Origin of the sequence: Sneathiella sp., from assembly GCF_036960985.1 — a bacterium.
In the GTDB taxonomy this organism is placed as follows: Bacteria; Pseudomonadota; Alphaproteobacteria; order Sneathiellales; family Sneathiellaceae; genus Sneathiella.
The window spans coordinates 1-57671 of record NZ_JBALWD010000026.1 but is presented as its reverse complement, the minus strand read 5'-3'; the positions used below and the strand labels follow the sequence as shown (position 1 = coordinate 57671).

General features: G+C 46.3%; 51 protein-coding genes (1 of these 51 running past the window's edge). 20 read left to right on the top strand and 31 right to left on the bottom strand.

The features are described 5' to 3' along the window. Both V7723_RS14340 and V7723_RS14335 read left to right on the top strand, forming a co-directional pair. Positions 1-642 carry the 3' portion of a DUF1853 family protein gene (locus tag V7723_RS14340; RefSeq protein ID WP_335685173.1) on the top strand. 288 nt of this gene lie to the left of the window's left edge, so only the last 642 of its 930 coding nucleotides appear in the window; its start codon lies off the left edge, out of view; its stop codon occupies positions 640-642. Positions 643-969: 327 nt separating this feature from the next. Beyond that, positions 970-2205: a glycosyltransferase family protein gene (locus V7723_RS14335; protein ID WP_335685172.1), complete on the top strand. Its 1236-nt coding sequence runs from the start codon at positions 970-972 to the stop codon at positions 2203-2205. Here V7723_RS14335 and V7723_RS14330 read toward each other — a convergent pair. Next, on the bottom strand, positions 2202-3137 hold the full coding sequence (locus tag V7723_RS14330) for a glucosaminidase domain-containing protein (RefSeq protein WP_335685171.1): 936 nt from the start codon (positions 3135-3137) through the stop codon (positions 2202-2204). The genes V7723_RS14335 and V7723_RS14330 overlap by 4 nt on opposite strands. A gap of 325 nt (positions 3138-3462) precedes the next feature. On the opposite strand from V7723_RS14330, the gene V7723_RS14325 reads away from it, so the two are divergent. The 4 genes from V7723_RS14325 to V7723_RS14310 all read left to right on the top strand — a co-directional run bounded on the left by V7723_RS14325 (position 3463) and on the right by V7723_RS14310 (position 9238). After that, positions 3463-4767, top strand: a complete 1305-nt coding sequence (locus tag V7723_RS14325) for an NAD(P)/FAD-dependent oxidoreductase (protein ID WP_335685170.1) — start codon at positions 3463-3465, stop codon at positions 4765-4767. Between the two features lie 20 nt (positions 4768-4787). Then, positions 4788-7205, top strand: coding sequence for a GcvT family protein (locus V7723_RS14320; protein WP_335685169.1), 2418 nt, complete (start codon positions 4788-4790; stop codon positions 7203-7205). Between the two features lie 23 nt (positions 7206-7228). Continuing rightward, positions 7229-8776: a trimethylamine methyltransferase family protein gene (locus V7723_RS14315; RefSeq protein WP_335685168.1), complete on the top strand. Its 1548-nt coding sequence runs from the start codon at positions 7229-7231 to the stop codon at positions 8774-8776. Positions 8777-8905: 129 nt separating this feature from the next. Next, positions 8906-9238, top strand: coding sequence for a hypothetical protein (locus V7723_RS14310; RefSeq protein ID WP_335685167.1), 333 nt, complete (start codon positions 8906-8908; stop codon positions 9236-9238). Positions 9239-9717: 479 nt separating this feature from the next. Here the strand turns inward: V7723_RS14310 and paaE are convergent, their stop codons facing one another. From paaE to paaA, 5 genes are read right to left on the bottom strand one after another with little or no spacing between them, the layout of a single operon-like run. Next, positions 9718-10791: a 1,2-phenylacetyl-CoA epoxidase subunit PaaE gene (gene paaE / locus V7723_RS14305; RefSeq protein WP_335685166.1), complete on the bottom strand. Its 1074-nt coding sequence runs from the start codon at positions 10789-10791 to the stop codon at positions 9718-9720. A gap of 9 nt (positions 10792-10800) precedes the next feature. Beyond that, positions 10801-11286, bottom strand: coding sequence for a 1,2-phenylacetyl-CoA epoxidase subunit PaaD (paaD, locus tag V7723_RS14300; protein WP_335685165.1), 486 nt, complete (start codon positions 11284-11286; stop codon positions 10801-10803). Next, positions 11280-12038, bottom strand: coding sequence for a 1,2-phenylacetyl-CoA epoxidase subunit PaaC (gene paaC / locus V7723_RS14295; protein WP_335685164.1), 759 nt, complete (start codon positions 12036-12038; stop codon positions 11280-11282). Before paaC ends, paaD begins: the two co-directional genes overlap by 7 nt. Next, positions 12039-12323 (bottom strand): 1,2-phenylacetyl-CoA epoxidase subunit PaaB, encoded by a 285-nt coding sequence (gene paaB, locus V7723_RS14290; protein ID WP_335685176.1) that lies wholly within the window; start codon positions 12321-12323, stop codon positions 12039-12041. It lies immediately after the preceding gene. A 28-nt stretch (positions 12324-12351) separates the two neighbouring features. Continuing rightward, complete coding sequence (gene paaA / locus V7723_RS14285; RefSeq protein ID WP_335685163.1) at positions 12352-13323, bottom strand: 1,2-phenylacetyl-CoA epoxidase subunit PaaA; 972 nt, start codon at positions 13321-13323, stop codon at positions 12352-12354. 177 nt (positions 13324-13500) lie between these two features. On the opposite strand from paaA, the gene V7723_RS14280 reads away from it, so the two are divergent. Further along, a complete protein-coding gene (locus tag V7723_RS14280; RefSeq protein WP_335685162.1) occupies positions 13501-14550 on the top strand; it encodes a hypothetical protein in 1050 nt (349 codons plus the stop codon). A 7-nt stretch (positions 14551-14557) separates the two neighbouring features. Here V7723_RS14280 and V7723_RS14275 read toward each other — a convergent pair whose 3' ends face one another. Continuing rightward, on the bottom strand, positions 14558-15328 hold the full coding sequence (locus V7723_RS14275) for a FadR/GntR family transcriptional regulator (protein WP_335685161.1): 771 nt from the start codon (positions 15326-15328) through the stop codon (positions 14558-14560). Positions 15329-15840: 512 nt separating this feature from the next. Here V7723_RS14275 and denD point away from each other — a divergent pair. Next, a complete protein-coding gene (denD, locus tag V7723_RS14270; protein ID WP_335685160.1) occupies positions 15841-16839 on the top strand; it encodes a D-erythronate dehydrogenase in 999 nt (332 codons plus the stop codon). On the opposite strand, the gene mtnA is transcribed toward denD, so the two are convergent. Next, positions 16836-17924: an S-methyl-5-thioribose-1-phosphate isomerase gene (mtnA, locus tag V7723_RS14265; RefSeq protein WP_335685159.1), complete on the bottom strand. Its 1089-nt coding sequence runs from the start codon at positions 17922-17924 to the stop codon at positions 16836-16838. The genes denD and mtnA overlap by 4 nt on opposite strands. Positions 17925-18035: 111 nt before the next feature. Here mtnA and V7723_RS14260 point away from each other — a divergent pair, with 111 nt between their 5' ends. Both V7723_RS14260 and fghA read left to right on the top strand, forming a co-directional pair. Continuing rightward, on the top strand, positions 18036-19145 hold the full coding sequence (locus V7723_RS14260; RefSeq protein WP_335685158.1) for an S-(hydroxymethyl)glutathione dehydrogenase/class III alcohol dehydrogenase: 1110 nt from the start codon (positions 18036-18038) through the stop codon (positions 19143-19145). A 6-nt stretch (positions 19146-19151) separates the two neighbouring features. Further along, entirely contained in the window at positions 19152-19991 is an 840-nt protein-coding gene (fghA, locus tag V7723_RS14255) for an S-formylglutathione hydrolase (protein WP_335685157.1), read from the top strand. Here the strand turns inward: fghA and V7723_RS14250 are convergent. Continuing rightward, positions 19988-20779, bottom strand: coding sequence for an alpha/beta fold hydrolase (locus V7723_RS14250; RefSeq protein ID WP_335685156.1), 792 nt, complete (start codon positions 20777-20779; stop codon positions 19988-19990). The two genes, fghA and V7723_RS14250, sit on opposite strands and share 4 nt — an antisense overlap. Before the next feature lie 55 nt (positions 20780-20834). Then, complete coding sequence (locus V7723_RS14245) at positions 20835-21572, bottom strand: isochorismatase family protein (RefSeq protein ID WP_335685155.1); 738 nt, start codon at positions 21570-21572, stop codon at positions 20835-20837. Positions 21573-22018: 446 nt separating this feature from the next. Here V7723_RS14245 and ung point away from each other — a divergent pair, with 446 nt between their 5' ends. Together ung and V7723_RS14235 are read left to right on the top strand one after the other, a co-directional pair. Beyond that, a complete protein-coding gene (ung, locus tag V7723_RS14240; protein ID WP_335685154.1) occupies positions 22019-22735 on the top strand; it encodes a uracil-DNA glycosylase in 717 nt (238 codons plus the stop codon). After that, complete coding sequence (locus tag V7723_RS14235) at positions 22732-23493, top strand: glycerophosphoryl diester phosphodiesterase (RefSeq protein WP_335685153.1); 762 nt, start codon at positions 22732-22734, stop codon at positions 23491-23493. The genes ung and V7723_RS14235 overlap by 4 nt, the downstream gene beginning before the upstream one ends. Positions 23494-23501: 8 nt before the next feature. Here V7723_RS14235 and V7723_RS14230 read toward each other — a convergent pair whose 3' ends face one another. The 3 genes from V7723_RS14230 to V7723_RS14220 all read right to left on the bottom strand — a co-directional run bounded on the left by V7723_RS14230 (position 23502) and on the right by V7723_RS14220 (position 27855). Continuing rightward, on the bottom strand, positions 23502-25127 hold the full coding sequence (locus tag V7723_RS14230) for a Na/Pi cotransporter family protein (RefSeq protein ID WP_335685152.1): 1626 nt from the start codon (positions 25125-25127) through the stop codon (positions 23502-23504). 145 nt (positions 25128-25272) lie between these two features. After that, entirely contained in the window at positions 25273-26454 is a 1182-nt protein-coding gene (locus tag V7723_RS14225) for an iron-containing alcohol dehydrogenase (RefSeq protein ID WP_335685151.1), read from the bottom strand. A 9-nt stretch (positions 26455-26463) separates the two neighbouring features. Next, positions 26464-27855, bottom strand: a complete 1392-nt coding sequence (locus tag V7723_RS14220) for an aldehyde dehydrogenase family protein (RefSeq protein ID WP_335685150.1) — start codon at positions 27853-27855, stop codon at positions 26464-26466. A 200-nt stretch (positions 27856-28055) separates the two neighbouring features. Between V7723_RS14220 and V7723_RS14215 the strand changes: the two genes are divergently transcribed. Continuing rightward, complete coding sequence (locus V7723_RS14215; protein ID WP_335685149.1) at positions 28056-28808, top strand: DeoR/GlpR family DNA-binding transcription regulator; 753 nt, start codon at positions 28056-28058, stop codon at positions 28806-28808. A gap of 6 nt (positions 28809-28814) precedes the next feature. Here V7723_RS14215 and pdxR read toward each other — a convergent pair whose 3' ends face one another. Further along, positions 28815-30296 (bottom strand): MocR-like pyridoxine biosynthesis transcription factor PdxR, encoded by a 1482-nt coding sequence (gene pdxR, locus V7723_RS14210; protein ID WP_335685148.1) that lies wholly within the window; start codon positions 30294-30296, stop codon positions 28815-28817. Positions 30297-30591: 295 nt separating this feature from the next. On the opposite strand from pdxR, the gene V7723_RS14205 reads away from it, so the two are divergent. Beyond that, the gene (locus V7723_RS14205; protein ID WP_335685147.1) at positions 30592-31977 is read left to right on the top strand and encodes an aminotransferase family protein; all 1386 of its coding nucleotides are present in this window, start codon (positions 30592-30594) and stop codon (positions 31975-31977) included. 127 nt (positions 31978-32104) lie between these two features. Continuing rightward, a complete protein-coding gene (locus tag V7723_RS14200) occupies positions 32105-32572 on the top strand; it encodes a GNAT family N-acetyltransferase (RefSeq protein ID WP_335685146.1) in 468 nt (155 codons plus the stop codon). 22 nt (positions 32573-32594) lie between these two features. On the opposite strand, the gene V7723_RS14195 is transcribed toward V7723_RS14200, so the two are convergent. The 6 genes from V7723_RS14195 to V7723_RS14170 all read right to left on the bottom strand — a co-directional run bounded on the left by V7723_RS14195 (position 32595) and on the right by V7723_RS14170 (position 40071). After that, the gene (locus tag V7723_RS14195) at positions 32595-33962 is read right to left on the bottom strand and encodes a glutamine synthetase family protein (RefSeq protein ID WP_335685145.1); all 1368 of its coding nucleotides are present in this window, start codon (positions 33960-33962) and stop codon (positions 32595-32597) included. Positions 33963-34002: 40 nt separating this feature from the next. Further along, positions 34003-34785 (bottom strand): histidinol-phosphatase, encoded by a 783-nt coding sequence (gene hisN, locus V7723_RS14190; protein ID WP_443024231.1) that lies wholly within the window; start codon positions 34783-34785, stop codon positions 34003-34005. Positions 34786-34941: 156 nt separating this feature from the next. Continuing rightward, positions 34942-35505 carry a sarcosine oxidase subunit gamma gene (locus V7723_RS14185; RefSeq protein WP_335685143.1) on the bottom strand — a complete coding sequence of 188 codons (564 nt, stop codon included), beginning with the start codon at positions 35503-35505 and terminating at the stop codon, positions 34942-34944. Then, positions 35498-38515: a sarcosine oxidase subunit alpha gene (locus V7723_RS14180; RefSeq protein ID WP_335685142.1), complete on the bottom strand. Its 3018-nt coding sequence runs from the start codon at positions 38513-38515 to the stop codon at positions 35498-35500. The genes V7723_RS14185 and V7723_RS14180 overlap by 8 nt, the downstream gene beginning before the upstream one ends. Next, on the bottom strand, positions 38512-38811 hold the full coding sequence (locus tag V7723_RS14175; RefSeq protein ID WP_335685141.1) for a sarcosine oxidase subunit delta: 300 nt from the start codon (positions 38809-38811) through the stop codon (positions 38512-38514). The genes V7723_RS14180 and V7723_RS14175 overlap by 4 nt, the downstream gene beginning before the upstream one ends. Positions 38812-38823: 12 nt before the next feature. After that, positions 38824-40071: a sarcosine oxidase subunit beta family protein gene (locus V7723_RS14170; protein ID WP_335685140.1), complete on the bottom strand. Its 1248-nt coding sequence runs from the start codon at positions 40069-40071 to the stop codon at positions 38824-38826. A gap of 352 nt (positions 40072-40423) precedes the next feature. Here V7723_RS14170 and V7723_RS14165 point away from each other — a divergent pair, with 352 nt between their 5' ends. Together V7723_RS14165 and V7723_RS14160 are read left to right on the top strand one after the other, a co-directional pair. Beyond that, a complete protein-coding gene (locus V7723_RS14165; RefSeq protein ID WP_335685139.1) occupies positions 40424-42118 on the top strand; it encodes a formate--tetrahydrofolate ligase in 1695 nt (564 codons plus the stop codon). A gap of 148 nt (positions 42119-42266) precedes the next feature. Further along, complete coding sequence (locus V7723_RS14160; protein ID WP_335685138.1) at positions 42267-43238, top strand: GlxA family transcriptional regulator; 972 nt, start codon at positions 42267-42269, stop codon at positions 43236-43238. Between the two features lie 2 nt (positions 43239-43240). Here V7723_RS14160 and V7723_RS14155 read toward each other — a convergent pair whose 3' ends face one another. The 9 genes from V7723_RS14155 to V7723_RS14115 form a co-directional block, all read right to left on the bottom strand. Further along, positions 43241-45277, bottom strand: a complete 2037-nt coding sequence (locus V7723_RS14155) for an ASKHA domain-containing protein (RefSeq protein WP_335685137.1) — start codon at positions 45275-45277, stop codon at positions 43241-43243. Beyond that, positions 45270-46175 carry a methyltetrahydrofolate cobalamin methyltransferase gene (locus V7723_RS14150; protein WP_335685136.1) on the bottom strand — a complete coding sequence of 302 codons (906 nt, stop codon included), beginning with the start codon at positions 46173-46175 and terminating at the stop codon, positions 45270-45272. The genes V7723_RS14155 and V7723_RS14150 overlap by 8 nt, the downstream gene beginning before the upstream one ends. Positions 46176-46266: 91 nt before the next feature. Further along, on the bottom strand, positions 46267-47358 hold the full coding sequence (locus tag V7723_RS14145) for a methylenetetrahydrofolate reductase (RefSeq protein WP_335685135.1): 1092 nt from the start codon (positions 47356-47358) through the stop codon (positions 46267-46269). Next, positions 47355-47906, bottom strand: a complete 552-nt coding sequence (locus V7723_RS14140; protein ID WP_335685134.1) for a methylenetetrahydrofolate reductase C-terminal domain-containing protein — start codon at positions 47904-47906, stop codon at positions 47355-47357. Before V7723_RS14140 ends, V7723_RS14145 begins: the two co-directional genes overlap by 4 nt. Continuing rightward, positions 47899-48204: a virulence factor gene (locus V7723_RS14135; protein WP_335685133.1), complete on the bottom strand. Its 306-nt coding sequence runs from the start codon at positions 48202-48204 to the stop codon at positions 47899-47901. Before V7723_RS14135 ends, V7723_RS14140 begins: the two co-directional genes overlap by 8 nt. Before the next feature lie 6 nt (positions 48205-48210). Next, positions 48211-48810, bottom strand: a complete 600-nt coding sequence (locus tag V7723_RS14130; RefSeq protein ID WP_335685132.1) for a DUF1638 domain-containing protein — start codon at positions 48808-48810, stop codon at positions 48211-48213. A 26-nt stretch (positions 48811-48836) separates the two neighbouring features. After that, positions 48837-49523 carry a corrinoid protein gene (locus V7723_RS14125; protein WP_335685131.1) on the bottom strand — a complete coding sequence of 229 codons (687 nt, stop codon included), beginning with the start codon at positions 49521-49523 and terminating at the stop codon, positions 48837-48839. A 142-nt stretch (positions 49524-49665) separates the two neighbouring features. Next, complete coding sequence (locus V7723_RS14120) at positions 49666-52104, bottom strand: GcvT family protein (protein WP_335685130.1); 2439 nt, start codon at positions 52102-52104, stop codon at positions 49666-49668. Further along, positions 52101-52301 (bottom strand): hypothetical protein, encoded by a 201-nt coding sequence (locus tag V7723_RS14115; protein ID WP_335685129.1) that lies wholly within the window; start codon positions 52299-52301, stop codon positions 52101-52103. The genes V7723_RS14120 and V7723_RS14115 overlap by 4 nt, the downstream gene beginning before the upstream one ends. A gap of 85 nt (positions 52302-52386) precedes the next feature. Between V7723_RS14115 and V7723_RS14110 the strand changes: the two genes are divergently transcribed. Beyond that, positions 52387-53925 (top strand): trimethylamine methyltransferase family protein, encoded by a 1539-nt coding sequence (locus V7723_RS14110; protein ID WP_335685128.1) that lies wholly within the window; start codon positions 52387-52389, stop codon positions 53923-53925. Here V7723_RS14110 and hutC read toward each other — a convergent pair. Continuing rightward, a complete protein-coding gene (hutC, locus tag V7723_RS14105; RefSeq protein ID WP_335685127.1) occupies positions 53922-54662 on the bottom strand; it encodes a histidine utilization repressor in 741 nt (246 codons plus the stop codon). The two genes, V7723_RS14110 and hutC, sit on opposite strands and share 4 nt — an antisense overlap. Before the next feature lie 32 nt (positions 54663-54694). Beyond that, positions 54695-56065 carry a formimidoylglutamate deiminase gene (locus V7723_RS14100; protein ID WP_335685126.1) on the bottom strand — a complete coding sequence of 457 codons (1371 nt, stop codon included), beginning with the start codon at positions 56063-56065 and terminating at the stop codon, positions 54695-54697. A gap of 60 nt (positions 56066-56125) precedes the next feature. Here V7723_RS14100 and hutI point away from each other — a divergent pair, with 60 nt between their 5' ends. Both hutI and V7723_RS14090 read left to right on the top strand, forming a co-directional pair. Then, positions 56126-57361 carry an imidazolonepropionase gene (gene hutI, locus V7723_RS14095; protein WP_335685125.1) on the top strand — a complete coding sequence of 412 codons (1236 nt, stop codon included), beginning with the start codon at positions 56126-56128 and terminating at the stop codon, positions 57359-57361. Continuing rightward, a partial coding sequence (locus V7723_RS14090; protein WP_335685124.1) for an aromatic amino acid lyase occupies positions 57348-57671 on the top strand: 324 nt, incomplete at its 3' end. The genes hutI and V7723_RS14090, both read left to right, overlap by 14 nt.

The window sequence follows — 57671 nt, the reverse complement described above, 5'->3', positions numbered from 1 at the left end:
CAAGGCACCCGAACAATTGGTGAAATTGATGTTATATTCGAACATGAAAAGAGAGTATTTCACTGGGAAATAGCGGTAAAATTCTATCTGAATATTGGAAACGGTCGACAGGCATCTCATTTCGTCGGTCCAAGATTGAAAGACGCCCTCAATGTAAAACTAAAGCGCATATTTGATCATCAGATCCCGCTTATTGAGGTACCGGAAGCACGTGAGCTGCTGGCGGCGTTAAATGTAAAAGAGGTTGTTTCCTCTGCCATGATGAAAGGTGTTCTGTTCCAGCCACTACCGGGCCCACCAACGCAGATAACGTCTCTTCCGTCGGAAATTTCCAATACCTGTCAATCTGGATCCTGGGTTACTTTGAAAAACATCAACAGGCTAGCCAGTCAAGGTTTCACTCACTTTCTGATTTTGAGTAAAGCCCAATGGTTCACAAGTTTCTATTATTCCGACGAAGTTGTTTCAGGCGACGTGGCGGCTTTGGAAAAGCAGGCAGCTGAATTGCTGAAAAGCGGGAATACCCCCATTATGGTTTGCCTATTTCGCTCATCGGACTCGGGTATTTTCAAATCTAATACTAGATTATTCATAACGCCAGATGATTGGCCAGCCTTAGCTGGAAAATCGTATAATTGTTAAGAATTTGGCGATGGCATAAAGTGCTTCTAAAACATCTACATTATTTTCTACATGAAAATAATGACATTTAGTTGTCGCACAAGCCGCACGCTAGTTTGTAAAAGATCGGCGAGAGAAAAATATCTCCAGCCGACGCGGGCTTCTCGTTTTACTTGAATAGCGGTTTTAACCCTACCCCGCAGATCATCTGGCGGGATTCTGGTTGAACAATTTGAATACTACCGATCGGTTGATTTCTTCGTGCAATCCCTATTCAGGGAATGTATATACCTATATACGAAGCATTTAGAGTATCCAGGCATGTGCATTTGGACAGGAGATGAATAGATGGCGGTAAAAAAGGGCGGCCGTCGCATTTTGATCTATAGCCATGACTCCTTTGGCCTTGGTCATCTTAGACGCTGCCGAACAATGGCTAACTCACTTGTCGAAAAAAATCCAAACTTGTCAGTTTTGATCCTTTCCGGATCTCCAATTATTGGAAGCTTTGATTTCAAGTCCAGAGTTGATTTCGTGCGGATACCGGGAATTATTAAGCTGCGGAATGGTGAATATACATCGTTGAGTCTGCATATCGATACGGAACAAACGCTGGCCATGCGCGCGTCCATCATTCGCCATACGGCGGAGACGTTTGATCCCGATATATTCATTGTCGACAAAGAGCCATATGGATTACGTGGTGAAGTCGCGGAAACATTGGAGATACTTAAAAAGCGCGGAACTCATCTCGTCCTGGGTTTGCGAGATGTTCTCGACGATCCAGCCCTCCTTGTTCCGGAATGGAAACGAAAGAATGTTCTTCCCGCGCTGGAAAATTTATATGATGACATTTGGATCTTTGGCGTAAAGCAAATTTATAACCCACTGGCGGAAATTGAGATTTCGGCCCGGGTAAAGCGCAAAATTTCCTACACTGGATATTTACCGCGCGCGGTGCAATCTGGAACAGATCCGGCCATCCTTAGTGAGATGAATGAGCCATATGCGTTAATCACTGTAGGCGGTGGCGGCGATGGGGAAGTTTTAATCGACTGGGTGCTGCGGGCCTATGAAGAAGAGAAAGAACCGCCCCTATCTGCTCTTTTCGTTCTGGGGCCATTTATGCCTCCGGAAATTCGCGCAAGTTTCCGTGATAGAATTGCGAAACTCGATCGGGTTCGTGCGGTAACATTTGATAGTCACCTTGAAAGCCTGATGGAAGAAGCGTCTGCAGTCGTTGCTATGGGTGGATACAACACCTTTTGCGAAATTCTCTCTATGGACAAAAGAGCTTTGATTATCCCCCGAACCGTTCCCAGGCTCGAACAGTATATTCGGTCCACGCGGGCGGCAGAGACTGGATTAATTGGGGTCCTGATAGATGATGGTGTCCGGGATCCGGATACAATGCTGACCGCGTTGAGACAACTCGCTCAGCAAAAGAAACCTTCGGAAGTTATTATACCAGGGCTTCTGGATGGCCTGACCAACTTAAACAGGCTCGTTCGTCTTCGATTCAAATCTGTCGACAAGCGTAAGTCAGAAACCGTATCAAACATTCTTTCTAAGGCAGTAGATTAACTACTGTCTTCGGCAAGCCGAATATAAACTGTTTCACCGCCATGGAGTTCAGCCGTATCCAGCAAAGGCAATTTATTACGTCGCATCATATTTTGCAGATCTTTGACATAGGCTTCTCTCCGTTCGGAATAATTGATCAACGTTCCGACCAATCCCGGACCGGTAGGTGTCTGACCTTTCAATCGGATAGAGGCGCGCTGTTTACGAAATCCATCATAGGCCGTATTAGAATTTAAATTCAGCATATAGGCCTGGATGGACGCGAGCGGTGTTTTAAAGGCCTTAATACTATAGGTGCCTTTACTTTTCCGTTGTTCCTTTGGTTTAATGCCGCCTGTATAGCTCCATTGACCGAATAATGCGTTCCCTTCGGCCGCAAATCGGGATGTCCCCCAACCACTTTCATCAGCCATTTGCGCTATCATCAGGCTCGCAGGGACAATATCCATACGGTTTTGCAGCCCGGAAAACAGAGTATCATCAATTTCAACATGTGGTAGTTGGTAGTCTCCGGCTTTTTTTCGAAGCCACTTCTGATCATGTGTGTCAAGAGAGCCAGCTTTGTGCGCAGTTTTCAGTCGAGAAAGTTTTTCACGGTCCCGCAATACAAGGCTGTTTCCCACTAAGGCCAAGGGGATTGCAAATCTAAAGAATGTCTTCTTTTTGTTTGCTACTGTTAAAGAGGGCGCAACTTTTTTACGCCAACTATTGGGAATATCCAAAATAACGATTGGCGGAATCTTCTGGCTACCATTAATCCATTTTTCGACAACGTAGTTCCGATCAATAAAATACTTATCCAATTCTTCAAAATTACCAATATTGATTGTCTCCGAATGGGCAATAGAGAATGTCATTGCCACAGCTGAAACGACCATGCTCAGCCCCACGATCCAACCACTAAGCATCTGTTTTATTGATATTCTATTCATCACAATAGCCCGCTAAATACTATTTATTTAAGTTAAATCGACGATACGTCAATTGCTGATAGATGGGTACGGAGACTTTTTACAAGTTTTCCTTATCTCAAAAACGACTCACACCCAAATATGCTAAATAGTCAGCCAAGCTTCTTTTCGCTCTGTTTTTCTCATGAGAAATTTACTCCTTTCCGACCCGCTTTTGTACAGTAACGACACAAAATTAATTATTCGCAAACAATAGATCATTTGCACATTTTTAAACTTGCAACAGCGGCAGAAGAGGTGAAATGTTTTGATTTATTAAGCCCGACTAAAGAGGGAGAAAAGGGTGATGAGCGAAAAATTTGACGCGATTATTATTGGTGCGGGCGTAATTGGAGCCTGCATTGCATTTGAGCTGGCAAAATCAGGACGGAAGGTTCTGTCTCTTGATCGGTTGCCAACATCTGGCTATGGATCGACTGCCGCCTCCTGCGCTATCATCCGGACATATTATTCATCCATTGATACCTGCGCCCTCGCCTACGAAGGCTGGTTCTATTGGACAGATTGGGCGAGCTATATTGGTGTTGAAGATGAAAAAGGATTGATCAAATATAACAATACAGGCGCTTTGATCGTTAAAACACCCCACAATAATCATATGTCGAAAATATGCGATCTTATGGACCGCATTAACTGCCCCTATGAAGATCTCACCGTAGAGCAAATGCGCGACAAGCTCCCCATCATGGATACCCATCAGTTCGAACCGGTAAAAAGACCGAATGATCCTGACTTCGGGGAACCCACAGGTGATGCAGTCAGCGGTGGCGTGTTTTTCCCGCGCGGCGGCTATGTTAGTGATCCACAATTAGCGGCCCATAATGCACAGCGTGCAGCTGAAGCTCACGGTGCGCTTTTTAGGTTCAATAAAGAAGTGACAACAATCCGTCAGAAAAGCGGAAATGTCACAGGTGTTACATTAAAGGACGGTAGCGAAATTGACGCGCCGATCGTTGTCAATGTAGCAGGACCACATTCTTCCAAGATTAATGAAATGGCAAATGTTCTCGACGATATGAAAATGACGACCCGAGCGTTGCGCCATGAAGTGGCTCATGTCCCTTCCCCCGCTAATTTTGACTTTGAAAAGGATGGCGTTGTCCTGTCGGACAGTGATGCGGGTATCTATTGCCGACCAGAACTTGGAAATCATATTCTTATTGGATCCGAAGATCCTGAATGTGATGTTCAGGAGTGGGTCGATCCAGATAACTTCGATGAGAATTTTACGGAACAGTGGAATGCACAAGTCTTGCGTCTTGCGCAACGTTTCCCGGAAATGGGTATACCGCAACAGGCTAAAGGCGTTGTGTCCCTTTATGACGTGACAAAGGATTGGGTCCCAATATATGACAAAACCAGCCTTGACGGTTTTTATCTGGCCATCGGAACAAGTGGTAATCAGTTTAAAAATGCACCGGTGGCAGGACGTATGATGGAGAAACTCATCCGTGAATGTGAAAATGGCCGGGACCATGACTCCGACCCCGTTAGTTTTTATCTTGAAAATGTTGGATATGAATTATCCATGGCAACCTTCTCTCGTAATCGAGAGGTTAGTCAGGACAGTAGCTTCACAGTCCTTGGCTAAATAATCTGAAAGGGAAAAATATGAAGTCCCATGTCAAAGTAGCCGTGATCGGTGGTGGTGTCGTTGGGTGCTCGGTTTTGTACCATTTGGCAAAGCTTGGATGGACGGATATTGCGCTTATCGAACGATCGGAATTAACCTCCGGTTCTACATGGCACGCCGCTGGTGGGTTTCATACGCTCAATTCAGATACCAATATCGCGGCTCTTCAGGGATATACAATTCGTCTTTACAAAGAACTGGAAGAGCTTTCCGGCCAATCTTGTGGATTACATCATGTGGGCGGCGTGACGCTCGCTGGCACAGAAGACCGAATGGATTATCTTAAAGCTGAACGGGCAAAACACCGGTATATGGGACTGGATACTCATCTTGTGACGCCGGAGGAAATCAAAAAGCTTTCGCCGATCACGAATGTAGATGGCGTCATCGGCGGCCTCTACGATCCACTGGACGGTCACCTTGATCCATCGGGAACAACGCAGGCTTATGCCCAATGCGCCCGCAAACTGGGCGCAGAAATTTATCTTCGCAACCCCGTTCGCGAGCTCAATCATCGACCGGACGGCAGTTGGGATGTTGTTACTAAGGATGGAACCATACATGCAGAGCATGTGGTCAACGCCGGCGGGTTATGGGCTCGTGAACTTGGAGAAATGGTCGGAATTTTTCTCCCCCTCCACCCAATGGAGCATCAGTATCTTATTACAGAAGATATTCCGGAGATTTATGAACTCGGAAAAGAACATCCTCATGTGATGGATCCGGAAGGTGAAAGCTATTTGCGTCAGGAAGGTCGCGGGATTTGCATTGGTTTCTATGAGCAGGCCTGTGATCCCTGGGCCGTCAATGGCACACCCCTGGATTTCGGCCATGAGCTCTTGCCCAACAAACTGGATCGTATCGGCGACAGCATGGAATTTGCCTTTAATCGCTTTCCGGTTCTGGAGCGAGCGGGCATCAAGAATGTCATCAACGGCCCCTTTACCTTTGCTCCGGACGGAAACCCTCTTGTCGGCCCCGTCCCCGGTGTAAAAAACTACTGGTCCGCATGCGCCGTCATGGCGGGTTTTAGTCAAGGTGGTGGCGTCGGTTTGACAATCGCAGAATGGATGATCGAAGGCGAACCAACACAAGATGTCTTTGCCATGGATGTAGCGAGATACGGGGATTACTCTTCACGGGCCTATGCTCGAAAAAAAGTGACGGAAAACTATCAACGCAGATTTACCATTAGCTATCCGAATGAAGAATTGCCAGCAGCACGCCCCTATCAAACGACCCCCGCTTATTCTGTCTGGAAAGAAAGAAATGCCGTATTCGGTCAAGGATATGGCATGGAAGTTGTCAATTACTTCGCATTGGACGGGGAACCGCTACACGAGACCCCCAGCTTTAGACGGTCCAATGCGTTTGAAGCCATCGCTCAGGAATGCAACGCTGTTAGAACAGCTGTTGGTATCACGGAGGTGCATAATTTCGGAAAGTATAAAATTTCCGGCCCTGGCGCAGCTGATTGGTTGGATACAATCATGGCTGGTCGTATTCCCAAAGTCGGCCGCCTGTCCTTAAGCCCGATGCTCAGTCCAAAAGGTCGTCTCATTGGTGATTTCACCATTGCCCGACTGGCCGATCAAGAATTTCAGCTGACAGCTTCATTTGGCGCGCAGGCTTATCATCTTCGCTGGTTCTGGGACCATCAACCAACGGAAGGTGTCCATATCGAAAACGTCAGTCTGGATCGGATCGGATTTCAAATCGCTGGACCCAACGCGCGTGATTTACTGGCAAAAATCACTACGGAAGATGTCTCAAAAGAAGCCTTTAGCTTCATGTCCGTCAAGCAAATGGAGGTTGGGCTATCAGATGCCATCGTACAGCGCGTGACATATACCGGTGATCTTGGCTACGAGATTTATGTACCTGCAACAGATCAAATCGCACTTTACGAGGCGATAACGAATGCCGGTGTTGAATTTGGCCTTCGTCCTTTCGGTATGCGGGCCATGATGAGTTTGAGACTCGAAAAATCCTTTGGTTCCTGGCTTCGGGAATACAAACCCGATTATACCGCCGAAGAGACTGGACTTGATCGATTTGTATCTTACAACAAACCAGTTGATTTTATCGGAAAAGCAGCCGTTATGAAGGAAAAGGCAGAAGGTCCTAAGCGCCGCCTTTGCACTTTTGTCGTCGATGCGCTGGACGCGGATGTTTGGGCAGATGAACCTATCTGGAAAGACCAAAAAGTCGTTGGATTTGTCACCTCTGGCGGTTACGCCCACTATGTACAGAAATCGGTTGCCTTAGGATTTGTCCCGACAGAAATGATCGAGGATGGCGCGAAATTTGAAATCGAAATCTTGGGGGAAATGCGGCCGGCGATATTGATTACGGAGCCACTTTTAGATCCGACGGCCATGCGCATGCGAGGCTAGAAAATACTTTTTGGGAGAAAACTATGTCAGAGGATACAAAACGGACAACAGGTCGTCGCTCCAGACGTGGCGCGCGCGTCAAAGCCTCTTTCACCCAATTACCAAAACGTAAATTCATAAATACTTTCAAACCTGTAGAGATCATTTCTGAAGATCAAGTAGAGGCTATACATAATGCTTCTCTGGACATTCTTGAGAATATCGGAATTGTGGTGCGTCTCGACGAAGCACGAGATATTCTTCGCAAAGCCGGGCAAAAAGTCGATGAAGATACTCATATTGTGTATTTCGATCGAGAGTTCGTGTTAGATGCCATGTCCCACGCACCCGCAGAATTCACTATTCATGCGCCAAACCCAGAATGGAATATGGAGATTGGCGGCGATAATGTGGCCTTTGCCATGGGCGCCAGCATGCCTAATTGCTCTGACCTCGATGGTGGACGACGAACCGGCAATCAGGAGGATTATCGAAAATTCCTAAAACTCGCGCAAAGCTTTAACGTCATTGCGACAGCGGGTGGTTATCCTGTTGAACCCGTAGATATTCATGCCTCTATCCGACATTTGGAATGCGGGCGGGATTTTGCGACTTATACAGATAAACCACCTTATGTTTATTCCTTGGGCCGTGATCGAAATATGGACGGCATTGAAATGGCTCGGATTGCCCGCGGTATTAGTCACGAACAGATGTTGCAGGAACCAAGTCTGTTTACGGTTATTAATTCCAACTCACCCTTGATGCTCGACCAACCAATGCTGCTTGGAATTATTGAAATGGCACGGCACGGGCAAGTTATTATGCTAACACCCTTTACGTTAGCTGGCGCGATGGCTCCAGTAACCATAGGCGGCGCCCTCACCCAGCAAAATGCGGAAGCTCTTGCCGGCATGAGCATTGCGCAAACTGTGCGGCCCGGGGCCCCGGTAGTATATGGTGGCTTCACGTCAAATGTTGATATGAAATCTGGCGCCCCGGCATTTGGAACGCCTGAATATACTAAGGCCGCCATCGCTACAGGCCAACTCGTACGACGATATAATGTCCCGTATCGCACCTCCAATGTAAACGCATCAAACGTACCGGATGCGCAAGCTGCATATGAATCTCAAATGGCGCTCTGGGGTGTCGTGCTAGGCCATGGAAATTTTGTAAAACATGCAACGGGTTGGCTAGAAGGCGGCCTCACAAACTCGTTCGAAAAAGTCGTCATGGACGTGGAAATGATCCAGATGATGTCGGAATTAATGACCCCAATCGATACGTCGCCAGAAGCTTTAGGTCTCGATGCGATGCGTGAGGCGGGTCATGGCGGGCATTTCTTTGGCACGAAACATACTCAGGAACGATATGAAGCTGCGTTCTATTCACCTATTTTGTCAGACTGGAGGAACTTCGAAAGTTGGGCAGAAGCTGGTTCTCCTGACGCATTAACACGGGCAAACCGAATATATAAAGATGTTTTAGCGGAGTACGAGGCTCCAAAATTGGACCCAGCCATACGAGACGAATTAAACGAATTTGTCGATAAACGTATTGCCGAAGGCGGTGTTAAAACGGACTTTTAAATCGACGAGATCCTTTTCATTCAAAACAAGCGCGGATCAAAACCGTTTTATTAATAAGTAGCGTATTTTTCTTGCTCTTAAATGTATGCGCCCTAGATTAGCATTACAGTTTTACCAACAGGAGTAATAATGCGCCAATTACATAGATTACCTTTTCGAAAATCAGTTTTTTGTGTGTCGCTGCTTGTCGCCATGGGCAGCGCTTCTTTGGTTGTTGCAGAAAGTTGCGAGGCAGAATTTAAGACGCAGTTAGAGAAATTGGACCTTCCTAAAGAACGCATTAAGGATAGCTATACAATAGACATTTATGAAACAAGTGGAAGCCGAATTTCACGAGTTGAAGGCTGGGTCAGTTTCAACGATTGTAAAGGTAATTTGGTCGTGAAATTTGAAAGAAGCTGCCTCTTTTCAAGTACCTACACGACAACAGAATGCACCGTACCCGGTGTAAAGAAATTTTAGAAATTTGGTAGTTGTCCAAAATTCTAATATCACGACAACGTCAAGAATTATGAATAGATTCATACCTTTCAACGCTCTATGTCTTAAATAGATATCCTTTTGAATAGGAGCGAAATGATGAAAAAAGGAAGCCGATTTACTTCACATTATTTTCCAATACTCACACTGTTCATGATGATGTTAACAATTCCTACTTACGCGAACGCAAATACTTGCTCACGAGAGTTTGATAAAGAAATCAAAGAGCTAGGAATTCAGAAGGATCAAATTTCGAATTTCTCCACGATAAAAATTTACGGTACGGGAGAGAGCGGGGGTGGAAACCTACAAAGGGTGGAAGGTTGGATTAGTTTTAAGGACTGTAAAGGGAACTTGATTATTAATCTTAACGAAATCTGCGCACCACAAAGCAATTACACAACGAACGAATGTTCAGTTGCCGGTGTCGAAAATTACTAACCGTAAGTCCAATTTCTCAATTATGCGTCGTAATCGACAATAACATCTTCTGTTAATGGATGCGATTGGCAAGTTAGTACATAACCTTCGGCAACTTCGCTGTCTTCCAGAGCATAATTGAGATCCATGAACACCTCGCCACGGACAACCTTCGCACGGCAAGTGGAGCAAACCCCGCCTTTACAGGCGTAAGGTAAATCCATTCCCTGACTCAAGGCGACGTCAAGAATTGATCTCCCGTCTTCGCGGACATCAATATCCGATTGCCGGCCACCTAAAACAATGCGAACTTGCCGCTTGGGACCCTCACCTTTTGTTTGCTTCTTCGGAATTCCCGACGCTTTTATCGCCGCCTCCGTGATAAACAATTCGAAATGTATATGGTGGGGTTCAATACCACCGTTTTGTAAAACATCCTTTACTTCCAAGATCATTTGTTCAGGACCACAGAGGAAGGCGTCACTGATTTTGGTGATATCTACTAGGTTGTCGAAAATCTGCTTGCATTTATCACCGGTGATACGCCCGTTAAAAAGCTCAGCGTCCTGATGCTCCCTACTAAGAATATGCATAAGGTTCAATCTGTTAGTGTAGATATTTTTTAAATCTTCCAATTCTTCCAAAAATAAAATACTGGCAACGGACCTATTACCGTAAATCAAAGTAACTTGGCTGTTTTTCTCAGTTTTCAAAATTGTCTTAACGATGGATATGATGGGTGTGATGCCACTACCAACAGCAATTGCTAAATAACTCTTGGCATTCTCCAAATTCAATTCTGAATAAAACCGACCTTGTGGCTCCATCACCTCAAGGGTCTGTCCCGGTGCAAAATTTTCATTTGCATGACTGGAAAATACGCCACCATCAATCTGCTTGATGGCGACACGCAGTTCGTCGTCACCAACCGCGCTGCAAATTGAATAGGACCGACGAAATTCTTCGCCCTCCAAATTCTTTTTTAATGTCAGATGTTGACCTTGTGTAAATTGGTAAGCCGCTTTCAGCTCTTCGGGTACATCGAACGTAATGGAAACCGCGTCACGGGTTTCCCGCGTTACATTTTTAATTGTCAAAGGATGGAAAATAGTCACGTCTGTATCCTACACACATTTGAAATAGTCGAAAGGTTCCAGGCAGTCCTGGCATTTATAGTGCGCTTTGCAGGCGGTTGAGCCAAATTCACTAACCATCACTGTATTTGTCGAACGGCATTGCGGGCACCCAACCGCGTCATGCCCCAAAAGAGCACCTTTGCTTTTGCCAGTAGGCGGTGCAATACCAAATGCCCGTAGTTTTTCACGTCCATCTTCAGTTATCCAGTCAGTCGTCCAAGCCGGAGAGAGCTCCGTACAAATATCAAAATTGTCGACGGCATGTAACTTGAGTATCGTCGAGATGTCCTGTTCAATAACATCCATTGCCGGACAGCCAGAATATGTAGGGGTAATAATGACCTGCAACCGACCGTCCAGATACCGAACGTCCCGGATAATACCCATATCTTCAACACTTAACACAGGGATTTCTGGATCCTTTACCAGTTCGAGTACGGCCTTAATGTCCTCTATGGCCAGCATGGTTACCATTTCGCATCTGGATAGGCGCGCTGCAAAAACTGCATTTCAGCCAGCAGGTAACCGAGATGCTCCGAGTGCTTGCCTTCCCGGCTTCCTCTGACAGACCAGGTATCTTCGGGCCGTTCCAAGGTTGCTTCCGCGAGCACGGCGTTTACTGCGTTATCCCACTGTGGTTTTAAGGCTGACACATCTACTCCAATGCCGTCAGCCACTAATTCCGCATCAACTTCGTCCATATCGAACATCTCCGGAAGAAACCCCCAAAGCTCGTCGATAGCGACTTGCATTTTCTCGTGGCTTTCCGTGGTTCCGTCACCTAAGCGAAGAACCCAGTTTGTGCTGTGACGGCGATGATAGGTTATTTCTTTAAGCGATTTAGCTGCGATCGCTGCAATCCGCTCGTCCTTAGACTGACATAATTTTTCAAATTGCAAATACTGGAAATTATCAAAGAAGAACTGCCGTACAATGGTTTTAGCAAAGTCTCCATTGGGCTGTTCTAAAAGAAGTAAATTTCGCCAAGCTTGTGTATCCCGATGAAAGGCAAGCTTGTCTTCATCACGGCCCGCTCCTTCCACCTCCGCTGCGTAGGAAAGTAAGAGTCGAGATTGCCCCACCAAGTCCAATCCAATATTTGTCAGGGCAAGTTCCTCTTCCAGAATGGGCGCGTGTCCGCACCATTCTGCCAACCGCTGCCCCAGTATCAAACTGTTGTCGCCAAGCCTCAGAAGATATTCGAAAAGTGATTGATTATCGGTCATTTACATATGCCCTACTTCTTCAGGAATTTCGTAAAACGTTGGATGCCGATATGTTTTGTCATCACTCGGTTCATAGAAATTGCCTTTGTCTTCCGGATTCGAAGCTGTAATATCAGTCGTTTTTACAACCCAAATACTGACACCCTCGCTACGTCGCGTGTAAACATCCCGAGCATTGGTCAGCGCCATTTCTGCGTCTGAGGCATGCAGGCTTCCCACATGCTTGTGATCCAAGCCGTTTTTGCTTCGGATGAATACTTCGAACAATGGAAGTTCATTTGCCATTTTATTGTTCATAGTCGCTTTTCCTTGCTCACGCCGCATCTACGGTCCGTAATTTCTGTTTTTCAGCATAAGCAAGAGCGGCATCCCTCACCCATTTACCGCCATCATGCGCCTCGACACGAGCCTTCAATCTTTCGCGATTGCACAAGCCGTTGCCTTTCACCACGTTTTTGAATTCAATCCAATCGATTTCACCAAAATCGTATGAGCCCCGATCTTCGTTCCAAAACAGTTCATCATCGGGAATGCGCAAATCAAGAAATTCCGCCTGCGGAACTGTCGCATCAATAAATTTCTGTCGGAGATCGTCATTGGATTGCCGTTTAATTTTCCATTTCATGGACTGGGCCGATTGTGGGGACTCCGTGTCGTTCGGCCCGAACATCATCAAGGACGGCCACCACCAGCGATTTAAGGCATCCTGAGCCATAGCTTTTTGTTCTACCGTGCCTTGGGCCATGGTCATCATAATTTCGTAACCTTGGCGTTGATGAAAACTCTCTTCTTTACAGATTTTCACCATAGCCCGTGCATAAGGGCCATAGGAACAACGACATAATGCTATTTGGTTGGTTATGGCGGCGCCGTCGACAAGCCAACCAATCGCGCCAACATCTGCCCAAGACAATGTAGGATAATTAAAAATACTGGAATATTTGGCTTTGCCCGTATGCAGCTGATCATACATTTCATCACGGGAAACACCCAATGTCTCCGTCGCGCTATACAAATACAGCCCATGGCCACCCTCGTCTTGGATTTTTGCCATCAGAACGGCTTTTCTCTTTAAGGAAGGAGCTCGGGTCAGCCAATTTCCTTCTGGCAGCATCCCAACGATTTCCGAATGAGCGTGCTGTGACATCTGACGGATCAGCGTCTGACGATATCTATCCGGCATCCAGTCTTTTGGTTCGATCCGTTGCTCAGCGTCGACTTTAGCTTGAAAAGCAATTTCCCGCTCTTCATCCGTCCATTCTTTATCTGTATTTACGACATCCATTGTCCGCTCCAGGTCCTAAATTCACAGGCTTAGCTCTATATGATACATTTTTTAAATTTTTACAACAATAAATGTATCATAATTAACATATTCAACTTCTTTCCAATTGTATGAACCTCTGTATAATTCACGCTAGGCCACTGAATAAACACAATAAAAACGCCGGAGTTAAATTTCATGACATGCTCGATCGAAAATCCTACCAAATACAAAGCTGTTGCAGATATTTATCATGCGTTTTTCACAGGCCTTTTACTTTCCGTAACCCTCAGAAAAGATAGATACGCTGCGGGTGATCTGTGTTTTCACGTTTTCCGACGGCAACATCATGAAAAATTTCTATCAAGTTTCGAAAAACTTGGCCTCTCCGGTTTACCAGATGCTGTGGCGTGTGCTCAGTATCACTATTTGTCTAATGGTGTAGGTGGGGTCCCGGTCGAGTATATGTACGAAAATGACCAGAAAGCCTGGGTCCATTTTTGCCATCCCCGGTGGATGTATGAAGGAGCTGCGATATGCGGGATGCCCCTTGAGGTTAGCCATGGTTTCCTGAAGGGCTGGTACGGTCAGAACGGCGTTTCTCTCGAAAATCCGCGACTTGGTTTCGTTTGTACATCTCAAGATATGGACGGACAATATGGCATGGCAGGTTATTTTAAAGAATACTCTCACGATCTTGCACCGGAAGAGCGCTTGCAATTTTCACCAGGTGAAATGGCACCTCCCTTCAACGCCGCAGAAGCCCCTGTTCTAGATGCGACGAACTGGCCCGATGAACGATTGCAAAAAGCCAATCGCAATTACGCCATGGAGTATGCCAAGAACGCCTTGATAGAACTAACAGCATTGTTTGGCCCCGCTGAAGCTAGTTACCTTGGCGGCATCACTTTCCAACTAATAGGCAAACAATATTATCGTCAGACAGCTGACGCGTTGGCAATTAACGGTGAAAGTCCCGAAGCCTTCGCAGAATTCATGTCGAATATAATTGAAGGGCATGATGACCACGCAACAATTGCCATAGCCAAAGACGGCATACACGTAAAACAATCAGGTTGGCGTTTAATGAGGGGTACGGGTCCGCATCCTACATCAATCTTCGAGAGCTGGAATCAACTCTGGCAAGGTGCTTTATCCGTCCACAACAGATACCTTGTCCTGGAAGTTCTTCAGAGACAAGATTACGGCGACGAAGGCTTCGAATGGCGTATTCGTAGCCGAAAATAGAAAGGTTTTAGTTAAAAACAATAGGATCTAAATTTCCGCTTGCCGCTCCTTGCTGACCGGAATGCAAAAGACGTAAATCTGTTATTTTCATGTCAAGCAAGGACTGCATCGCTTGCTCAGCGCCTTCAGCATTTCTTGCACGTAGGAGCTTGAGGATTTCCAAATAGAAATTTGACATTCCAGTCACATAGATATTTGCCGGTTCTTTCAGTTTAAAATGATAATCGCACAAGGATTGTGAAATACCGCTTAAACGCGATAGCAGATCATTGTGGCAGATTTCATAGATAGTCATGTGGAAGTCCACACATGCCGGATAAAAATCCGCCAAAGATTCTTTCTCATCGGCAACTTGCATCGACATATAAATATCTTCCAGTCGATCAAGCTCCTCTTCCGTTGCCCGTTGTGCGACCAACCGCGTAACCAGCGGCTCAATAAGCACCCTGGTTTCAACAAGATTCCTAAAATCGTTACGGTCTGACGGCTCATACGATTGCCAAGCAATAATGTCCGGATCAAGCAAATTCCAGTATTCCCGTTGTCTCACCCGCGTTCCGGCGCGTTGTTTAGCTTCAATCAACCCTTTTGCCGTTAACACCCGCAATGCTTCTCTTATTGCCGTACGGCTGCCTTGAAATCGCCTCAGAATGTCGGCTTCGTCTGGTATTTTTTCACCGGGTTTTATGACCCCAGAAACTATTTCCTGACCGATCTCATGAACAACTTTTCCATGAATTCCATTTTCTGGATAGTACCATTTATTTCGTTCAATCATTAGCTTGACCCTACGTAATTTTGGCAAAGATAGATAAAATTTTATGTTTATCTTTGCGTGTGTTCTCCGAGCACTAAATATAATTTTTTAACTCAATAATCAAGGTATATATCTCAACCAATACGATCACTACTGTAGGTTGAATATTATAGAAATACTAAATTTCCAAGAAACCGAGTAAATCTACACTATTAAGTCTTTACGATTAATAGGTCTATTGGTGCAGTACGGTACTTTTTAAATATTAGAATACCACTATCCCTATTTACATTAGTTAAAAAATATTTATGGACGACATTATATTATATTCTAGATATTTATAAGCATCGACTTCGAGCCAATACTTATATAAGTTCATCGATGAGAACCCAAGCTGCACAAAAAATCTTCAAAGAAATTGATAAATATTCCAGTTTCTTTTCAAACTTCATAAAAAGTAACATTATTTTTGGGTTTCCACATCCGATTCTGTTTTGACGGAACGCAATTTTCTGAAGATAAGGAGATGATTAGTGAAAATATTAGTGACAGGCGGCCTAGGTTTTCTCGGAAAGAGATTATGCAATGCAATCTTAAAGGGTGAAAGCATGATTGATTCTTACGGAAATCCAAGAACCGTTTCAGAAATTGTATTGTTTGACGTCGCCAGTAATTCAAGTATTTCAGATGACCGGGTAACATATATATCCGGTGACATATCGGATCCAAAGCAGGTAGATAACCTGATAACAGATGACATCGACAGTATTTTTCATCTCGCTGCAATCGTCAGTGCGGACGCAGAAGAGAACTTTGACCTTGGAATGAAAATTAACTTAGACGGCACGAGAAACGTCCTTGAAGCAGCACGCCGACTAAGCCATTTGCCTAAAGTTATTTTTACTAGTTCTATCGCGACGTACGGAGGTGATCTCCCCAAAACAGTTATAGACGCAACAAAACAATCACCTCAAACATCCTATGGTGTTGCAAAAGTTGCCGGAGAATTACTTGTTCATGATTATAGCCGCAAAGGCTTTATTGACGGTCGATCCCTCAGACTACCGACAATTTCGGTCCGGACCGGATTGCCGAATAAAGCAGCATCGACCTGGGCAAGTTCGATTATTAGAGAGCCTTTGAGTGGCAAAGATGTAGTTTGTCCTGTCACAAAAGAAAGCTATATGGCCTGCATGAGCCCAAAAAAGATCGTAGAAGCCTTCATTCATGCTCATAATTTATCGGCTGACAAGTTTGCAGACGGAAGATCCCTCCTCCTCACTGGCATATCAGTTTCTGCTGGCGAAATGGCGGAAGCGGTCGAACGCCATCGAGGGAATAGAGCAATTGGAAAGATTAAGTGGGAGCATAACCCTGACATTCAAAAAATCGTCAATGGTTGGCCCAAAGCAACTTTTTCTGAACGTGCCGAAAAATTGGGTTTTTCGAAAGACGATAGCATCGATGATATTGTTCGGGCATTCATTGAAGATGATCTAGATACACAAATTGCGCTATATGGTTCAGATTAATTACGGAACAGGTTAGCTAAACCTTTTTTCGAGGCAGAGCAGACCCCCCGCTCCGTTATCAGCCCTGTTACCAAATGCGCCGGCGTAACGTCAAACGCATAATTCTTTGACGAACTTGAGGCAGGAAGGATCCTGACTTCTACAACTTTTCCAGTTGGATCGCTGCCACTGACAAAGTCAATTTCACGGCTATTTCTTATTTCAATCGGAATATCAGCAACACCATCATCAATCTCCCAATCGATTGTCGGGCTTGGAAGCGCAACATAAAACGGAACATTATTATCTTTCGCCGCCAATGCTTTCAGATAAGTACCGATTTTATTGCACACATCACCGGATGCAGTTGTACGATCTGTCCCGGTGATACAAAGATCAACTTGCCCGTGCTGCATCAAATGACCACCTGCATTATCAACAATAAGGGTATGTTCCACGCCGTGCATTCCAAGCTCCCAAGCGGTTAAATGCGCTCCTTGGTTTCGCGGTCGTGTTTCATCCACCCAGACATGCACAGGAATACCCTTATTATGGGCCTTGTAGATCGGTGACAAAGCGGTTCCCCAATCAACCGTCGCTAACCAACCGGCGTTACAATGGGTCAGTATGTTTACGACACCCTTTTGCATTTTCAGTTGCCAAATATCTTCGATAATTTTCAGGCCGTGATCGCCAATAGAACTATTAATGGCAACATCCTCATCGCAGATACGCGCAGCATTCTCATAGGCTGCCGCCACTCTTTCAGCCAAGGGTAAAGGCTTTAGCAGTTCTTGCATGTCCCGAATTGCCCAACGCAAATTTACGGCTGTAGGCCGCGTTTCAATGAGCAAGTCAGATAAAATTTCTATTCGCTCGTCCGAAGCATCTTCGCGCAAGCCCAAACACAGACCATAGGCTGCTGTTGCTCCAATCAGCGGCGCCCCGCGAACAAGCATGGCAGAAATGGCATCAGCCGCTTCTTCGACTGTTGTTAATTTTGCAATAACGAATTCATGCGGAAGCTTCGTTTGATCAATAATATCCACGGACCAGCCATCCTCAGAAAGCCAAATACTTCTGTAGTTCTCGCCGTCAACTTTCACTGTTCAATCCTCGCCATTTCATGATTTCCATACTATGTCCGGAAAGCGCTTGCACCTCCATATATAAATCTGCAAACTCTGCTTTCAAACTAAAAGTATCGGGAGACGACAATGGACGTTAAAGCAGCTGTAGCGCATAAAGCAGGAGCGCCCCTCACCATAGAAACAGTCTCTTTGGATGGACCAAGAGAGGGCGAAGTTCTGGTAGAAATCAAAGCCAGCGGCCTTTGCCACACAGATGCCTTCACACTATCAGGTGACGACCCCGAAGGCATATTTCCTGCCATTCTAGGCCATGAAGGCGCAGGTGTGGTTGTAGATGTCGGCCCCGGCGTCTCGAGCCTGAAAAAAGGCGACCATGTTATTCCCCTCTACACTCCTGAATGCCGGCAATGCGATTACTGCACCAGCGGCAAAACAAACCTCTGCCAGGCCATTCGTATAACACAAGGTCAAGGGCTGATGCCAGATGGATCCAGCCGTTTTAAAATTAATGGTGAAAAAGTGTTTCACTATATGGGCTGTTCGACATTTGCCAATTACACAGTCGTGCCTGAAATTGCACTCGCGAAAATTCGCTCCGATGCGCCGTTCGAAAAGGTCTGTTATATCGGCTGCGGCGTAACGACTGGTATAGGGGCTGTAATTAACACCGCAAAGGTCAAACCGGGAGATAATGTTGTCGTCTTCGGCCTCGGTGGAATAGGCCTCAATGTCATTCAGGGTGCCCGACTAGCAGGCGCCAACATGATCGTCGGTGTCGATTTAAACAATAGTCGCAAAGAACTTGGCGAGAAGTTCGGCATGACCCATTTTGTCAACCCCTCAGACCTTGAAGAGGATATTGTCCCGTACTTGGTGGATTTGACAGGTGGTGGTGCAGATTATTCTTTTGAATGCATAGGCAACGTAAATGTCATGCGCCAGGCACTCGAATGCTGCCACAAAGGATGGGGTGAAAGCATCATTATTGGTGTCGCTGGCGCAGGTCAGGAAATATCAACACGCCCCTTCCAGCTCGTAACAGGCCGAGTTTGGAAAGGCACGGCATTCGGGGGAGCTAAAGGTCGAACCGATGTGCCTCGCATTGTGGACTGGTATATGGATGGGAAAATTAATATTGATGACTTGATTACTCATGTCATGCCACTTGAAGACATAAATAAGGGCTTTGACTTGATGCATGAGGGAAAATCCATTCGTAGTGTCGTCACCTTTTAGATCCAGATGGAAATTTTATCTGAACAACCATGCTTTGGCGGCGTACAGGGGTTTTATCAACATGCGTCCCGTATGACGGGCACTGATATGCGGTTTGCTGTATACCAGCCTCCGCGTGCCCGAATAGAACCTCTGCCCGTGCTTTTTTTTCTTGCTGGCCTGACATGCAACGAAGAAACCGCGACCGTTAAAGCTGGCATGCAGCGGTTCGCAGCAATCCACAATCTGATACTGGTAATGCCCGACACCAGCCCGCGGGGCCTCAATATTGCGGGAGAAGATGTGGACTGGGACTTCGGAACGGGTGCCGGCTTCTATCTGGATGCAACCCGAGCTCCCTGGAAGCAAAATTATAACATGGGGAGCTACGTGTCGGAGGAACTTCGAGTATATATTCACGAGAACTTTAATACCCGAGTTAACAAAATGGGTATATCTGGACATTCCATGGGGGGTCACGGTGCTCTAACCATTGGATTGAAAAGCCCAGATATTTTCCAGTCTATTTCTGCTTTTGCTCCAATTTGCGCACCTATGCAATGTCCATGGGGGCAAAAAGCCTTCACTGGGTATCTAGGAGAAGATAAAAAACTCTGGCAGGAATATGACGCCACGGAATTAGTTCAGCGCCAACAAAGCCAAAATCTGATTTTGATCGATCAAGGCAATGAAGATGGTTTCCTGGAAGAACAACTCCATCCACATTTATTCGAACAAGCCTGTAAAGCAGCTGGACAACCTTTAAACCTGCGGTTCCATGACGGATATGATCACAGCTACTATTTCATTCAAAGCTTTATTGAGGATCACGTCGCACATCACGCCGAAATCCTCAATAGAGACTAGGCATTTTCAGCCAGGTGGACCCTCACGAAAGCATTGAACTCATCCGGTTTTTCCATCGCGGCCTGATGCGAAGCGTCTTCCAAGATTACCAACTTGGACTCCTCAATCTGACGATGAATAATTTCTGAAGATGCTATCGGTGTGCCCATATCTTCCCGACCAACAATCACCAATGTACTGGCTTTAATGGCCGGAATAAGATCTACCAATTCAATCGCTTGGATAGCCTGACTGCAACCAGTATACCCGTCGACGGATGTTCCTCGGATCATGGCGCGAACACGAGCGTCAAGATCCGGCCGATAGGTTAATGCTCCTTCGGCAAACCAACGCGACATTGAGCTATCTACCTGCCCGTCAATGCCATTTTCCTGAACTTCCCGAATACGTTCTGGCCAAACCGCCGCTGCTCCTTCCGGCAATTCACAAAGCGAACTCGAAATAACCAAGCTCTTCAATCGTTCTGGATACATCAGAGCAAATTTTTGGCCAATCATTCCGCCAATTGACAATCCCACGAAATGACTTGTTTTAATGTCATAGTGATCCTGGATGGCAGCTACATCAGAGGCGAGCATCCGAAATGTGTATGGTCCCGGCACACTCCCACTTTCGCCATGGCCTCGCAGGCTGTAGCGGAGAACACGATATTCATGCTTGAGCTCATTCGCTAATTCATCCCAAGCTGTCAAATCACAACACAAAGAATGGCTTAAAGTAACAACCGGAGCATTTTCCGGGCCTTCAAGACGTGTTTCTAGGTCGACACCATTTACTGTAACTATCATTAAAACGTCCTTCTTACATTATACAGAGATTTGGTGGTGGGCAGGACCAATTACATCATAAAGGGAGAATAACCGAGTTGACAAGCTGCGCGCCTCTGCTGGACATAAAATACAATCCCATATAATGGGTAACATTTTGTGGATGTGCCGCTCTTGAACCAAGACCAGCCTCTTCCGCAACAGAACGCGGCAAATCGAAAGTCGAACAGCCTTTGTCATAAACGTAAATCTCGTCTAGCCCAGGCATCATATTGTGATTACGAGCACTCAAGCTTGTCAGAACAAAATCCATCACACAGATATCTGTACAAATACCAACGACCAATAAATCCGTGATACCATTTGTAGAAACCCAATCGACAAACGCATTTGTTCCATCCCCCCGGGTGGCGCCCACAAAACCGTTGATGCAGTCCTTTTTAATCAACATCGTGTTTGGATCTCGTTCTAGCCACTTAAGTTCTGGAACCAGCTCTTCTTCTCCGGTTCCTTCTTCACAATGCGGTGGATAGGGAAATTCAAGCTTTCCTGGCGTATGAGTATCCAAAAAGGCTAAGATAGGTCTATTCACTGCCGTGAACGCCGTCGCGAGCCGACTGGTCTCTGATACCATAGTCGACACTTGCGCATTCGGAGCCTGGGGCGCCAAAGCACCCGCCCCAACTGTCGCAAATCCATTAACTTCATCAACAATAACCAAGCCAATTTTCTTTCCGGCTTTTTGGATATCAAGCGCGGCCATGTAAAGCGGCATTACGTCGGCAAGATCGCGGGTAATGTTTTCGGATTTCATGGAAGATCCTCAGAAGACTGATTGTTTATTCGATTTAGGTTATGCCGTCTGCACCGGCTAACGCAACCACCAAAATCTGTGTTTTGGGAATAAATTATACTAAGACTAAGAGAGGGAAATCCCCTGATCCGCGTCATCATAGGCCCCTCTGAGTATGTTTGAGCAATAACCCCATCTACAATTTTCCTTCCGGTCGTAAATATGCTATGCAGTCGCACATATTTTTCAACAAACATGGGAATTAGAACTATGGATTGCGACATTTTTGAATTTTAACTTCACACGCGCTTTCGAAGCTGGTTTCTTGGAATTTTAAGAGATTACTGGATTCTTTTTTTATCTCGATTTTGCTATCGACAGATTTCATGACGACACGCCTACCAATAGGAAACAAATGCGGTAATCTAGTTTGATGAATTTCTAGTTCCCCTCTTAGAACGAAGCTAATGATTGAAACAAATACAAAAACGCAATTTTCTACAGATATCAAGCTGGACGAAAGTTGGCATGAATGTCTTCTCCCGGAATTTGAAAAATCTTATATGAAGGAATTGCAAAAATTTTTGAACATTGAAAAAAAGCAAAATAAAGCAATCTTTCCGCCTCGTTCCGAAACTTTTTCTGCTTTTAACAACACTTCTTTTAACGCAGTCAAGTTAGTCATCCTGGGTCAAGATCCTTATCACGGTCCCGGCCAGGCTCATGGGTTGAGCTTCTCAGTTCAATCAGGTGTTCGTGTTCCACCAAGCCTTATGAATATTTATAAGGAAATAGAACGTGATCTGGGAATACCACGAACCAAAAATGGCTTTCTTGGTAATTGGGCGGAACAAGGTGTCTTACTGCTAAATAGCGTCTTAACAGTCGAAAAAGGGAAAGCTGGGTCGCACCAAGGAAAAGGTTGGGAAAAATTTACCGACGTAGCCATTGCATCCATTGCAGAAAAGCGCGACAATATCGTGTTCCTGCTCTGGGGTAGCTACGCACAAAAAAAAGGGCGTTTTATCGATAGAAATCGGCATTTTGTTATGGAAAGCGTCCATCCCTCACCTTTGTCCGCTCACCGTGGGTTTATTGGTAACGGCCATTTTTCCAAAGCAAATGAGTATTTGATATCAATAAACCGACCGCCCATTGACTGGTCAGTTGGAGACCTTTTATGACGCATTCAGTTCTGGACCAGTTACCACAGATAATGGGGCATCGAGGTGCTTGCGGGCACGCACCTGAGAATACTTTGTCTTCGATAGAAATGGCAGCTACGTTAGGCGCGAAATTCATCGAAATCGATGTCTGCCTAACCAAAGACAACATTGCTGTAATTCATCACGATACAGACGTTGATCGTTGTACGGACGGTCATGGCCCTGTTCTTTTAAAAACATTAGCGGAAATAAAACAGCTAGATGCTGGAATGCAGTTTTCGCCTACTTTCATCGGTGAAAAAATACCGACACTGAAAGAAGCTATTTCAATTATCGACAAATTGGGCCTTGGTCTCAATCTCGAGCTAAAACCCTCTAAAGGTTGGCAAGTTCCAACTACTGAGTTTGTTGTACGGGAATTGCAAGAATTCCTTCCAAATGGCGTTCCCTTGTTGGTTTCTTCGTTTAATATTGAAGCTTTAGTAAAATTGGGCGCTCTCATGCCCGAAGTCCCCCTCGGTTATCTGACCGAAGCAATTCCACCAGATTGGGAACAGCGACTTGCTGATGCGGAATGTGCATCATTGCATTGCGAAAAAGATTTTGTCACAAAAGAGAATGTGGCGGCCGTGAAGGCCGCCGGGTACAAATTTTTAGTTTACACAGTGAACGATCCTGACATGGCAAATCAGTTTTTGGACTGGGGTGTAGATTCAGTCATTACGGATTATCCGGATCGTCTTTTCGAAGGCCTTCAGCTCACGAAAACGGGTTAAATCTCGCTTTAGTGCTCCTTTAAACCCGCGACCAGATAGGCGCCGGCCGCAACTAGAGAGTTAATACGTCGTAGATCACTCATTAAACTGAGGTGCACGGCACTGGCATCCTGATCCATTGTTCGGTTACTCCGTAATCGTCGCAAATGGTTATTCACAGATTTACGCTCAGCCTCGCGAAAAAGCTGCTTTCTCTGAATTAGATTCTTTGCCGATGCTGGATCCCCTGTCATCAATACCGTTAATGCCAAGCCTAGATTGGTCAGGATAATATCGAATAATTTCGTAATGTCTTCTTGGTCTTCTGCCGCAAAATTCACTCTATTTTTCACGCTTGTCTCAATCATCTCCGTCATATTCATGACAACGATATTTCCAATATGATCGAGATTGGTCGTAAAGCTTAGTATTTCACGGCATCTTGCCTCATCTTCTTCTTCAAGAGATTCCCGTCCCAATTTCGTCAAGTAATTTTTGATAGCTCTGTCAAAATCATCCACATATTGATCCCCTTCGCGAATTTTCGAGAATAATTGCGGATTACCGGTTACCAGAGCCTCTTTCGTATTACGGCACATGTTTTCAAGCACTTCTCCCATACGTAAAGTATCTCTAACAGCGTTCGCCATGGCTAGTTGAGGACTATCGAGCGCAGCTTTGTCCAAGTATAGAGGCATAGGAATATTTTCATCTGCCCGGGCATTATCGGGAAGTAATTTTTCCGTCAACCGACCCAGTGGGCCGACGAACGGAAGGAATATTATTACACAGGCGACGTTGAGCATTGTGTGGAAGTTTACAAGCTGCCGCGCCGGAGACGCTTCCAACAATGCCAATTCTGCTCCTACAACATTCACAAATGGTATCATCACGACAACTATTATCAATCGACAGAACAAATTACCGAGTGGTGGGCGCCGCGCCGCCTTGTCCGCTTTCATCGTCGCCATAATCGGTGGTATCGCTCCGCCTAAATTTGCGCCGAGAACCATGGCAAATGCAACATCCATCGGAAAATTGCCAGTTGCCGCGAGCGATAAAGAAAACAGAACGGTCGCCAGGCTTGAATGAGCAATAATCGTAATCAAAGCCGCAAGTATAACCACCAGAACCGGCTCACCTGACAGTGAACTCAAAACAAACTGCGATATATCGGAAGTACGGATTGGCTCTGAAGCTAAAGATAGCAATTTGAGGGCCGTAAGCATCATTCCCAAGCCAAGTATAATCCTGCCAAGGTTCTTCGCGCGAGTCGACGAGGCCGTTGAATGCCGAACAAATCCAACAAATAACAACACAGGAGCAAGAAAGGATAAATCGAAACTTAGCACCTGAGCAACTAATGTGGTGCCAACATCCGCCCCGAGCATAATCGCAATTCCAGCGGCCGCGGGAACAAGTCCTTTACCCGCAAACGAGGCTGTCAATAGTGCCGTCGCCGTACTGCTTTGCAACAGCATCGTTACACTCAATCCGCCGAAGAAAGATTGAAACCGATTTTTCAAGCAGAATTTTAGAAAAGCACCGAGCTCTCGGCCAAAAGCGCGCATGACGCCAGTGTTGACCATTCTCAGACCCCATAACAGTAAGGCCACGCCTCCCATCAGATTTAGCAGAACTATAGTACCGTCCAAAATTAATCTACCTTTAGATGTATAAGTTAAAATAATATACGTCTATTTAGAGAGTTTTCCATATAAACGGGGAAAAAGCTATGGTTTTTAGACCAAAAGATTAGAACAATTTCCACCTAAATCCACACAGACTACATTAAAAGTTCTAGCGGTCTAAATCTCCAAGGACCGATTTTTCAAACACTGAAGCATAATCACCCGCAGTCAATTGAATGGGATTGCCGCCTGAAGATGGGTCTTCCACAGCCATCTGCCCCACCAATCCCTTTTTCTCAAGATCAATTTCCAAAGCCGAAAGATCGTTTGGGATACCAACTTCTTGACGTAGTGCTAAAACCCAATTTAGAAACGAGTCAAAGGAGGGGCTTTCAAGGCCCAAATAGGCCGCAAGCCTAGCCATTCTATCTTCAATTCGAGGCTGATTTCGGATCAAAATATAGGGCATCAAAATTGCATTCAGCATACCATGATGCGCATCATACAAAGCACCGAGAGGATGCGCTAAAGCATGCATACCCCCGAGGCCTCGCTGAAAGGCTGTTGCTCCCATCGATGATGCAATCATCATTTGGCTGCGAGCCTCAAGATTGCCCCCATCGGCACAGGCTGCGGGTAGAAATTCTTTTACTAAACGAATGCCTTCGATGGCTATACCTTCTGCCATAGGATGAAAATGTGGTGAACAAAAAGCTTCTAGATTATGTGACAAGGCATCCATACCCGTCGCAGCCGTAATCATTTTCGGCAACCCAATGGTCAATGCCGGGTCCGCAATAACCGCAACCGGCATCATTTTTGGATTAAAAACGATCCGCTTTATGTGATGGTCCTCATCTGTAATGATCGAAGCACGCCCGACTTCAGACCCTGTCCCAGATGTGGTCGGCACGGCTATGATGGGCGGAACCTCTGACGGATCAATATCCTCCCAGTCATCGCCCCCAGCAATAAATTCGAAAACACCTTTCGTTTGCGCCGACATCACCGCAATTGCTTTAGCGGCATCGATACCGGATCCCCCTCCGAAAGCGATAATACCGTCATGCCCGCCTTTCTGAAAGACCGCCACTCCATCGTCGACGTTACGACCTACAGGATTAGCCTTAATATCGCTATAAATACCAAAGCCGATACCGGCGTCAGAGCAGGATGTTCGGGCGGCCTCAATCATAGGCAGGACAGCTAAGTCAGGATCTGTGACTAAAAGCGGGTTTTTCATCCCAAATTCTTTGCAGGTATTACCTAATTCTTGGAGTCGGCCCACACCGAAACGCATAGCCGTTGGATAATTCCAGTTACCGGTGAGAAGGTTAATATCTGCAGTCATCCAATTATCCTAAACAGCTGTTTTTAAATGATAAGATTTGGGTCGCGTAAGGCTCTCATATCCGACGCTAGACAATGTGCAGCCCCTCCCCGAGTTTTTTACGCCTGTCCAGGCAAGGGCAGGATCGAGATAGTCACAACGGTTCATAAACCATGTCCCTGTCTCTACTTGATCACCAATACGAATTGCTGCGTCAACATCTTCTGTCCAAACTGAGGCCGTTAATCCAAATTCGCTATCGTTCATAAGTGCAATCGCCTCATCATCCGACGAGACTTTCATTATACCGACAACGGGGCCAAAGCTCTCTTCCGTCATAAGGCGCATGCTATGATTGACATCAACAACAACTTGCGGAGCGAGATAAGGTGTCCCCGGATTGTCAGCCGGAAAGAGAGCCGGATCAATTAGTGCCCGTGCGCCAGTACCAACGGCGTCCAATACTTGACGCCTTACGAAATCAGCCGCCGTAGCACTGACCATCGGCCCCAACGTTGTTTCAATCTCCAAAGGTGACCCGAGAGTATAACTTTTTACGATATCGACAAACGCAGCGACAAAATTGTCGTAGACATCGGCATGTACATAAATTCGTTCAATTCCGCAGCAAGATTGGCCGGAGTTAAACATTGCTCCGTCAACAAGGTTCTCTGCCGCGGACATTATATCCGCATCAGGGCGAACATATGCTGGATCTTTACCGCCAAGTTCTAGTCCAACACCTATAAACTTACCAAGAGCCGCTGTTTCGATCGCTTTACCGCCTGGAACAGAACCGGTAAAACAAACGTACTCGACTTGATCTGATTGAATAATCTCTGCAGCCAACTGGTGCGATGCGACGACTATCTGGAACAAGTCTTTGGGTAATCCAGCCTCGACAAAACTATCCACCATTCGCTCCCCACATAAGTGAGTTTGTGTCGCATGTTTCAAAATTACGGCGTTGCCCGCCATCAGAGCAGGAATGATTGAATTCACGGCCGTCATGAACGGAAAATTCCAGGGCGCTATTGTAAAAACCACGCCAAGAGGCTCTCTCGTTATATATCGCGTAAAACCCTCTTTTTGTGGGATCTCTATAGGTTTTAACGCTTCTTCGGCAATGGCAATCATGTGGCTTGCACGCTCCACAAATCCGTTTATTTCTCCCGCGCCGAACTTTACGGGGCGCCCCATCTGCCACGCCAATTCGTCGACAATGTTTTCTTTTTTAGACTCGAAATTTTGGACACATCCAGTCAAAATTGCGGCCCTGTCTTCAATTGAAGCATGTTTCCAGGCATCTTGCGCAGTTTGCGCGGCAACAAGCATCTGCGTAACAGTTTGTGACGGAGTATATGGACGTTCTATATACAAATTACCGTCAATGGGACTAATTGTTTTCAAACTTTCAGACATTGTTTTCACCTACTGCAAATAAGAGTTCGTATTTACCATTCTCTGACAAATTTACTAAGTCCAAAACACGTCACCAAAAATTTTATTTCCACAAAATGTCTAAAATAAATAGAAAAACTGTGGTTTTCCACATTATCCTTCGGTTTTTCCGCATAATATGATATGCACGTTACTTAAATCCACTAAATTGGGAGATAGCGTTGAAGCAAACTAAGCGCCAAATGGACATCATGCGATTGCTGCAAATTGAAAAATCTTGCGGCGTTATCGAATTGGCGACCAAACTTGGCGTTTCAGACGAAACGATTCGTCGTGATATCAAACAAATGACGCAAACCGGGGCCGTTGAAAAAATTCACGGCGGAGTCATGCTTCCACATTCTTCCCTAGAGCCCCCTTTTCTTCGGCGACTAGAAGAACAGCGACATGAGAAGCAAAAAATTGCAAAATTGGCAGCTTCAATCATTCGTGATGGTGAAACATTACTGATCGATAATGGCAGCACCTCGTGCTATATCGCGAAAGAATTAAGCGCGCATCGAAACATGACTGTTGTGACCAATTCAACGGAAGTGGCACGCGATCTGTGTGCCAGAAATAATAATACCGTTTACATGGCAGGAGGAGAGTTACGCGCCGATGATAGTGCCGCATATGGCCCAACGGCCGTCAGCTTTGCAAAACAATTCTCAACAGAACGTGCAATTTTGTCCATCGGTGCTCTTCACAGTGAGCTTGGTTGCTTCGATTTTGATTTAAGTGAAGCGGAATTTAAACGTGCTGTTATCCCACAAGCCTCAAGTATTGTGATGGTTGCCGATCATACGAAGTTTAATCGGCCCGGCGTCGTTAAAGTATGTGACTTCAGTCATGTCGACATGCTGCTGACGGACCAGCTGCCCCCGCAAGAGATTATTGACCAAATTGGCCGCAATCGCATACATATTGCTTGAATATATTTAGGTCTTTAAAGGTGCAAGAAGTTCGGAAATAATTCTCAGACCTTCTTCAATTTGCTGCGTCGCAATTGATGAAAAACCTAGCCGGAAGTAGTTTTTCCCTTTTTCTTTATCGCTAAAATACACCTGCCCCGGTTCGAGAACCACGCCTTTCAATAATGCCTGACGTGCAAGATCCTCCGCGTCCAAACTTTTTGGGCCTTCAATCCAAAAACTCGTTCCACCGAATTGAGGCTGGATTGACATTCCCGGCATAAACTTTTGCAACGCTTCATTCATAATAAAGCGTCTTTCGCTATACACTTGGTTCAGTTGCCGCGTATATGTAAGATGGTATCCCATGGCTATAAAAAAAGAGGTCGTTCTTTGGTTATTGCTTGGTGCATGACGCAGCATCAGACGCCGAAGTGCGCGCATTTGCTTTATCAACGGAGAGGGTGCCACAACATACCCCAAACGGAGCCCCGGAAACATAGATTTTGACAAACTTCCCACATGGATTACGCGACCATCTTTATCCTGTGATTTCAGAGCACGCACGGGAACATCGGTATAGTTTGTCTCACTTTCAAAATCATCTTCAATAATAAGAAGATCATGCTTCGAAGCAGTCGCCAGCAGGTTTCGGCGGCGATTTTCAGATAAAGTCACCGTTGTTGGGTATTGATGGCTGGGTGTAACATATACTACATTACACGAAGCTAGATTTTCGTCGACAATGACGCCCTGCTCGTCGACGTTCAATGGCATTAAATCCGCTTGATGATACTCGAAAATATTGCGGACGTCGGGATATCCGGGATCTTCTATTCCAACTCGCGTCACCGCTTTTATTAATGCCGCCGCGGCCAGAAAAAGACCATTCTGGGCACCCATTGTTACCAAAATTTCATCATCTTGGGCGAAAATACCCCGTGTAGGCAATAGTTTGGATTTAATCTGCTGAACCAGATACCGGTCATCCTGCGAAACGGCATCATTGGCCCAGTCGAGCATATCCATCTGGCTCATCGCTTGTCGTGAGCATTCCCGCCAATCCCCTAGTGGGAATAAGGACGTATCCGGTTGTCCATATACGAAAGGAAATGGATAGTCCTGCCAATCTTTCGGCTTTAATATATTTCTTTGAGAAGACACGTGACTATCGAGTCGCTCCTCCCAATCGATACCTTGCGGATCTTCTTTCGAGTTTTGTAAAGAGGGACTACATTTACCGACGACGGCAGATTTTGTTTCTCTAGGTCCAATATCCGCGACCCGATATCCAGATCGTTCCACCGCATTTAGGTATCCATCTTCCGCGAGCTTTTCGTAAACAATAACCACCGTTACGCGCGATAATCCGAGGTTTTTCGCGAGTTTCCGAGTTGACGGTAATTTTGTTCCGTGGGTCAGCTGCCCATTAATTATCGCGTCAACCATTTTCGTACGAAGTTGGCTTTGAAAAGACATGCGTGAGTTTCTATCAATTTCAAAAAACATCTACACCCATCCCAATATTCAACCCATTTTCTCATTTTTGCAGCTTACTGAAGAAATGTAAATTGGTCTTATTATTTCTTTAATTCTGGACCTATCTCTTCGATCAAAATATTACGATTATAGATTAGAAGATATTACCGGCATTGAGTTGTACTATCAGTGCAACATTTGTAATGCGTCCACTCCATATTAGTTGGCTATGCGGTCTCTGACGCGACATCCAGAGAACACGATAACCGGAAATGCAACTGCAGTAGCGATCAACATGAAACTGCCACAGGATTAGGATATAGCAATGGATCTAACACAATCAGTCAACGACTATAGCGAAATTGTCGAAAATGACCGCGAATTCATTTGGCACCATCTAAGCCAGCACAAGAAGTATGAAACGCAGGATCCTCTTATCATTATTGAAGGTAAAGGCATGCGGGTCTGGAACCAAGCCGGGCGCGAGCATCTAGATGCTGTGTCGGGCGGTGTATGGACCGTAAATGTCGGCTATGGCCGCGAAACCATTGCAGATGCTGTGCGCGATCAACTGGTTAAAATGAATTATTTTGCTGGCTCAGCCGGTTCAATTCCCGGCGCAACCTTCGCCAACCAATTGATTGGCAAAATGCCTGGTTTGAGTCGCGTTTACTATTCAAACTCCGGCTCGGAAGCCAACGAGAAAGCATATAAAATTGTTCGTCAGATTTCCCACAACAAGCATGGCGGCAAGAAATCTAAAATCCTGTATCGTGACCGCGATTATCATGGCACAACGATCACAGCTCTTTCCTCATGTGGTCAGGGTGAACGTCGTGACCAGTATGGTCCCTTCACACCTGGTTTCGTTGAAGTGCCTCATTGCCTGGAATATCGTTCTCAGTGGGGAGATATTGAAGACTACGGGATCAAAGCCGCGAATGCGATTGAGGATGTAATTTTACGTGAGGGTGCAGATACCGTAGGTGGATTGATCCTTGAACCCATTACGGCAGGTGGTGGCGTTATAGAACCGCCTAAGGGCTATTGGGATCGCGTCCAGGAAATTTGCGCTAAATACGATATCCTTCTTATTATTGATGAAGTTGTTTGTGGTATGGGCCGCACGGGTACTTGGTTCGGGTATCAGCATTACGACGTCAAACCCGACATTGTCACGATGGCAAAAGGCGTTGCTTCAGGTTACGCTGCTATATCATGTACTGTAACAACAGAGGCGGTCTTCAACGAATTTAAAGCCGATCCTGACGATCCAATGAGCTATTTCCGTGACATTTCAACGTTTGGTGGATGTACCGCGGGCCCAGCTGCGGCTCTGGAAAACATGCGTATTCTTGAAGACGAAAATCTCCTAGATAACACTGTCGCAATGGGCGAATATCTGATGGACAAATTACATGGATTGAAAGCCAAACATCAAATTGTTGGCGACGTCCGAGGTAAGGGTTTATTCTGCGGGGCAGAACTGGTCTCAGATCGAGAAAGCAAAACGCCAGTACATGAAAGTATAGCACAAGCCGTTGTGGCTGATTGTTTTGCGAAGAGCGCCGTTATCATCGGAATGACCAACCGGTCACTTCATGGCATGAACAATACCTTGTGTCTCAGCCCTGCCCTTATCAGTACAAAAAATGATCTGGATGAGGTCGTGGAAGCGATTGACGGTGCTTTGACACGCGTCGTCGCCTAAAAATATTGTCGTAGGACAGCATTGGCCACAGGAGTTTTCTCCTGTGGTCATTTTTATTTTAAGTCTGTCTATTTCTGAAATTTTTGAATAGAGTTTATTTTCCTAAATCAGCTATATTTGAGCGACTATGCAAAATTCAAATTCTCCTGAAATCCTGCCGGTTAACCTTGGCGATGGCGACGAACTGACAATCCTCGCTTTGGATTCAAAAGCTTTTTGGGGCTATTCAGAAGATTTTATCCAATCATGTAAAACCGCGCTTACAATTACGGACGAAATGATCGAAAGATTGCACAGCGGCTCGATAAGGGGAGATAATGCATTCGCCGGCTTCTATTTTTTGTCCGAAGAAGAAGACTATGCTGAACTACAACTACTGTATATTTCGCCGTTGGCCATGGGCAAAGGTTTTGGCCGCCTACTATTCAATTCTGCCGTGAAGAAAGCCATTTTACTTGGTTTCAATGCAATGCGGATTGAGGCCGATCCAAATGCTACGGACTTCTATAAAAGAATGGGTGCCAAGCAAATTGGATGGTGCCGATCCGAAGTTGAAGAGACGCGAGAACTTCCGCTTTTTATGAAGACTTTTTAATTTTCGGCGAAAAATATAATCTTCAAATAATTTCGAAATAGCGTTCCATTTCCCAACTGGTAATAGCTTTGCGAAATTCCCGTTCTTCCCATTCCCGAGTGACCACATAGTGATCCACAAAGGCATTACCAAATAAATCGCGCGCCGCGACGGAACTTTTCAAAGCTTGTGCTGCATCCCATAATGTTTGTGGTAAGGCGAGTTCCTTCGGAAATTCTTGAGTATAGGCGTTTCCAACTATTGGGTCAGTAGGCTCAATCTTATTTTCGATACCCCACAAACCGGATCCCAACGCAGCAGCTATGGCGATATGTGGATTTATATCCGCAGCCGAAATGCGGTACTCAACCCGTTGCGCATGCTTTGATCCCGGGATGGCTCTTAACGCACAAGTTCGATTGTCAACGCCCCAACTCGCTTCCGTCGGTGCCCAAAAACCTGGAATTAATCGCGTATAGCTGTTGATCGTGGGCGAAACCATCGCTAACAGTTCAGGCATAAGTTTTTGCTGCCCGCCAATAAAGTGACGCATGGCATCACTCATATTATGATCTTTACCCTCTTCATGAAAAACCGAGGATCCATCTTTTTTTGCGAGAGACAAATGGATATGTCCACTTTGCCCCGGGTAATCTGGCGACCACTTCGCCATAAAGGTTGCCATCAAACCGTTCTTTTGCGCCAAAATTTTCGTAAATGTTTTGAATAGCGCGCCCTTGTCCGCAGCAAGCAAGGCTTCGTCATAAGCTATTGCCGCTTCTAACACGCCGGGGCCAGTTTCCGTGTGCAATCCTTCTATCGGAAAATCCATTTCCGTACAAAGAGATAGCAATTGTTCATAAAAATCGTTTTCTACCGAGGCCCGTAGCATCGAATATCCAAAATTTCCTGGTGTAAAACTAGTAAGCCCATTGTAGTTTTTTTCACGAATTGACATAGGTGATTCATCGAAAAGAAAAAACTCAAACTCGCAAGCAGCAGTCGCGATATATCCCATATCCGATGCTCTGGACAAAACTTTCTTCAGAGTTTGCCGCGGGCAAACATGAGCGGCCCTATCACCAAATTCCAAAAGAAAGAACAACATATTATCTTCCATTGGCAATTCGCGACAGCTGTCTATGACAGGGACGACAGTTGCGTCCGCGTATCCATTTGCCCAGCCCGTATAGCTTTCTTTGTCATATAGCTGATCGTTGACATCCCAGCCAAGAATTACATCGCAAAACCCAAAACCGGTTTCCAAGATACCGAAAAACTTTGATTTGCTAAGGTATTTTCCTCGGAGTACACCATCGATATCAAACACACCAACTTTGACATATTCAAGGCCACGATCCTCAACAATACTCTTGGCATCTGTGATCGTTTTTACAAACCGTGCGTCCATTATATCCTCGATAGAAAAAATAACTTACAGGAAGCCTAAGCTATCGCCTTAAAATATCAAGTGCTTGTTGATGTAATTCAGGCGTCGCCGCGGCTAAAACATTTCCGTCAGAATGCAGATTCAAACAGTCACCGGACCAATCTGTAATAATTCCGCCAGCTTCCTGAATTACCGGAACAAGGGCCATGTAATCGTAGGATTGCAATCCTTGTTCAATGACGATATCTGTCCAACCGGACGCCAGCATTCCGTATATATAGCAATCACCACCGTAACGCTGTAACCGCGTTTTTTCGCTTACTTCACTAAATCGCCCTTTATCCGTACCTGTAAAATAATCAGGCGATGTAGTCATTAGAATAGCGTCACTAAGCTTTGTACAGGCACTTACATTGCATTTTTCACCATTGTAAAAGCAACCTTGCCCTTGCACGCCAATCCAAAATTCATGCATAGCCGGCATTGAAATAGCACCAATACGCACCCTCTGCAGATGCATATAAGCTATAAGAGTTCCGTAAACGGGCAAACCCGCTATAAAACTCTTTGTCCCATCAATAGGGTCAATTACCCAGAGATCGTCCCGGTCTAAGCCCTCCGAGCCGTGTTCTTCGCCAAGTATTCCGTGAGAAGGATAGTTCTTTAATATCATTTCGCGTAAAAGGCGTTCCGTCTCTTGGTCAGCAATAGTGACAGGAGATTTGTCCTGTTTTGTCATAATATCTATTGGATGACGAAAATAGGACGTTGTGCAAGCTGCAGCAACATTTGCCAAAGACCCTGTAAAATCAACCATTTCGGACCAATTTTCGATTTCTGGCATTCTTAAAAAATTTGGATTACCCAAAGGCTCTTCTCGCTTTGCAATACCTAGCTCAATAACTTAGTGACGTGCTTTGAACCATAAACCACAAAAACACAAGAAATTTCACAATATTCAACAAATTAGTGGGCGTATTTCCAAGCTATACAGCAAAAATCACACAAATTCTTGACATGCTTCTGCCAACCAGGCACCGACATACCTGCCAAAAGAACATCGGACGTAAATGTGAAATGCATTTGGACCCGTTTGCTCCACAATAACTTGAGATTTGGCAATAAGTGTTTGTACACAATTATCAGGGCTAAATACCCGCGGATGAAAATCAAATTCAGAGCTTTTCATCAACACCTGATGAGCATTTTCCCCTGTAAGTTCAAAAATAGTTCGGTTGGCACTTACATCGTTTATTGCCGAATGTTCACCGATTAGCGCTTTTTCAAGCTTCCAAACAAGATCATTCTGTTTTTGATCTTCGGCCACGACAAGCCATTCATCGGGCGACAGCCAAAGCGCCTTAATACCAGATCCGGTGGAGACCGTATTCGGAGTCAAAGGCAAATCCAATCCCAAAACAGATTTTGTCGATGTCAAAAAATTCTTGTTTTCTGGGTTTCCGCGCAGGTTAAGTTGCCCGCGGAAGGTCAATTCCCGTAGACAGGTCGGAAAATCTTCCTTCAGATTACTTGCAGGTGACATCCTGTTTTCCAGCTTAACCATTCAGTCTCTCCCCCGCTTTATCATAAAAAACCGGATCAACAATTTCAGCGGTTAAAGTCCCACTCTTCAAGGGAGCATATATTGTATCGCCATGACGGTTTTGCCCCCCCTTCACAACTGCCAAAGCAATCGATCTCCCTAATTTTGCGCTATAATAACTCGACGTAACATGACCAACCATTGGCATCGGGATGGCAGCGTTAGACTCGAAAACCAGCTGTGCGCCCTCTGGAAGAACTTCAGATGGGTTTTCTGTTAACAACCCAACTAACTGCTTTCGGTCGGAGCGAATTGTATCCGGTCGGGCAAATGATCTTTTGCCAATGAAATCAGGTTTTTTCTTAGAAACAATCCAATCCATTCCCAAATCTTGCGGCGTTGTTGTCCCGTCCGTTTCCTGGCCCACGATGATAAAACCTTTTTCAGCGCGAAGAATATGCATACTTTCCGTTCCATAGGGCGTAATCCCAAACTCTTCGCCGGCCTCCATCACTTGTTCCCATACTGCTTTACCAAAATACCACGGAACATTGATTTCATACGATAATTCACCGGTGAAACTAATACGGAAAATTCGAGCACTAATTCCCGCGACCTCTCCTTCTTGAAAAGACATATAGGGAAATGCGTCGTTAGAAAGATCCATATCAGGAGCAATTTTTGCCAATAAGTCACGTGCTTTTGGACCGGCAATTGACACCGTCGCCCATTGCTCTGTAACTGATGTGCAGTAAACGTCCAAATCTGGCCATTCAGTTTGTAAATATTCTTCTAGCCAATCCAGCACAATTGCGGCATTGCCGGACGTCGTGGTCATCAAAAACCGATCATCTGCAAGACGTCCCGTTGTACCATCATCAAAAACCATTCCGTCTTCATGACACATCAAGCCATAGCGAACTTTACCTATCCCGAGCTTTAGCCAGGCGTTGGTATAAATACGGTTCAAAAACTCGGCGGCATCGGGTCCCCGCACATCAATTTTACCCAGCGTCGATGCATCCAGAACACCTACAGAGTTCCGCACTGCTAAGCATTCTCTGTTCAATGCCGCTTGCATGTCCTCACCCTGCTTGGGATAATACCAAGGTCGCTTCCATTGACCGACATTTTCGAATTCCGCCCCATTATCCACATGCCAATCATGAATACTGGTAACCCGAACAGGATCTGACCAAGCTCCCAAATTACGCCCAGCCAGGGCTCCATACGAGACGGGTGTATATGGCGGCCGAAACGTTGTTGTTCCAACCTTTGGGATCGGTTTATCCAAAATGCCAGAAAGAATAGCTAAAGCATTTATATTAGAAGTTTTTCCTTGATCTGTTCCAAATCCAGTAAGCGTATATCTTTTTATATGCTCAATGGATTCAAAGCCTTCACGTGTCGCCAATTCTATGTCAGCTGCTGTTGAGTCATTTTGCAAATCAACAAAATGCTTGACCATTCCCTCGCCGACAGGCCGATAACTCGGAACAATCCAAAACGGTTCGATTTCTCCGATCTCCGGCTCGTCGGTGACCGACGCGGCAGCACTGGCTTTCAGCTCGAAGCCGGTGTTACTTGCCGCTTTTCGGCCCGAAATCTGCCCCTCATCCAAACAATCCCGCAAAGAAAAACTCCCGGTAACGGCACCGGCGAACATTTGCTGCTGAACGGCTTGCCCTGGAACGAAGCAGGCTTTTTCTTCCAAATATTCAAGTTTACCCTGAGATTGACTGAACAAATGAACCACTGGGCTCCATCCACCAGACATCGCGATCAAATCACAGTCAATCATTGTCGGGGAAGACGTGTAAACCTTTGCGCCTTTTTGGATAGGTCTGACCTCGACTTTCGTGACCCGCTTGCCACCTTTTGTCGCCGTTATGGCATACCCCTCTAAAATCTTGATGCCAGCGTCTTCCGCTAGTTTTTTAAGCGCGGTATCGACTTCTGTCCGGCAATCAATTATTGCTGCTATTTTTGCGCCTGCGGCCTTGAGGTCCAATGCCGCCTCATAAGCGCTATCGTTATTGCAAAAAAAGGCGATATTTTTTCCAGCCAACACACCATATCGATTAGCGTATGTCTGTACGGCACCGGCGAGCATAATACCGGGTCGATCATTATCAGCAAAGACCAAAGGCCGTTCATGACATCCAGTTGCAAGAACTACCTCAGTTGCTCGAACATGCCAGACACGCTGGCGCACTTTGCCTATGCGATCTTTCGTCGGAAGATGATCTGTTTTCTGTTGCAGAATACATAGGTAATTTTGATCATAATAGCCGAAAGCAGTAGATCTGGTCAGGATTGTCACTTCCGGCATCGCCGTCAATTCGTCCCGAATAGCCTGTATCCACTTTATAGCTTCCTCGCCATTAATCGTCCTCTTCAAACCAAGAAGACTACCACCTACCTCACTTTGCTCATCGACAAGAACAACCCGCGCACCCGCGCGCCCGGCTTCCAATGCCGCGCTGAGGCCCGCCGGGCCTGCGCCGACAATCAATACATCCGCATGGCAATGCATATGATCGTAAATATCAGGATCTTTCTCCGTTGGGGCTTTGCCCCAACCTGCCGCACGACGAATTACGGGTTCATATAATTTCATCCAGAAAGATCGTGGCCACATGAACGTCTTATTATAAAATCCGGCCGTAAAGATTTTGGCAAACACTCCATTTACAGCGCTGACATCAAAATCAACAGAAGGCCAGACATTAACACTGCTGGCATCAAGTCCCTCATACAATGATATTTGAGTTGCTCTGATATTCGGTTCTGTCGTAGCGCCCGTCCCCAACTGCACCATAGAGTTTGGCTCTTCGGATCCCGCGGCTACAATTCCTCGCGGCCGATGATATTTAAAGCTTCTGCCAACGAGATGGACACCATTCGCCAGTAACGCCGATGCTAAAGTATCTCCCTCGAAACCTGAATAGCTTTCACCATTGAAAGTAAATTGGATGGGCTTTTGCCGGTCAATGCGGCCGCCTTCATTGGTTCTATTCAGCCAACTCATGAGCTTTTGTCCGCTTTTGCTGGTAAATCGGGAGGTGTATCACCCATTTTATAAACAGCCAAAATTTCATGGCTAACTGTATTGCGCAGCACATTGAACCAACGGCGACATCCATTGCTGTGGCACCATCTTTCTTGAAACAAACCTTTGGTATTCTTACGCATGAACAGAAATTCTGCCCAATCTCTATCCGACAATGCGTCAGGGTTTTCCGGGCGCACGATATGAGCTTCCCCGCCGTACTGAAACTCCGTTTCATGCCGTTTACCGCACCAGGGGCAATCTATATTCAACATTATTTCGTCCCTTTAATGTGCAACAGCGGCGGCGCCGTGTTCATCGATTAGTGCACCTGTTTCAAACCGGTTGAGAGTAAAAGGTGCATTGAGTTTATGGGGCTCATCCTTTGCGACAGTATGAGCAAACGCCCATCCGGAGCCTGGTGTTGCTTTAAAGCCGCCCGTGCCCCACCCGCAATTAAAATACAACCCATCGATAGGTGTCTTGGAAATAATTGGAGACGCATCAGGACATACATCGACGATGCCGCCCCATGTCCGCATCATGCGCACACGGCTGAAAATTGGGAATAGTTCGAGACAGGCACCCAGTTGGTGTTCAATTACGTGGAAACTGCCACGCTGACCGTAGGAATTAAAACTATCCACACCGGCGCCCATTACCAATTCTCCTTTATCGGATTGACTTACATAGACATGAACCGCCCCGGACATAACAACACAGTCGATAACAGGTTTTATAGGCTCAGAGACCAACGCCTGCAAAGGATGGCTTTCAACAGGAAGGCGCAACCCCGCCATATTCGCCACGACAGAACTATGGCCTGCTGCGACAACCGCAACTTTCTTCGCGCCAATATATCCGCGGCTGGTTTCTACGCCAACGACCTTGCCGCCTTCTCGCGTTATGCCCGTTACTTCGCAATTTTGAATTATATCGACACCACGAGCATCTGCGGCCCTAGCGTAGCCCCAGGCAACACTATCATGGCGCGCGACCCCGCCTCGACGTTGCAGCGTGGCCCCCAAGACAGGATGGCGGGCCTCTTTCGAAATATTAATAATTGGACAAAAATCTTTGACCCCCTCCGCATCAAGCCACTCCGCATCAACGCCATTGAGGCGATTAGCATTTACACGGCGAACACCTTCTCGAACATCTCCAAGGTTGTGGGCGAGATTGAGAACACCGCGTTGACTCAACATGACATTATAATTTATGTCCTGAGAAAGGCCTTCCCAAAGTTGCAGAGATTTTTCGTAAATTGCAGCGCTTTCATCCCATAAATAGTTAGAACGGACGATCGTTGTATTACGCGCGGTATTACCACCACCAAGCCAGCCTTTTTCCAAAACAGCAACATTGGTAATACCGTGTTCTTTTGCAAGATAGTAAGCTGTTGCCAATCCATGGCCCCCACCGCCAATTATAATCACATCATAATCCGTTTTCGGCTCGGGACTACGCCATTGTTCCGGCCAATTTTTGTGATGTGTTAAAGCATTTCGTGCAATGGAAAAAATGGAATATTTCACCTGGAATTGTCCTTATTCCGTCCCGAGTTGAAGTAGTCGCGCAGGCGACATTGACTGTCGCTGATTTTGACATCTTAACACTAAGGAAAGATGTCCGAAATAGTCATTTACTGCGATGTAACCGACATTCTCCCCGCCCTCAATCATCACTGATTTAATCGATCAATAAAATACAGCCTTGCAACGAAGCTAGACCGCTTGGGAAGAAAATTATGTCGCATCATGAATAGCTGGTTAAAACGCATGTCGTCACTGTGAAAACCGTAGAGCGTTTGGCACATCCAAACTTGCGCCCTTAATCTTCGAAGATCTGGTATTTAATCCCGCGCCACTAACAGAGAGACATATTGCAATGACCGATCAACATGCTAACCCGAAAAGTGATATAGATATCGCGCAAGCTGCCACGATGAAAAGAATTGCCGAAGTCGCTGAAAATAGTCTTGGCATTCATTCCGACAATTTGGAACCCTACGGACATTATAAAGCCAAACTCTCGTTGGATTACATCAAGACACTTGCTGATAAACCAGACGGCAAATTGATCCTCGTCACCGCGATGACACCAACTCCGGCTGGCGAAGGAAAAACCACGACGACTGTGGGTCTTGGCGATGCGCTTAATCGCATTGGCAAGAAGACGATGATCTGTCTACGCGAACCATCACTCGGCCCTTGTTTCGGAATGAAAGGGGGTGCAGCAGGCGGAGGATATGCGCAGGTCGTCCCCATGACGGATATTAATCTTCACTTCACTGGTGATTTTCATGCGATCGGCGTTGCCAATAATCTGCTTGCTGCCATGGTCGACAATCATATTTATTGGGGTAACCAGCTTGGCTTGGATGAAAGACGGATAATCTGGAGGCGGGTTGTTGATATGAACGACCGTGCCCTTCGAAATATCGTCAATAGTCTTGGGGGTATATCTGACGGATTTCCCCGGGAAGACCATTTTGATATTACGGTTGCCTCAGAGGTAATGGCTATTTTCTGCCTCGCCATAGACATCGATGACCTTAAGCGACGCTTGGGCAATATTATCGTAGGTTATACTCGCGAGAAAACTCCGGTGTATGCTAAAGACATCAATGCACACGGCGCTATGACCGTTTTATTGAAAGATGCTTTCCAACCAAATCTCGTTCAAACCTTGGAAAACAACCCAGCATTCATTCATGGCGGACCGTTTGCAAATATTGCTCATGGATGCAATTCCGTTCTCGCCACAAAAACAGCCTTGAAACTCGCCGATTATGTCGTCACGGAAGCCGGCTTTGGAGCTGATCTGGGCGCTGAAAAGTTTCTCGATATTAAATGCCGTAAAGCAGGCTTAAAACCCGAAGTCGCCGTTGTTGTGGCCACCATCAGAGCGTTGAAAATGCACGGAGGCGTTGCTAAAGCAGACCTCGGTGCTGAAGATGTTAAGGCTGTTGCCGAGGGCGGAGAAAACCTCGCGCGTCATGTTGAAAACCTCAAGAAGTTTGGTTTACCCGTTATTGTGGCCATCAACAAGTTTTCTGCTGATACTGAAGATGAAGTCAATCAAGTACGGCAAATATGCGCAGAGCTTGGCGTCGATGCGATCGAATCTGATCATTGGGGAAATGGCGGTGCCGGAGCAGAAGATCTAGCTCAGGCAGTCGCGTCGATCATTGATAAAAACGGCAGTAACTATGCACCATTATATAATGATGCGCTGCCCTTATGGGATAAAGTTCGCACAGTCGCGCAAACGCTCTATGGCGCGCAAGGTATTATTGCAGATCAAAAGGTACGAAATCAGTTTCAAGAACTGCAAGAAGGTGGATTTGGTCATTACCCGGTATGTATTGCAAAAACTCAATACAGCTTTTCCACCGATCCGAACCTAAAAGGCGCTCCAAGCAACCATGTCGTTCCCATCCGAGAAATTCGGGTTGCAGGTGGCGCGGAGTTTGTTGTCGCCGTTTGCGGTGACATTATGACCATGCCTGGTCTTCCCCGTATTCCTGCAGCCAATTCAATTGACATTAATGACGAAGGCGAAATTATAGGTCTTTTCTAATCTGATACTAAGTACCTTCCTGAAAAGAGCAGCTTTCTAACAGCTGCTCTTTTTTTGATCACCATGTAAGATTTTGTTTGTTTTTTTCTCGTTCTAAAGTAGCGTTCGATGAAGATAGTCACTAATTCATTTTTTGGACCTAATATATTTGGAAACACCTTCTGCCGCCACACCAGCAAAATTCAGAATCGGCTTCTGCCTCGTTCCGGAGTTTTCAGCTATTGCCTTTATTTCAGCTGTTGACACCCTGCGGCTTGCAAACCAGCTTTCAGATGAAAAAATATATAGTTGGGAGTGCTATTCCGTCGACGGCAATCCAGCCATAAGCAGCGCCGGTATCGAATTCTCGGTGCAAGGTAAAATATCCGATATGCCCGCCCTACCCATTGTCTTCACATGTAGTGGCATAAACATCCGAAATCATACGAGTCCACAACTTATTTCGGCACTTCGTCGGATGGCGTCGCATGGTTCTGAACTAGGTGCTATTTGTACAGCAACATATGTTTTAGCAAAAGCTGGTCTATTAAATGACCATCGCTGCACCATACATTGGGAAAATCTTTCCGGATTTCGCGAAGAGTTTCCGGAACTGGACATCACGTCAGAGCTCTTTGAAATTGATCGAAATCGCTATACATGCGCGGGCGGCACGGCGTCTTTGGATATGATGCTGAGCCTTGTTTCCAATCATGTGAATCACGAATTGTCCTTATCCATTGCAGATCAATTAATATATCATCGGATTCGGGAAAGTTCAGAACGTCAACGCATGGAATTACGGGCGCGGTTAGGCATATCGCACCCAAAACTTCTGGGTGCTATCGCCTGCATGGAAGACAATCTCGAAGAACCGTTAAGTTGCAGCGATCTCGCGACAGAGGTCGGCTTATCAACCCGCCAACTGGAACGGTTATTTCAAAAATATTTGGAACATTCACCAACCCGTTATTATCTGGGATTACGGCTTGATCGAGCCCGCTATCTCCTCACCCAAACCAGTCTACCCATCATCGAAGTGGCACTTGCCTGTGGTTTCGTTTCCGCTTCGCATTTTTCTAAATGCCATCGGGAGCATTTCGGACGGACACCAAGTGAAGAACGTCGTATTCGGCATTAAATTTACTTGGGGCGGCGGCGGCGGCGGCGACCCCCTGAAGCGGAAAGTTCGTCCGCTGAATTAACCTTCGGATCTGGAAATTTTACTGTCTTTGTCAAATTTGGATAGGATGCGTTTTTGTGAGGAATCGCCATTGCATCGACAAAATATTCTTGGAATTTAGGTTCAACCGCAGTTTCGATTTTTTCTACGGTTTTAACGACGTTTTCAATGTCAGTTCGTGATTGGTTATTTAGCAACGCGATACGCGCGCCCACTCCGGCGGCGTTACCAACACCATGTACATTTTTCAAATCACAATCAGGGATCATACCTAGAACCATCGCGTATTTTGTATCAATATGGCTGCCAAAAGCCCCGGTAAGTAGAATCCTTTCAACGGTTTCAACACCGAATTTATCCATTAGCAATTTCGCACCTGCGTACAATGCCGCTTTCGCCAATTGTATTGCACGAACATCCGTTTGATAAATTTTCAGCTCACTCTCGCCATCGCGAATTACATATGAAAAAGTGCGGCCATCAGCAACAATACGTGGGCTTTTACTAGCCAAGGATCCATCGATGACCCCATCGACACTCAAAATGCCACTCAGATACATTTCGGCGATGACTTCGATTATACCTGAACCGCAAATCCCCGTTATGCCGGACTTCGCGGTTTCCTCGTCAAATCCTTCTTCATTGGACCATAAATCGCTACCGATTACTTTAAATCTCGGCTCCAACGTTTCGGGATCAATTCGAACCCGCTCTATGGCACCAGCCGCGGCCCGTTGGCCACATGATATCTGAGCGCCTTCAAATGCCGGACCGGTAGGCGAAGAAGCGGCCAATAATCGATCACTATTCCCAAGCACAATTTCTGCGTTCGTCCCGACATCAACAATAAGGGTTACTTGCCGTTGTAAATGCGGCGCTTCTGAAAGAATAACGGCTGCGGTATCTGCGCCGACATGACCAGCAATGCACGGTAAAAAATATACCCGACCGTCAGGATTTGAGGTAAGCCCAATTTCGCTAGCCCAAAGCGTCAAACTGCTGTTCGTCGTTAAGGCAAAGGGAGCGCCGCCAAGTTCCGTTGGATCTATACCCACCAAAAGATGATGCATAATCGGGTTACCAACGAAGACAGCATTCAAAATATCGGCTGGATCAATATCAGCTAGTTTTGTTACTTCAGCGATAAGCTCATTTATGCCTCCGCGAACAGAATCCGTTAGCAGTTTATCACCGCCAGGATTCATCATTATATAAGAGACCCGGCTCATGAGGTCTTCACCATATCGGATTTGCGGGTTCATCATTCCGGACGAGGCGACGACCTCACCGCTAGAAAGATCGCACAAATGCATTGCAATGGTAGTAGATCCCACGTCCACGGCCAGCCCATAAGCCAAATTATGAAAGCCGGGCCAAATTTTGCTAATGCGTTTATTTCGGTGGACAGCGACCGTTACGTTCCAATTACCCGAACGAAGGGTTTTTTGGAGCACTTGCAAAGTTCTCAAGTCGCATTCGAGCTCAGTTAAGCCCCATTGCTGATTGAGTGCCAGCTCAAGCCGTTCAAAGTCACCTGACGGATTATGCATATCCGGTTCTTGGACCTGTACAAAATGCAATCGGATCGCCGGATCCATCTCAATTTTGCGATCATCTGCCTTCTTAACGATGACTTGCCGATGGACTTGGCTGGAGGCGGGAACGTCGATTATTACATCGCCCATCAATTGTGCATGGCAACTTAATCGTCGCCCTTCTGGCAAGCCTCGGCGCTCTCTAAATTTTTCTTCGCCTACAGCAAAAGGAGAAAGTGAATTCTCGCGGCTGACAACTCCATGTTTTGCAAATTCTCCGGCAGTCAGATTTACTTGACATCTGCCACAGATTCCCCGTCCGCCGCACACACTATCAATGTCAACACCCAAAATACGGGCAGCCTCTAGAACCGGAGTTCCTTCGGGAAATCGCCCGCGTTTACCGGAGGGTGTAAAAACAATGAGATGTAATTTTTCCTGTTCAATCAGGTGATTAGGCATTACGCCTCCGCCGTCGAGTACCTCTGCGGCCCATTTCTTCACTGCCTTCTGCTGCAGGTTCACGGAACGTCTTGATCCAGTTAACACAATTGGGGTCATGACCCATAACGACATTGGCACCTTTTACCGCTGCCATTTCTGGCTCATGCAAAGGGTTTGTGATGGCGGAGGTCATCCCGGCCCCAATTGCCATCGATAAAAACGCTGCGTTCATGCCATGGCGGTTAGGAAGTCCGAAACTGAAATTCGACGCGCCGCAAGTGGTATTGACTTTAAGTTCCGTACGAAGCCTGTGAATAAGGGTCAATACCTGACGGCCTGCATCATTAATAGCACCGACCGGCATTACTAACGGATCTACAACCACATCTGCGGGCGAAATACCGTAATCCTGAGCCCGTTCAACAATTTTCTTCGCAACGGCAAAGCGGACATCCGGATCTTCAGATATTCCGGTTTCGTCATTTGAAATTGCAACTACTGCGGCACCATGTTTCTTGACCAACGGCAATACTGTCTCAAGTCGATCTTCTTCACCCGTTACCGAATTAACCAGCGCTTTTCCTTTGTATACGGCCAGACCTGATTCCAAGGCTTCGACAATTGAGCTGTCGATTGACAGTGGTGCATCTGTGAGGCTTTGAACGAGCTGGATAGCTTCTGCAAGTATACGAGGTTCGTCGGCAAGCGGAATACCTGCATTAACGTCCAACATTTGGGCGCCAGCAGCGATTTGGGCCAATGCATCAGATTCGACCCGACTGTAATCACCGATTTTCATTTCCGCCGCTAGAAGTTTTCGTCCAGTTGGATTTATCCTCTCGCCGATAATGACAAAAGGACGGTCGAAGCCGATGACAACTTCTTTGGTAGCTGAGGAAATGATAGTGTCAGTCATACATATTAGCCTTGATATAAAGGGGCAACACCCGGTGTTTCATTTGTTCCATTAAAGGCTTAAGTTGACCAAAATCTTTCCCATTACCGACTTAGACTTCCTCAGAAGCGGCAGCAACCGCTTCTTGGGGATCAATTGACTTATCTAATTGTTCTTTCACTGTTTCCACCGCATCTGAAACAGCCTCAAAATCCGGATTGACTTCCCTTGTCCACGGCTTGCGTCCCTTTAGGACACCAGCTTCGTAAACAATATCAGCGACCAGCTCCTCCTGTCGATATGCCATCACATGGGCGCCGGAAACACCTTTCATTTCATGCACTTGCTGAAGCATTTCGATACAGATATTTTTTCCCTCGAGTTTTTGATTTTCGGCGCCTTCCAGGCGTTCAATGACACTATCCGGAATATGTATGCCAGGAACATTGGAACGGATCCATTTCGCGGCTTTTGCTGAAGCCAAAGGGCCGACACCAATTAGTATAAAGCACTTTTCATCTAGCCCTTGGTCCCGGACTTGCTCCATATATCGTTCAAGCATTGGTATATCGAAACAATATTGAGACTGTACGAATTGTGCTCCAGCTTCGATTTTTTTGGCCAAACGAAGTGCCCGGAATTCATAAGGAGGCGCAAATGGATTGATGGCAGCCCCTAAAAAAACTTGCGGTGGCGCTGTGATTTTGCGCCCAGATAGGAATTTACCTTCATCCCGCATCTGTTTTATTGTTCGGAGCAATGACATACAATCAAGGTCGAAGACAGGTTTAGCGCCGGGTTGGTCCCCCGCTTGAACACCATCGCCTGTCAAACACAGTATGTTATTCACACCCATTGCCGCCGCGCCAAGAACATTTCCCTGAATAGCAATACGATTATGGTCGCGACAGGATATTTGCATTATGGGAGAATACCCCACACGCGTAAGCAAAGCACATATACTCACCGACGACATGTGACAGTTAGCGCCGGAACCATCTGTGGCATTGATCCCATCGACCCATCCATCAAAAATAGCACCGCGCTCAAACACTTCATTTGGGTCTGCGCTGTCCGGCGGATTAAGTTCTGCAGTCACCGCAAATTCTCCGGCGCGCAATATTCTCTCCAGTCGACCATGCGAAGAATGGCCTGGCAACGCGGGTAGCGGTTCTCCCGTATCTCCGTAATGGTTTTGGGTCAATGCAGATCACCTGTCGCTACGGTAGGCATTTTCTCTTTTTCTATCCGGGCCGCGTCTTCCGCCGTAACTCGCAGCCAGGAAGATGATCCGCGATAGGAATGATTGACCGGCTCCTGAACTTTCAATATTTGATTGCCATTTTGCATATTCTGACTGCCCTTCCACGCTTCAACCCAGACGCAAGGCATATCCGGCTCCACTTCGCAATTTCCATTGGCACGAACACCGCCGCAAGGACCATTGCGCAGCGATTTAGGGCAATTCATCGGGCAGGACATTCCTGTATCGCTGAGAACACATTGTCCGCACATCCGACAATCGAACAGTAATCCCTTCACTGCTTTCTCAATAAATACAACAGGCTTTTCCGCTCTTTGATAGCCAACCCATGACCAAAAGGGGTGCAATTTTAGGAATGTTTTCGCGAGAAGCTTATATATGATCTCCAAGCCCCGTGAATGCCTAACCGACCAAAGCCTGATGGTAAAAAGAGCGCGGGAGCGAACAACAGGACTTGCATGTGAAGGCTGATAAGCTGTTTTAGGCATCGGATTCACGCCCTCCATTAGCCACCAACCGTTTCACGACATCTTTGTCATAGTCGGCTTCAATCTTAGCTGCGGCTGTGTCCGCTGCTTCCTGCATGTCGCCATCAACCTGTTCCGCGGTCACCTTTCGCCAACCTTCAAGATATGCATCTGTTTCATGGGATCCGTCACGCATGGCCGCCATATCGATAGCGACCTGGAACCGCTCTGAGAGCAGTACCTTGGCATTTTTACGACCTTGTTTCACGACGACTTGCGACGGTATATCCCGCCAGTATAAAATACTAAGTTGCGCCACTATATTTTATCCCACCTTTTTATTGAGAAAGTTTTCAAGCCCTGTTAGGCCCGTAAAGCGGTACTCATATTCTAATGAAAGCCGCTCAGCTGCTGCTTTTGCTTTCGCCTGTAGTTCCGCATTCTTTGTCTGGGAAAGAAACAGAACTTTCTTGTAATTACCGAAATACATGGGAAGTAATTCAGGATGTCTTTCTATTCCAAGGTCTTTTATGATGAGGCGATCGAAATGCCGCGCGAGATAATCTGTTAAATAAAATGTGCCTGGTTCTGCATCAGCGTAGTGTTTAAAAACATCTGCGCCTGCAAAAAATTCGTAGCAATGTGCCCCTGGTATCCGCTCCACACCTTCTTCACGCAAAACGTTATCCAGCAAACCACCCGTTCCACAATCGCCATAAAGTGCCAAAATTTGATCAAAGTCCGCTTTGTTATCTCTAATCTTTTGCCTCATCGCGTCAGGTATTAGCGTTGGAGAATTATGAAGTTTTGCTGGCAAACACGTTATCTCTAAATGTCGCCATTTCTTTTCGTCAATAACCGCCAATGTTTCATCCGCCAGTGCACCACAAGCGATCAGCAGGGTTTTTGGGTGAGAATGCTCCATTTCACAATCCTTCCCTGAGCGTTTAGTCAGGCAGCTCGGCGTTCGGCGACCATCCGTTGGGCAATTTCAACGGTCATCGCCGCGTCTCGTCCATATGCATCGGCACCAACGCTATCAGCGAACTCTTCATTGAGCGGAGCTCCGCCAACCATGACGATGAAATCATCGCGGATACCCTTTTCCTTCATAGTATCGATGACGACTTTCATATACGGCATGGTGGTTGTAAGAAGTGCGGACATGCCAATGATATCTGGCTCGTGCTCTTCCAAGGCTGCTATATAGTTTTCGACGGGATTGTTTATCCCTAAATCGATCACTTCAAAGCCAGCCCCTTCCATCATCATGATCACAAGGTTTTTACCGATATCGTGAATATCGCCCTTTACGGTCCCAATCACCATTTTACCGGCTTTTGGCGCTCCCGTTTCAGCGAGTAAGGGCTTCAGGATAGTCATGCCTGATTTCATCGAGTTTGCGGAAAGCAAGACTTCTGGAACAAACAAAATACCATCGCGAAAATCGATGCCAACAATCCGCATGCCTTCAACCAGAGCTTCCGTCAGAACCTTATAAGGCACCCAACCACGCCCCAGAAGAATGTTAACACCTTCACATACCTCGTCGGCCAAACCGTCATAGAGATCATCATGCATCTGCTCAACAAGTTCAGAATCATCTAACGTAGAGAGGTCAATTTCGTCTTCGTCCATATCAAGGCTCCACAGAGTTGGTCAAATTACTGTTTTCATCTAAAAATATTCAGGCAACACGCCCGTAAAAACTATCCTGCCTCAGACATTGAATAATTTTTCAGCGACACGGCCTTCCTAAATCTGCGTTTTCTATGCAATATCAGGATCTAAGACGGCTATTTTCAGGGTCGAAAATTGATTCCTCAATCACGATTGCGTTGTATCTTTCCCCGAGAATTTCGATCTTAAGTTGGGTGCCTATTGCTTCCAGTCCCGCCGTTATATAGCCCTGTGCCAAGCTTTTTCCGACCCAATGACCATATGCTCCTGCAGTCGCGCGACCCACTATTTTGCCATCAAGATCGTATAACGGTTCGTTACCCATTGGATCCGCATCTTTGATCCCTAATACTTCAAGACAAACAAAAGACTGCGGGACACCGGCTTCCTTCTGTGCAATCAAAGCATCGCGACCGACGAAATCCCCCTTGTCCAAATGAACAAATTTTTCGAGACCGGCCTCAAAAACCGTATACTCGCTGGTCAAATCCTGGCCCCACATGCGGTAATTTTTCTCCATCCGCAAGCTGTCCATTGCGCGCATTCCGCACATTGACAATCCAAACTCTTCTCCAGCCTCGACGATTGCGTCATAGATATGATTTTGATATTCGATTGGGTGATGCAGTTCCCAACCCAAGTCCCCGACAAAATTAACCCGTAATGCACGGCACGGCGCTAAACCAACTGTAATATGTTGACCGGTCAACCATTTAAAACCGTCATTAGACAAATCGGCATCTGTTATTTTCGATAAAATATCGCGTGCTCGTGGCCCGGCCAAAACCAATACGCCATGTGCTGTGGTCACATTGTCCAAACGGACAGAACCATCGTCCGGCAAATTCTTTAAGAGATAGTCATGGTCAAATCGTTCCGCTGCGCCGGAACTGACCAGATAAAACTCCTCTGGTCCATCTCGCATGATCGTAAATTCAGACCGGATTCCCCCGCTTTTATTCAGGGCATGGCTTAGATTAATACGACCAATTCCCTTCGGTAATTTCCGACAAACAAGTGGATCGAGATAAGCTTCTGAACCCGGCCCACTTACTTGGAATTTAGAAAAGCTAGTAATATCAATGAGGCCAGCGTTTTCACGCATATTCTTGACTTCATTTCCAACATGTTCGAAATAGTTTGACCGCCGGAAACTCCACACGTCTTTGCGTTCCACACCTTCTGGTGCAAACCAGTTGGGGCGTTCCCATCCATAACGTTGACCAAAGACCGCTCCGCGTGCTGCCATGCGATCATGACATGGACTCATCTTTAATGGACGTCCGGCGCCACGTTCTTCATCCGGATAATGGATGACGAAAACATGCTCATAACATTCTTCGTTCTTTATTTTCGTATAGGGTTTGGTGGCATAAGTCCCAAATCGTCGTGGATCAACATCCATCATGTCAATGCCGGGCTGGCCCTCGGTTATCCATTCGGCAAGTTGCCATCCAGAACCACCTGCCGCCGTAACACCAAAACTATGGCCTTCGTTCAACCAGAAATTCTTTAACCCCCAAGCCGGGCCAATCATTGGGCTTCCGTCTGGCGTATAAGCAATCGGACCATTGACGATGTCTTTGATCCCTGCATCAGCAAATGTTGGCACGCGGGCAATGGCAGCCTCAACATGGGGCATCAGGCGCTCCAAATCCCCCGGAAACAGATCCTGACCAAAGGTTTCGGGCACACCGTCAACGAAACAGGCCGGCGCTCCTTTTTCATATGGGCCTAGAATATATCCCTGGCGCTCTTCGCGAAGATAGTACGAAGCATCGCTTTCCCGTAGAACCGCCATTTCCGGAAGGCCCTGTTTTTTTCGCTCGACTAGTTCCGGGACTTCGTCCGTGACGATATATTGGTGCTCGACCGGGATGACCGGAATATCGAGCCCAACCATGGATAAAGTCTGGCGGGCGTAATTTCCTGTGCAGCTCACGACATGCTCCGCCGTAATATCACCTTTGTTGGTTTTAATCAGCCACTCACCATTTCGTTGTTGCTCTATGGAAAGTACTTCAGTTTGACGATAGATTTCCGCGCCGCGATTTCGGGCCCCAATTGCCATAGCATTGGTTACATCGACAGGTGCAATATGTCCGTCGTCCGGATGATACAGAGCGCCCACTAGTCCGTCTGTATCGCTTAACGGCCAGAGTTCTTTTACTTGCTGCGGAGTGATAATTTCATAGGGTACGCCAATAGTATTCGCGGTACCGCAATATTTCATATACTCGTCCATGCGTTCTTTATTTGTCGCAAGGCGCAGATTACCTGTCACATGAAAACTAACATTTTGACCGGTCTCTGCTTCCAGTCGTTTATATAAGTCGACACTGTATTTGTGAATTTTGCCGACAGCGTAGCTCATATTGAACAATGGTAACAAGCCGGCAGCATGCCACGTAGATCCGGCAGTAAGCTCCGTACGTTCCAAAAGAACAACGTCGCTCCACCCTTTTTTTGTCAGATGGTAAAGTGTACTGACGCCAACGACGCCTCCGCCAATGACAACGACCCGTGCATGTGATTTCATTGTTTTGTCCCTTGAGCGCGCATAAACGCCAATTGTTCTGCTTCGTTATTTCTGAAAATACCGTGACGATTGCTTGTGGTTCCTGCTAACGACGCGGCGACGCTCGCTGTTCCTTTCCCGCCATGTAAAATCTCGCAAACAGCTTCCTGACGGAAATGTTCTATAATCGTCAGACAAACAGCGTAAAAAGACGCCATTGCGCTAGTCGTCGATTGAGAATTGTTTTTAATAACAACGAAGACAGTTTTTTATCTGTTATCTCATGAACGCTGGAGATAAATAATGAGTGAACCGAGAACCCGTGGAGCCCGCCGTGGTCGCGAAGCGAGGAAAGAAGCACGACAAAACAAAGCAGGGAAATCTATTCCCTATATAAAGAGAAATATTCCGGTCTCGAATTTAACCAGCGACGAAGCTTTAGAAATTATCGAAGCCAACGCGGATATTATTCTTGAAGAAATCGGCATCGATTTTCGCGACGACCCTGAATCCTTGCAATTATGGAAAGACGCAGGTGCTGACGTGCAAGGAGAACGCGTTCATTTTCCGAAGGGGTTGTGCCGAGAACTCTTGAAAACAGCTCCTTCAGAATTTACACAATTCGCCCGAAACACAGCCAACAATGTTCAAATTGGCGGGAACAATACTGTTTTCGCTCCCGTCTATGGCCCTCCGTTTGTACACGATATGGACAAAGGGCGGCGGTATGGCACCATCGAAGATTTCGAAAACTTTGTGAAACTCGCTTACATGGCGCCAGCCATGCATCATTCCGGCGGAACAGTTTGCGAGCCCGTAGATTTGCCCGTCAATAAACGGCATTTTGACATGGTATATAGCCATATTAAATATTCGGACAAACCGTTTATGGGTTCTGTCACAGCGCCCGAACGTGCGCAAGACAGTGTAGATATGGCGTCCTTGGTTTTTGGGGAAGATTTTGTTCAAAACAATTGCGTCATGTTGAACTTGATTAACGCGAATTCGCCTATGACTTTCGACGCGACGATGCTGGGCGCTTTGCGAACTTATGCCGCGAATAATCAGGCATGTGTTGTCTCACCATTTATCCTGTCTGGCGCCATGAGCCCTGTCTCACCGGCTGGAACCCTATCACAGCTGTTGGCTGAGGCCCTTGCTGGAACGGCGCTAACGCAAGTCATCAAACCAGGCACACCTGTTATATTTGGCACCTTCGTAAGCTCTATCTCAATGCAATCTGGCGCACCAACGTTTGGGACCCCTGAAAGTTCATTGGTCTTAAATGGTGCTGCGCAGCTTTCGCGCCGCCTTAATTTGCCCTTCCGGTCCGGCGGATCGTTTACAGCCTCGAAGCTACCCGATGCACAAGCAGCATATGAAAGCGCGCAAACACTTCTTATGACCTTGATGTCAGGTGTCAATTTTGCACTGCATTCCGCCGGATGGTTGGAAGGTGGGTTATGTTCATCTTACGAAAAATTTGTTATGGATATCGACCAATGTGCCATGATGGAAGTGATGGCACGAGGGATTGACGTCAGCGAAAACGGACAGGCCATGGATGCAGTTCGCGAAGTCGGCCCTGGCGGACATTTCCTCGGTTGCGCCCATACACAAGCTAATTTCGAAGACGCTTTCTATAGATCTCGGATCGCGGACAATAATTCCGTAGAACAATGGCAAAGTGACGGCAGTAAGGACACGGCGACGCGTGCTAACGAAACCTGGAAACAAATGCTAAACGACTATCAGGCGCCAGCCTTAGATCCAGGAATTGATGAATCATTACAAGCCTTTATGGAAAATCGAAAAAATGAATTTCCGGATTCAAATGTTTAGTGCCGATCAGGGGTAAAAGCTCCTCCAAAAGCGAACCGGCTTCCCGGATGATAGAGGCGTACCGTCGTGATTACATCGACTTCAGCATAGGTATGCCGCTCAAGTGTCAGAACCGGTTCGTCTTCTTTCAAATTCAGTAATTCTTTTTGATCGGCACTGGGAATTTCGGCACTTATACGGTGATCAGCCCGACTATAGGGGACAGTTCGGATAAGAAACCCACTCGGTGTTTCCGATGCAAAATCCTGCTTAAGAAAATTCGGCACCTGCTTTGGATTTACGTAACGGTCTTCCAACTGAACAGGTTCTCCATTTTCACGATGAAGTAGAACACAATGAAAGAAGGAATTACCTGCAGTCCCACTCATTACAATTGAAATGTCGTCAGGTGCAACGACAGTTTGCAACACCAATATCTCGGAATTATGCTGGTTTCCACGGGATTCAATTTCATCGGCAATATTCTTGATTTCCAGCAGGCCTGTTTCCAATTTTGCTGGTGCCACAAAAGTTCCGGATCCTTGCCTCCGTGCAAGTACACCATCCTGCGTCAATTCTCTTAGAGCCCGATTAATGGTCATCCGCGATGCATCCAAATCCCGAACCAATGCATGCTCTGTTGGAATTTTATCTCCGGCTTTCCAGGCACCGGATTGAATTTTTCCAACGATAAGCCGCTTAATCTGAATATAGAGCGGGTCAGTTTTTTTGATGTCTAATTGCGTCGCGATATTCATACCGAGTTCACTACTCCACCGTCGCTGGATTCTTATAAACTGGCGACCAGTTCAGTCATGGCCTTACCAAAACGTTCTTTTATTACCTCTTCAGAGGAATGATGTCCGTCAATTACCACCAACTTGCCATCAATGGCCACATCTTTTACCACTGAATTATCGCCTGCAAACAGCCAGCTATCGATAACAGTATGCTTTGGCTTACCAATTATCGAAGGATGCAAAGGATCAAGAACAGCAAAATTTCCTTGACCGCCGACCTCCAGTCCGGATTTTCCGGGCCGACCAAGCGCCTGATGACCCCCGGTCACAGCTTCTAAAAATATCCGTTCGCCTGTGGACGCGTTCTTACTTCCAAGTATATTTCTCGATTGAAGGTTCAAGCGTTGTCCGTATTCAAGTAAGCGGCATTCTTCTGCAAGCGAGATCAAAATGTTGCTGTCCGAGCCAAGGGCAATTCGGCCGCCCTGCCCCATGAATTCACTCGCCGGGAAAAGCCCATCACCTAAATTTGCTTCCGTGATTGGGCAAAGACCAACAACAGCTCCTGAATTTGCAATAGCCGCAATTTCATTTGGCACTAAATGTGTTGCATGAACGAGGCACCATCTGTCGGATAAATCAACATTGTTGTTTAACCACTCGACTGGCCTTTGGTCCGACCAATTGACGCAGTCTTCAACTTCCTGATTTTGCTCCGCAATGTGAATATGACAAGGCATATCCGCGGAAATAGTGTTCAATAAGCCCATCAATGCTTCTGGATCTACCGCTCGTAGAGAATGTGGGGCGACCCCAATACTCATTCCTGCCACATCTGGCACTCGTTTCTGCAATTTGTCGACTAGATCAACAAAATGATCGAGGCTATGTGTGAAGCGTCTTTGCTGAGCCTTGGGTTCCATAGCTCCAAAGCCACCATATTGATATAGAACTGGCAGTAGCGTTAAACCGATTCCAGTTTCCAACGTTGCGGCGACAATTTTGTCGCTCATTTCAGCTGGATTGGAGAAGGCCTGACCGTCTGTATCATTATGCAGATAATGAAATTCTCCTACGGAAGTGAACCCGGCTTTCAGCATTTCCACATAGAGTTGGCTTGCAATTGCCTGAAGCTGATCCGGACTAATCTCGCCCAGAAAAGAATACATGACATTGCGCCAACTCCAAAAACTATCCGCTTCATTCCCGCTAAACTCCGCCAGGCCTGCCATGGCGCGCTGAAAAGCATGAGAATGGACATTCGCCATTCCTGGCACGGCATATCCCGTATGGCTATGATCGGCCTCACTTGAGGAGCCCTTGGAAAGAGAAATGATTGACCCAGATGGATCAACTGTCATCAGCAGATCCTGCAGCCATCGTCCGCCACTTAGAATATCCGAAAAATAATGCTTGATCATCTGCCCATTCCTATCATAATAATTTGTATATACAATTTTTAATCCAAGGGCAAAATGAAAATGGCAATGGGAAAAATCGACCGGCTTTTTACCAACGCCCAGATTGCAAGCATGATACCCGCCGAAGCGCCATATGGGATGGATGCCGCCACGGCACTCGGAATTAGTTCTGGGAAAATCACCTGGATGGGCCATCTTGACGATCTGGATCCGAAAACCCTTTCTGATAGTGTCGAAGTAACAGATGTCGAAGGTCGGTGTATCACTCCGGGCCTAATTGATTGTCATACTCATCTTGTTTATGCAGGAAATCGTGCCCAAGAATTTGAAATGGCTTTAAACGGCACTTCTTACGAAGAAATTGCTAAAAAAGGCGGTGGCATCCTTTCAACAGTTACACAAACCCGGGACGCCAGCGAAGCAGAACTAGCTGCCACAAGCCAACCACGGCTTGAGGCGATGATGGCGTGCGGCGTAACAACTGTGGAAATTAAATCCGGATATGGATTGGATCTGGAAAACGAGATTAAAATGCTTGAGGTCGCTAAACATCTGGGTGAAATTAATCCTGTCCGTGTCAAAAAAACCTTTCTTGGTGCCCATGCCTTACCGCCGGAATTTTCTGGAGATTCAGATGGGTATATGGCGAAGGTCTGTCACGAAATGCTGCCTACAGCTCATACACTCGGTCTCGTCGATGCCGTTGATGCTTTTTGTGAAAAAATTGCCTTTTCAGAAACACAAGTTCGACAACTATTCAAAGTCGCTGAAAAATTGGGTATTCCCGTTAAATTGCATGCCGAACAATTAAGTAACTTAAAAGGTGCAGAGTTAGCATCACACTTTAATGCTCTTTCCGCAGATCATCTCGAATATCTGGACGAACAGGGTGTGATGGCTATGGCAAAATCCGGCACCGTCGCTGTCATTTTACCGGGCGCTTTTTACTTTCTTCGCGAAACAAAAAAGCCGCCTATTGAGTTATTACGCAAACACGGGGTGCCCATTGCCCTCGCCACTGACTGTAATCCTGGTTCATCGCCGACAACATCGCCGCTCTTGATGATGAATATGGCTGCCATTTTATTCCGTTTGACGCCGGAAGAGGCGTTAGCCGGTTTTACACGCCATGCCGCCGCGGCGCTCGGCATGGAGTCAGAAATTGGTACGCTCGAAATTGGAAAGCGGGCCGATCTCGCCATCTGGGATATAGATCACCCTTCCGAGTTAACTCAAGGTATCGGATCTAACCCATTGTTTTTAAGATATTTTGGACAAGAATATGTCAATAATTAAATTGAACATCAAAGCAGGTCATTTAAGCCTAACCGATTTGCGAACTATCTACGAAGGGCCAGTTAACCTCGAGCTCGACCCGGAATGTTGGCCCGCTGTTGCCAAAAGCGCGGACGCAGTTCAAAGTATCGTAGATCAGAATAAAACGGTTTATGGCATCAATACCGGCTTTGGCCGTTTGGCTCAGGAGGTTATTCCGACGGAGAACCTCAAAGATCTGCAAAAAAACCTTGTGCTTTCCCACTCAACAGGGATCGGTCCAAATCTACCTGATTCAATCGTTCGGCTTATTTTAGCGATGAAAGCAACG

Excerpts from the sequence above, each read along its gene's own strand:
- V7723_RS14140 (WP_335685134.1), bottom strand. The coding sequence starts at position 47,906 with ATGCCTAAAACAGCTTATCAGCCTTCACATGCAAGTCCTGTTGTTCGC.
- V7723_RS14110 (WP_335685128.1), top strand. The coding sequence starts at position 52,387 with ATGAGTGAACCGAGAACCCGTGGAGCCCGCCGTGGTCGCGAAGCGAGG.
- paaC (WP_335685164.1), bottom strand. The coding sequence starts at position 12,038 with ATGACCGATAATCAATCACTTTTCGAATATCTTCTGAGGCTTGGCGAC.
- V7723_RS14195 (WP_335685145.1), bottom strand. The coding sequence starts at position 33,962 with ATGGACGCACGGTTTGTAAAAACGATCACAGATGCCAAGAGTATTGTT.
- V7723_RS14200 (WP_335685146.1), top strand. The coding sequence starts at position 32,105 with ATGCAAAATTCAAATTCTCCTGAAATCCTGCCGGTTAACCTTGGCGAT.
- V7723_RS14310 (WP_335685167.1), top strand. The coding sequence starts at position 8,906 with ATGCGCCAATTACATAGATTACCTTTTCGAAAATCAGTTTTTTGTGTG.
- V7723_RS14335 (WP_335685172.1), top strand. The coding sequence starts at position 970 with ATGGCGGTAAAAAAGGGCGGCCGTCGCATTTTGATCTATAGCCATGAC.
- hutI (WP_335685125.1), top strand. The coding sequence starts at position 56,126 with ATGGCAATGGGAAAAATCGACCGGCTTTTTACCAACGCCCAGATTGCA.
- V7723_RS14180 (WP_335685142.1), bottom strand. The coding sequence starts at position 38,515 with ATGAGTTGGCTGAATAGAACCAATGAAGGCGGCCGCATTGACCGGCAA.
- V7723_RS14250 (WP_335685156.1), bottom strand. The coding sequence starts at position 20,779 with ATGATAGTTACAGTAAATGGTGTCGACCTAGAAACACGTCTTGAAGGC.
- V7723_RS14205 (WP_335685147.1), top strand. The coding sequence starts at position 30,592 with ATGGATCTAACACAATCAGTCAACGACTATAGCGAAATTGTCGAAAAT.
- V7723_RS14220 (WP_335685150.1), bottom strand. The coding sequence starts at position 27,855 with ATGTCTGAAAGTTTGAAAACAATTAGTCCCATTGACGGTAATTTGTAT.
- V7723_RS14155 (WP_335685137.1), bottom strand. The coding sequence starts at position 45,277 with ATGCCTAATCACCTGATTGAACAGGAAAAATTACATCTCATTGTTTTT.
- V7723_RS14120 (WP_335685130.1), bottom strand. The coding sequence starts at position 52,104 with ATGAAATCACATGCACGGGTCGTTGTCATTGGCGGAGGCGTCGTTGGC.
- V7723_RS14325 (WP_335685170.1), top strand. The coding sequence starts at position 3,463 with ATGAGCGAAAAATTTGACGCGATTATTATTGGTGCGGGCGTAATTGGA.
- V7723_RS14175 (WP_335685141.1), bottom strand. The coding sequence starts at position 38,811 with ATGTTGAATATAGATTGCCCCTGGTGCGGTAAACGGCATGAAACGGAG.
- paaB (WP_335685176.1), bottom strand. The coding sequence starts at position 12,323 with ATGGCAAATGAACTTCCATTGTTCGAAGTATTCATCCGAAGCAAAAAC.
- hutC (WP_335685127.1), bottom strand. The coding sequence starts at position 54,662 with ATGAATATCGCGACGCAATTAGACATCAAAAAAACTGACCCGCTCTAT.
- V7723_RS14150 (WP_335685136.1), bottom strand. The coding sequence starts at position 46,175 with ATGACTGACACTATCATTTCCTCAGCTACCAAAGAAGTTGTCATCGGC.
- pdxR (WP_335685148.1), bottom strand. The coding sequence starts at position 30,296 with ATGTTTTTTGAAATTGATAGAAACTCACGCATGTCTTTTCAAAGCCAA.
- V7723_RS14320 (WP_335685169.1), top strand. The coding sequence starts at position 4,788 with ATGAAGTCCCATGTCAAAGTAGCCGTGATCGGTGGTGGTGTCGTTGGG.
- paaD (WP_335685165.1), bottom strand. The coding sequence starts at position 11,286 with ATGGTAACCATGCTGGCCATAGAGGACATTAAGGCCGTACTCGAACTG.
- V7723_RS14275 (WP_335685161.1), bottom strand. The coding sequence starts at position 15,328 with ATGATTGAACGAAATAAATGGTACTATCCAGAAAATGGAATTCATGGA.
- V7723_RS14130 (WP_335685132.1), bottom strand. The coding sequence starts at position 48,810 with ATGGAGCATTCTCACCCAAAAACCCTGCTGATCGCTTGTGGTGCACTG.
- fghA (WP_335685157.1), top strand. The coding sequence starts at position 19,152 with ATGGAAATTTTATCTGAACAACCATGCTTTGGCGGCGTACAGGGGTTT.
- V7723_RS14225 (WP_335685151.1), bottom strand. The coding sequence starts at position 26,454 with ATGACTGCAGATATTAACCTTCTCACCGGTAACTGGAATTATCCAACG.
- V7723_RS14235 (WP_335685153.1), top strand. The coding sequence starts at position 22,732 with ATGACGCATTCAGTTCTGGACCAGTTACCACAGATAATGGGGCATCGA.
- V7723_RS14125 (WP_335685131.1), bottom strand. The coding sequence starts at position 49,523 with ATGGACGAAGACGAAATTGACCTCTCTACGTTAGATGATTCTGAACTT.
- V7723_RS14245 (WP_335685155.1), bottom strand. The coding sequence starts at position 21,572 with ATGAAATCCGAAAACATTACCCGCGATCTTGCCGACGTAATGCCGCTT.
- V7723_RS14280 (WP_335685162.1), top strand. The coding sequence starts at position 13,501 with ATGACATGCTCGATCGAAAATCCTACCAAATACAAAGCTGTTGCAGAT.
- V7723_RS14260 (WP_335685158.1), top strand. The coding sequence starts at position 18,036 with ATGGACGTTAAAGCAGCTGTAGCGCATAAAGCAGGAGCGCCCCTCACC.
- V7723_RS14185 (WP_335685143.1), bottom strand. The coding sequence starts at position 35,505 with ATGGTTAAGCTGGAAAACAGGATGTCACCTGCAAGTAATCTGAAGGAA.
- V7723_RS14315 (WP_335685168.1), top strand. The coding sequence starts at position 7,229 with ATGTCAGAGGATACAAAACGGACAACAGGTCGTCGCTCCAGACGTGGC.
- V7723_RS14330 (WP_335685171.1), bottom strand. The coding sequence starts at position 3,137 with ATGAATAGAATATCAATAAAACAGATGCTTAGTGGTTGGATCGTGGGG.
- V7723_RS14100 (WP_335685126.1), bottom strand. The coding sequence starts at position 56,065 with ATGATCAAGCATTATTTTTCGGATATTCTAAGTGGCGGACGATGGCTG.
- V7723_RS14165 (WP_335685139.1), top strand. The coding sequence starts at position 40,424 with ATGACCGATCAACATGCTAACCCGAAAAGTGATATAGATATCGCGCAA.
- ung (WP_335685154.1), top strand. The coding sequence starts at position 22,019 with ATGATTGAAACAAATACAAAAACGCAATTTTCTACAGATATCAAGCTG.
- paaA (WP_335685163.1), bottom strand. The coding sequence starts at position 13,323 with ATGGATGTCGTAAATACAGATAAAGAATGGACGGATGAAGAGCGGGAA.
- V7723_RS14115 (WP_335685129.1), bottom strand. The coding sequence starts at position 52,301 with ATGGCGTCTTTTTACGCTGTTTGTCTGACGATTATAGAACATTTCCGT.
- hisN (WP_443024231.1), bottom strand. The coding sequence starts at position 34,785 with ATGCCAGAAATCGAAAATTGGTCCGAAATGGTTGATTTTACAGGGTCT.